The sequence below is a fragment of the Streptomyces sp. NPDC008238 genome, assembly GCF_042956445.1.
In the GTDB taxonomy this organism is placed as follows: domain Bacteria; phylum Actinomycetota; class Actinomycetes; order Streptomycetales; family Streptomycetaceae; genus Actinacidiphila.
The window spans coordinates 685,818-740,909 of the sequence record NZ_JBIBGK010000001.1 but is presented as its reverse complement, the minus strand read 5'-3'; the positions used below and the strand labels follow the sequence as shown (position 1 = coordinate 740,909).

53 protein-coding genes and 1 pseudogene (1 of these 54 cut by a window edge) are annotated in these 55,092 nt (G+C 73.8%); 27 read left to right on the top strand and 27 right to left on the bottom strand.

The window, feature by feature from the left end; all coding sequences use genetic code 11:
* Window positions 1–542: 542 nt before the first annotated feature.
* Complete coding sequence (locus tag ACFZAU_RS03420; protein WP_500550862.1) at window positions 543–704, top strand: hypothetical protein; 162 nt, start codon at window positions 543–545, stop codon at window positions 702–704.
* Window positions 705–871: 167 nt separating this feature from the next.
* Here ACFZAU_RS03420 and ACFZAU_RS03415 read toward each other — a convergent pair whose 3' ends face one another.
* Both ACFZAU_RS03415 and lplAB read right to left on the bottom strand, forming a co-directional pair.
* The gene (locus ACFZAU_RS03415) at window positions 872–1,108 is read right to left on the bottom strand and encodes a DUF2180 family protein (RefSeq protein WP_500462737.1); all 237 of its coding nucleotides are present in this window, start codon (window positions 1,106–1,108) and stop codon (window positions 872–874) included.
* Between the two features lie 217 nt (window positions 1,109–1,325).
* A complete protein-coding gene (gene lplAB, locus ACFZAU_RS03410; RefSeq protein ID WP_500550861.1) occupies window positions 1,326–2,390 on the bottom strand; it encodes a lipoate-protein ligase LplAB in 1,065 nt (354 codons plus the stop codon).
* A gap of 160 nt (window positions 2,391–2,550) precedes the next feature.
* On the opposite strand from lplAB, the gene ACFZAU_RS03405 reads away from it, so the two are divergent.
* Together ACFZAU_RS03405 and ACFZAU_RS03400 are read left to right on the top strand one after the other, a co-directional pair.
* Window positions 2,551–3,459, top strand: coding sequence for a Sco1979 family transcriptional regulator (locus tag ACFZAU_RS03405; protein ID WP_500550860.1), 909 nt, complete (start codon window positions 2,551–2,553; stop codon window positions 3,457–3,459).
* A gap of 82 nt (window positions 3,460–3,541) precedes the next feature.
* Window positions 3,542–4,363: an SAM-dependent methyltransferase gene (locus ACFZAU_RS03400; protein WP_500550859.1), complete on the top strand. Its 822-nt coding sequence runs from the start codon at window positions 3,542–3,544 to the stop codon at window positions 4,361–4,363.
* A 271-nt stretch (window positions 4,364–4,634) separates the two neighbouring features.
* Here the strand turns inward: ACFZAU_RS03400 and ACFZAU_RS03395 are convergent, their stop codons facing one another.
* The gene (locus ACFZAU_RS03395) at window positions 4,635–4,901 is read right to left on the bottom strand and encodes a hypothetical protein (RefSeq protein ID WP_499605079.1); all 267 of its coding nucleotides are present in this window, start codon (window positions 4,899–4,901) and stop codon (window positions 4,635–4,637) included.
* Between the two features lie 427 nt (window positions 4,902–5,328).
* Between ACFZAU_RS03395 and ACFZAU_RS03390 the strand changes: the two genes are divergently transcribed.
* On the top strand, window positions 5,329–6,267 hold the full coding sequence (locus tag ACFZAU_RS03390) for an ion transporter (RefSeq protein WP_500550858.1): 939 nt from the start codon (window positions 5,329–5,331) through the stop codon (window positions 6,265–6,267).
* A 26-nt stretch (window positions 6,268–6,293) separates the two neighbouring features.
* On the opposite strand, the gene ACFZAU_RS03385 is transcribed toward ACFZAU_RS03390, so the two are convergent.
* Entirely contained in the window at window positions 6,294–6,581 is a 288-nt protein-coding gene (locus tag ACFZAU_RS03385; protein ID WP_500550857.1) for a DUF6480 family protein, read from the bottom strand.
* Window positions 6,582–6,904: 323 nt separating this feature from the next.
* On the opposite strand from ACFZAU_RS03385, the gene ACFZAU_RS03380 reads away from it, so the two are divergent.
* Window positions 6,905–7,750: a patatin-like phospholipase family protein gene (locus ACFZAU_RS03380; protein ID WP_500550856.1), complete on the top strand. Its 846-nt coding sequence runs from the start codon at window positions 6,905–6,907 to the stop codon at window positions 7,748–7,750.
* 147 nt (window positions 7,751–7,897) lie between these two features.
* Here the strand turns inward: ACFZAU_RS03380 and ACFZAU_RS03375 are convergent, their stop codons facing one another.
* Complete coding sequence (locus ACFZAU_RS03375) at window positions 7,898–8,626, bottom strand: HAD family hydrolase (protein WP_500550855.1); 729 nt, start codon at window positions 8,624–8,626, stop codon at window positions 7,898–7,900.
* A gap of 105 nt (window positions 8,627–8,731) precedes the next feature.
* Entirely contained in the window at window positions 8,732–9,583 is an 852-nt protein-coding gene (locus ACFZAU_RS03370; protein ID WP_500550854.1) for a DUF3626 domain-containing protein, read from the bottom strand.
* 67 nt (window positions 9,584–9,650) lie between these two features.
* Here ACFZAU_RS03370 and ACFZAU_RS03365 point away from each other — a divergent pair, with 67 nt between their 5' ends.
* On the top strand, window positions 9,651–10,094 hold the full coding sequence (locus tag ACFZAU_RS03365; protein WP_500550853.1) for a hypothetical protein: 444 nt from the start codon (window positions 9,651–9,653) through the stop codon (window positions 10,092–10,094).
* A gap of 65 nt (window positions 10,095–10,159) precedes the next feature.
* Here the strand turns inward: ACFZAU_RS03365 and ACFZAU_RS03360 are convergent, their stop codons facing one another.
* The 3 genes from ACFZAU_RS03360 to ACFZAU_RS03350 form a co-directional block, all read right to left on the bottom strand.
* Window positions 10,160–11,032: an aldo/keto reductase gene (locus ACFZAU_RS03360; protein ID WP_500550852.1), complete on the bottom strand. Its 873-nt coding sequence runs from the start codon at window positions 11,030–11,032 to the stop codon at window positions 10,160–10,162.
* Between the two features lie 94 nt (window positions 11,033–11,126).
* Complete coding sequence (locus tag ACFZAU_RS03355) at window positions 11,127–11,924, bottom strand: VIT1/CCC1 transporter family protein (protein ID WP_500550851.1); 798 nt, start codon at window positions 11,922–11,924, stop codon at window positions 11,127–11,129.
* A gap of 177 nt (window positions 11,925–12,101) precedes the next feature.
* On the bottom strand, window positions 12,102–12,260 hold the full coding sequence (locus ACFZAU_RS03350) for a hypothetical protein (protein WP_500550850.1): 159 nt from the start codon (window positions 12,258–12,260) through the stop codon (window positions 12,102–12,104).
* Between the two features lie 166 nt (window positions 12,261–12,426).
* Between ACFZAU_RS03350 and ACFZAU_RS03345 the strand changes: the two genes are divergently transcribed.
* Window positions 12,427–13,194, top strand: a complete 768-nt coding sequence (locus ACFZAU_RS03345; protein WP_500550849.1) for an NPP1 family protein — start codon at window positions 12,427–12,429, stop codon at window positions 13,192–13,194.
* A 58-nt stretch (window positions 13,195–13,252) separates the two neighbouring features.
* Here the strand turns inward: ACFZAU_RS03345 and ACFZAU_RS03340 are convergent, their stop codons facing one another.
* Window positions 13,253–14,110, bottom strand: coding sequence for an aldo/keto reductase (locus ACFZAU_RS03340; protein WP_499605093.1), 858 nt, complete (start codon window positions 14,108–14,110; stop codon window positions 13,253–13,255).
* Window positions 14,111–14,401: 291 nt separating this feature from the next.
* Here ACFZAU_RS03340 and ACFZAU_RS03335 point away from each other — a divergent pair, with 291 nt between their 5' ends.
* Together ACFZAU_RS03335 and ACFZAU_RS03330 are read left to right on the top strand one after the other, a co-directional pair.
* Window positions 14,402–15,277 carry a LysR family transcriptional regulator gene (locus ACFZAU_RS03335; RefSeq protein ID WP_500550848.1) on the top strand — a complete coding sequence of 292 codons (876 nt, stop codon included), beginning with the start codon at window positions 14,402–14,404 and terminating at the stop codon, window positions 15,275–15,277.
* A 148-nt stretch (window positions 15,278–15,425) separates the two neighbouring features.
* Entirely contained in the window at window positions 15,426–17,942 is a 2,517-nt protein-coding gene (locus ACFZAU_RS03330; protein WP_500550847.1) for an excinuclease ABC subunit UvrA, read from the top strand.
* Between the two features lie 369 nt (window positions 17,943–18,311).
* On the opposite strand, the gene ACFZAU_RS03325 is transcribed toward ACFZAU_RS03330, so the two are convergent.
* The 6 genes from ACFZAU_RS03325 to ACFZAU_RS03300 all read right to left on the bottom strand — a co-directional run bounded on the left by ACFZAU_RS03325 (window position 18,312) and on the right by ACFZAU_RS03300 (window position 24,147).
* Window positions 18,312–18,752 (bottom strand): TIGR03668 family PPOX class F420-dependent oxidoreductase, encoded by a 441-nt coding sequence (locus ACFZAU_RS03325; protein ID WP_500550846.1) that lies wholly within the window; start codon window positions 18,750–18,752, stop codon window positions 18,312–18,314.
* Between the two features lie 30 nt (window positions 18,753–18,782).
* The gene (locus tag ACFZAU_RS03320; protein WP_500550845.1) at window positions 18,783–19,607 is read right to left on the bottom strand and encodes an LLM class F420-dependent oxidoreductase; all 825 of its coding nucleotides are present in this window, start codon (window positions 19,605–19,607) and stop codon (window positions 18,783–18,785) included.
* 112 nt (window positions 19,608–19,719) lie between these two features.
* Window positions 19,720–21,975: a protein translocase subunit SecD gene (gene secD / locus ACFZAU_RS03315; RefSeq protein WP_500550844.1), complete on the bottom strand. Its 2,256-nt coding sequence runs from the start codon at window positions 21,973–21,975 to the stop codon at window positions 19,720–19,722.
* A 76-nt stretch (window positions 21,976–22,051) separates the two neighbouring features.
* Window positions 22,052–22,471 (bottom strand): hypothetical protein, encoded by a 420-nt coding sequence (locus ACFZAU_RS03310; protein ID WP_500550843.1) that lies wholly within the window; start codon window positions 22,469–22,471, stop codon window positions 22,052–22,054.
* Window positions 22,472–22,528: 57 nt separating this feature from the next.
* Window positions 22,529–23,194 carry a response regulator gene (locus tag ACFZAU_RS03305; protein ID WP_500550842.1) on the bottom strand — a complete coding sequence of 222 codons (666 nt, stop codon included), beginning with the start codon at window positions 23,192–23,194 and terminating at the stop codon, window positions 22,529–22,531.
* Complete coding sequence (locus tag ACFZAU_RS03300; RefSeq protein ID WP_500550841.1) at window positions 23,191–24,147, bottom strand: sensor histidine kinase; 957 nt, start codon at window positions 24,145–24,147, stop codon at window positions 23,191–23,193. Before ACFZAU_RS03300 ends, ACFZAU_RS03305 begins: the two co-directional genes overlap by 4 nt.
* Window positions 24,148–24,568: 421 nt before the next feature.
* Here ACFZAU_RS03300 and ACFZAU_RS03295 point away from each other — a divergent pair, with 421 nt between their 5' ends.
* From ACFZAU_RS03295 to ACFZAU_RS03280, 4 genes are all read left to right on the top strand, one after another.
* Window positions 24,569–24,853 (top strand): TraR/DksA C4-type zinc finger protein, encoded by a 285-nt coding sequence (locus ACFZAU_RS03295; protein WP_500551115.1) that lies wholly within the window; start codon window positions 24,569–24,571, stop codon window positions 24,851–24,853.
* Window positions 24,854–24,881: 28 nt separating this feature from the next.
* On the top strand, window positions 24,882–25,286 hold the full coding sequence (locus ACFZAU_RS03290) for a TraR/DksA family transcriptional regulator (RefSeq protein ID WP_500550840.1): 405 nt from the start codon (window positions 24,882–24,884) through the stop codon (window positions 25,284–25,286).
* Window positions 25,283–26,092: a hypothetical protein gene (locus ACFZAU_RS03285; protein WP_500550839.1), complete on the top strand. Its 810-nt coding sequence runs from the start codon at window positions 25,283–25,285 to the stop codon at window positions 26,090–26,092. The genes ACFZAU_RS03290 and ACFZAU_RS03285 overlap by 4 nt, the downstream gene beginning before the upstream one ends.
* Before the next feature lie 78 nt (window positions 26,093–26,170).
* Window positions 26,171–27,013, top strand: a complete 843-nt coding sequence (locus tag ACFZAU_RS03280) for an aldo/keto reductase (RefSeq protein WP_499605115.1) — start codon at window positions 26,171–26,173, stop codon at window positions 27,011–27,013.
* 16 nt (window positions 27,014–27,029) lie between these two features.
* Here the strand turns inward: ACFZAU_RS03280 and ACFZAU_RS03275 are convergent, their stop codons facing one another.
* Entirely contained in the window at window positions 27,030–27,686 is a 657-nt protein-coding gene (locus tag ACFZAU_RS03275; protein ID WP_500550838.1) for a TetR/AcrR family transcriptional regulator, read from the bottom strand.
* Between the two features lie 91 nt (window positions 27,687–27,777).
* On the opposite strand from ACFZAU_RS03275, the gene ACFZAU_RS03270 reads away from it, so the two are divergent.
* Window positions 27,778–28,533: an SDR family NAD(P)-dependent oxidoreductase gene (locus tag ACFZAU_RS03270; RefSeq protein ID WP_500550837.1), complete on the top strand. Its 756-nt coding sequence runs from the start codon at window positions 27,778–27,780 to the stop codon at window positions 28,531–28,533.
* Between the two features lie 50 nt (window positions 28,534–28,583).
* Window positions 28,584–29,387: a class I SAM-dependent methyltransferase gene (locus tag ACFZAU_RS03265; RefSeq protein WP_500550836.1), complete on the top strand. Its 804-nt coding sequence runs from the start codon at window positions 28,584–28,586 to the stop codon at window positions 29,385–29,387.
* Between the two features lie 25 nt (window positions 29,388–29,412).
* Here the strand turns inward: ACFZAU_RS03265 and ACFZAU_RS03260 are convergent, their stop codons facing one another.
* From ACFZAU_RS03260 to ACFZAU_RS03250, 3 genes are all read right to left on the bottom strand, one after another.
* Window positions 29,413–30,621 (bottom strand): acyltransferase family protein, encoded by a 1,209-nt coding sequence (locus ACFZAU_RS03260; protein WP_500550835.1) that lies wholly within the window; start codon window positions 30,619–30,621, stop codon window positions 29,413–29,415.
* Window positions 30,622–31,034: 413 nt separating this feature from the next.
* Window positions 31,035–31,580 carry a hypothetical protein gene (locus ACFZAU_RS03255; RefSeq protein WP_500550834.1) on the bottom strand — a complete coding sequence of 182 codons (546 nt, stop codon included), beginning with the start codon at window positions 31,578–31,580 and terminating at the stop codon, window positions 31,035–31,037.
* Between the two features lie 289 nt (window positions 31,581–31,869).
* Window positions 31,870–32,439, bottom strand: a complete 570-nt coding sequence (locus ACFZAU_RS03250) for a GNAT family N-acetyltransferase (protein ID WP_500550833.1) — start codon at window positions 32,437–32,439, stop codon at window positions 31,870–31,872.
* A 437-nt stretch (window positions 32,440–32,876) separates the two neighbouring features.
* On the opposite strand from ACFZAU_RS03250, the gene ACFZAU_RS03245 reads away from it, so the two are divergent.
* From ACFZAU_RS03245 to ACFZAU_RS03210, 8 genes are all read left to right on the top strand, one after another.
* On the top strand, window positions 32,877–33,920 hold the full coding sequence (locus ACFZAU_RS03245; RefSeq protein ID WP_500550832.1) for a LacI family DNA-binding transcriptional regulator: 1,044 nt from the start codon (window positions 32,877–32,879) through the stop codon (window positions 33,918–33,920).
* A 154-nt stretch (window positions 33,921–34,074) separates the two neighbouring features.
* The gene (locus ACFZAU_RS03240; protein WP_500550831.1) at window positions 34,075–35,346 is read left to right on the top strand and encodes an extracellular solute-binding protein; all 1,272 of its coding nucleotides are present in this window, start codon (window positions 34,075–34,077) and stop codon (window positions 35,344–35,346) included.
* A gap of 9 nt (window positions 35,347–35,355) precedes the next feature.
* Window positions 35,356–36,318 carry a carbohydrate ABC transporter permease gene (locus ACFZAU_RS03235; protein WP_500550830.1) on the top strand — a complete coding sequence of 321 codons (963 nt, stop codon included), beginning with the start codon at window positions 35,356–35,358 and terminating at the stop codon, window positions 36,316–36,318.
* Between the two features lie 28 nt (window positions 36,319–36,346).
* Window positions 36,347–37,213, top strand: a complete 867-nt coding sequence (locus tag ACFZAU_RS03230) for a carbohydrate ABC transporter permease (protein ID WP_500551114.1) — start codon at window positions 36,347–36,349, stop codon at window positions 37,211–37,213.
* A gap of 91 nt (window positions 37,214–37,304) precedes the next feature.
* Window positions 37,305–38,321 (top strand): glycoside hydrolase family 130 protein, encoded by a 1,017-nt coding sequence (locus ACFZAU_RS03225; RefSeq protein ID WP_500551113.1) that lies wholly within the window; start codon window positions 37,305–37,307, stop codon window positions 38,319–38,321.
* Window positions 38,318–39,514 carry a Gfo/Idh/MocA family protein gene (locus ACFZAU_RS03220; protein ID WP_500550829.1) on the top strand — a complete coding sequence of 399 codons (1,197 nt, stop codon included), beginning with the start codon at window positions 38,318–38,320 and terminating at the stop codon, window positions 39,512–39,514. Before ACFZAU_RS03225 ends, ACFZAU_RS03220 begins: the two co-directional genes overlap by 4 nt.
* Window positions 39,511–41,169: a glycoside hydrolase family 13 protein gene (locus ACFZAU_RS03215; RefSeq protein ID WP_500550828.1), complete on the top strand. Its 1,659-nt coding sequence runs from the start codon at window positions 39,511–39,513 to the stop codon at window positions 41,167–41,169. Before ACFZAU_RS03220 ends, ACFZAU_RS03215 begins: the two co-directional genes overlap by 4 nt.
* A 220-nt stretch (window positions 41,170–41,389) precedes the next feature.
* Complete coding sequence (locus tag ACFZAU_RS03210; protein ID WP_499605140.1) at window positions 41,390–42,316, top strand: LysR family transcriptional regulator; 927 nt, start codon at window positions 41,390–41,392, stop codon at window positions 42,314–42,316.
* Between the two features lie 142 nt (window positions 42,317–42,458).
* Here the strand turns inward: ACFZAU_RS03210 and fdhD are convergent, their stop codons facing one another.
* From fdhD to ACFZAU_RS03185, 5 genes and pseudogenes are all read right to left on the bottom strand, one after another.
* A complete protein-coding gene (fdhD, locus tag ACFZAU_RS03205; protein ID WP_500462701.1) occupies window positions 42,459–43,298 on the bottom strand; it encodes a formate dehydrogenase accessory sulfurtransferase FdhD in 840 nt (279 codons plus the stop codon).
* On the bottom strand, window positions 43,286–45,580 hold the full coding sequence (locus tag ACFZAU_RS03200) for an FdhF/YdeP family oxidoreductase (protein WP_500550827.1): 2,295 nt from the start codon (window positions 45,578–45,580) through the stop codon (window positions 43,286–43,288). The genes fdhD and ACFZAU_RS03200 overlap by 13 nt, the downstream gene beginning before the upstream one ends.
* Window positions 45,581–45,960: 380 nt before the next feature.
* Window positions 45,961–48,336, bottom strand: coding sequence for a SpoIIE family protein phosphatase (locus ACFZAU_RS03195; protein ID WP_500550826.1), 2,376 nt, complete (start codon window positions 48,334–48,336; stop codon window positions 45,961–45,963).
* Window positions 48,337–48,410: 74 nt separating this feature from the next.
* Entirely contained in the window at window positions 48,411–49,376 is a 966-nt protein-coding gene (locus tag ACFZAU_RS03190) for a WGR domain-containing protein (RefSeq protein WP_500550825.1), read from the bottom strand.
* A pseudogene (locus ACFZAU_RS03185) lies at window positions 49,373–49,929 on the bottom strand (GNAT family N-acetyltransferase). The gene ACFZAU_RS03190 and the pseudogene ACFZAU_RS03185 overlap by 4 nt, the downstream one beginning before the upstream one ends.
* 122 nt (window positions 49,930–50,051) lie before the next feature.
* Here ACFZAU_RS03185 and ACFZAU_RS03180 point away from each other — a divergent pair.
* The gene (locus tag ACFZAU_RS03180) at window positions 50,052–50,771 is read left to right on the top strand and encodes an SDR family oxidoreductase (RefSeq protein WP_500550824.1); all 720 of its coding nucleotides are present in this window, start codon (window positions 50,052–50,054) and stop codon (window positions 50,769–50,771) included.
* A gap of 83 nt (window positions 50,772–50,854) precedes the next feature.
* Window positions 50,855–51,325 carry a winged helix-turn-helix transcriptional regulator gene (locus tag ACFZAU_RS03175; protein WP_500550823.1) on the top strand — a complete coding sequence of 157 codons (471 nt, stop codon included), beginning with the start codon at window positions 50,855–50,857 and terminating at the stop codon, window positions 51,323–51,325.
* Between the two features lie 34 nt (window positions 51,326–51,359).
* Here the strand turns inward: ACFZAU_RS03175 and ACFZAU_RS03170 are convergent, their stop codons facing one another.
* A complete protein-coding gene (locus ACFZAU_RS03170; RefSeq protein ID WP_500550822.1) occupies window positions 51,360–51,770 on the bottom strand; it encodes a DUF3662 domain-containing protein in 411 nt (136 codons plus the stop codon).
* 230 nt (window positions 51,771–52,000) lie between these two features.
* Here ACFZAU_RS03170 and ACFZAU_RS03165 point away from each other — a divergent pair, with 230 nt between their 5' ends.
* Window positions 52,001–53,152 carry a right-handed parallel beta-helix repeat-containing protein gene (locus ACFZAU_RS03165; protein WP_500550821.1) on the top strand — a complete coding sequence of 384 codons (1,152 nt, stop codon included), beginning with the start codon at window positions 52,001–52,003 and terminating at the stop codon, window positions 53,150–53,152.
* Between the two features lie 3 nt (window positions 53,153–53,155).
* Here ACFZAU_RS03165 and ACFZAU_RS03160 read toward each other — a convergent pair whose 3' ends face one another.
* Window positions 53,156–54,190: a serine/threonine-protein kinase gene (locus ACFZAU_RS03160; RefSeq protein ID WP_500550820.1), complete on the bottom strand. Its 1,035-nt coding sequence runs from the start codon at window positions 54,188–54,190 to the stop codon at window positions 53,156–53,158.
* A gap of 376 nt (window positions 54,191–54,566) precedes the next feature.
* Here ACFZAU_RS03160 and ACFZAU_RS03155 point away from each other — a divergent pair, with 376 nt between their 5' ends.
* Window positions 54,567–55,092 carry the beginning of an ABC-F family ATP-binding cassette domain-containing protein gene (locus ACFZAU_RS03155; protein WP_500550819.1) on the top strand. The gene runs 1,139 nt beyond the window's last position, so only the first 526 of its 1,665 coding nucleotides appear in the window; the start codon lies at window positions 54,567–54,569; the stop codon falls past the right edge of the window.

The following is a 55,092-nucleotide window of genomic DNA, read 5'->3' as shown; positions in this document are numbered from 1 at the left end:
TTGACAGACCATCTTGCCCGCATAAGATCTGGCCGCACGGCTGCTGCCCTCCCGGCACGCGGCCGCGTCCGCCACGTCGGAGGACGCCGTCGCCGCACGTCCCTGACGGGACGCGCCGTCGGGGGCGCGCGGGGCGGCCGGGGCGGCGTGGGTGAGCCGATCGGGAATCGGCGCCTCGGGGCGGCGGCGGCCGAAAACAGTGAGTTCAGTGCCCGGGAAGCCCGCGGCGGGTCTGCCGGGAATTTCGTTCCGGAAATCACCCCGGACGGTGCGGGGAAGCCGTCTGCCCGTGGACACGGGACGACGCGTCCTGTCAAATTCAACCTGGCCTCACCACGCCGGACCAGCGATAACGAACGCGCCGTCACATAGCACTGCCCACACGGGAAAAGCGTCCGGATTCCCGCCGCCGCCCATGCGGGGACACCGCTCCGACGCCCGGCGCATTCCTGTGACCTTCCCCACCGCTGTTCACCGGAATACCGGAAGGATGACTTCCGGTTGTCTCCCTGCGTTCGATCACAACGGAACCGGAGGCAGAAATGAACGGCCCGCTCCCCTCTTCGGGCGGCACTGGTGGTAGCACGGACGGCACCCTGGTCGTCGTCCCGCTGTGGCGTGCCCCGCTCGCGGGACAGGGCGTCCGCACGGAGTCGCGTCCGGGCACCCGGACCGACCGGCAGGACTTCCGGGCCGTGCGCTGAGCCTCACGGCGACGGGGGGACGCGGCCGGGCGCACCAACGGGGTGCCGAAGCCGACGCGCGCGAACCCGAGCCGGCACCCGGACCAAGCCACAAGCGGAGGCAGATGCGCGCCGCGCCCCGGAACGGGCGCGACGCGGGGCGGGCGGACCCGCCGCCCGCCCCGGGGTCAGGTGACCTTGAAGCGCGCCGTCTCCGCCACCGCGCTCTCCCGCGCGGCCGCGCAGGTCGGGCAGGTGATCTCGCGCGCCGCCTTGTGGGAGGTGGCCATCCCCATGGCCGCGAGACGTTCGACGGAGACACCCTTGACGCGGGCGTGCTCCGCGCAGACGCCGGCGCCGCATTGCCGGCACACCGCCACCGCGGTGGCGGGCCGGTCGCCCAGGAGGCAGTCGAAGCAGTACATCGGGCACGCTCCCTTCGCGTGCGACAACCCGGCCCCGCCCCGCGGTTCCACGGGGACTTCCGCACCGGGACCTGCTTCCAGAATATCATTGCCCAGTGCAAAAGTGAGTAATGTCAACGTGGCACCGACGGGCTCGGGACACCCGCCGGGGCCACTGCGTCCCGGCAGATCACGGCACGCGGCCGGGTAGCGGCACGCGCCGCCACCGCACCCGGCGTCACGGCACCCGGGCGGTCCACTCCGGGGAGCCGAACTTCGCCGCGACGAGTTCCTCGGCGCGCCCCAGCTCCTCGCCGGTGACGCTCCCGTCCGTGAGGCCGTAGCGGGCGCGGAAGGACTCGATCATGCGGTCGATGACGGCCTCCCGCGGCAGCCCGGTCTGGCGGCGCAGCGGGTCGACGCGCTTCTGCGCGCTGCGCGTGCCCTTGTCGGACATCTTCTCCCGCCCGATGCGCAGCACCTCCAGCATCTTGCCGGCGTCGATGTCGTAGGACATCGTCACGTGGTGCAGGACCGCCCCCGCCCCGCCGTCCGGGGCGACCACGCGCTTCTGCGCGGCGCCGGCGATCTTGCCGGCCTCGGTCGCGATGTCGTTCAGCGGCTGGTACCAGGCCTTGATGCCCATGTCGCCCAGGGCGTCGAGGACCCAGTCGTCGAGGTAGGCGTAGGAGTCGGCGAACGACAGCCCCGACACCAGGGAGGCCGGGACCGAGAGGGAGTAGGTGATGGTGTTCCCGGGTTCCACGAACATCGCGCCGCCGCCCGAGATCCGCCGGACGACGGTCAGACCGTGGCGCGCGGCGTTGTCCGCGTCGACCTCGTTGGCGAGGGACTGGAAGCTGCCGATCACGACCGCCGGGGCACCCCATTCCCACACGCGAAGGGTCGGCGGGCGGCGGCCGGCCGCGACCTCCGCGGTCAGAACCTCGTCGAGGGCCATGTGCAGGGCCGGGGACTGCGGTCCCTCGTGGATCAGCTGCCAGTCGTAGTCGGTCCAGTCCGTGGCCTGGGCGAGGGCCCGCCGTACGGCGACGGCGATCCCCTCCGCGGTCAGGCCGTACATGACCGTTCCCTCGGGCAGCGCGGCCTCGATCCGGGTCGCGAGGCCGGCGGCGTCGGTGTCGGCGGGAGCGCCCTCGAGGGCGCGGTCGATGGCGGAGATCGCCTCGTCCGGCTCGAGGAAGAAGTCGCCTGCGACGCGGACGTTGCTGAGGATCCCGTCGTGGTCGTCGAGGTCCACGACCACGAGCTTCCCACCGGGCACCTTGTACTCACCGTGCATGCCGACGACAACCGTCCCGGCCGCCTCTTTAGTCCCGGGCGCTGCCCCGGGCACGGACGGGGCGGGCGCGGCACGCACGGCCGTGGTGCCGATGTGCCTGTACTGAGGGCGCCCGCGATGGAACACTGAGTCCGCAACCAGTCGTTCAGGGGGATCCGACATGACTGCCGCCCGGCCGGGCCACGAGCCCGCCACCGGTTCGCCGCTCGCCGTGCAGCGCGGGGGACCGACCGTGCTGCGCATCGTCCTGGGAACGCAGCTGCGCAGGCTGCGCGAGTCCCGGCGGATCAGCCGCGAGGCGGCCGGCGAGGCCATCCGCGCGTCACACGCGAAGATCAGCCGCCTGGAGCTGGGGCGGGTGGGCTTCAAGGAGCGCGACGTCGCCGACCTCCTCACTCTGTACGGAGTGACCGACGCGCAGGAGCGCGCCGACCTGCTGGCGCTGGCCCGCCGGGCCAACAACCCCGGCTGGTGGCACCAGTACGCCGACGTCCTGCCGAGCTGGTTCGAGACGCACATCGGCCTGGAGGAGGCCGCGCACACCATCCGCACCTACGAGGTGCAGTTCGTGCCGGGCCTGCTGCAGACCGAGGCGTACGCCCGGGCCGTCACCCGGCTCGGCCATCCCCGCGCGACCGAGCGGGAGATCGGCCGCCGGGTCGACCTGCGGATGACCCGTCAGGACCTGCTCGCCAGGCCGGACGCGCCGCAGTTGTGGGTCGTCCTCGACGAGGCCTGTCTGCACCGGCCGCTCGGCGGCGTGGATGTGATGCGCGGTCAGCTGGAGCACCTGATGAAGGTCGCCGCGCTCCCCAACGTGACGCTGCAGATCGCCCCGTTCGACATCGGCGGCCTCGCCGCCGCGGGCGGCCCCGTCACCATCCTGCGCTTCTCCGAGCCCGACCTGCCCGACATCGTCTACCTGGAGCAGCTGACGAGCGCGCTCTACCTGGACAAGCAGGACGACGTGGAGCACTACCTGACCGTCATGGACCGGCTCGCGGCCGAGTCGCAGCCGCCGCGCAACACCGGCCGGATCCTCACCCGGCTCATCGACCGGATGGACTGAGCACCGCCGCCGGGGGTGAACCGTGCGCGATCTTCCCTAGGATGACGGTTGCCCGGCGTCATCGCGGAGAAGGATGGTTGTCATGACGGACGACGTCTCCTGGGTCGACCAGACCAGACCAAGCATCGCGCGCGTCTACGACTACCTGCTCGGCGGCAAGGACAACTACGCCGTCGACCGCGAGATCGGCGACGTGTTCAAGAAGGACCTGCCGGGCTCGGTGGCGATCGCCTTCGCCAACCGCGCCGCGCTGATCCGCGCGATCCGGGAGATCGCCACCACGACCGGCGTACGGCAGTTCGTCGACCTCGGCAGCGGTCTGCCGACCGCGGACAACGTCCACCAGGTCGCCCAGCGGCACGCACCCGGCTCCACGGTGGTGTACGTGGACAGCGACCCGATCGTCCTCGCCCACGGCCGGGCGCTGCTGGAGCAGAACGACGACACGCGGGTCATCCAGGCCGACATACGCGAGCCCGACGTCATCCGCCACCACTCGGACACCCTCGAGGTGATCGACTTCGACGAGCCCGTGGCCGTCATCCTCAGCGCGATCCTCCACCACGTCAACGACGACGAGGACCCGGCCGGCATCGTCGGCTACTGGCGGGACCAAGTGCCCTCCGGCAGCTACTTCTTCGTGAGCCACTTCCGGTCCGGCAACAACCCGGAGACCGCCGAGTCGGAGCGCATCCTGCAGCAGACCTTCGGCCGCGGCCGGTGGCGCACCGACAAGGAGATCGAGGACCTGCTGGACGGCCTGGAGCTCCTGGAGCCGGGCATCGTCGCCGCGTCGCTGTGGCGCCCGGACCCGGACGACGGTGTCGCGCGCATCGGCGACGCCGAGCGTGAACTCACCGTCTGGGAGCGCCTCATCGCCGCCGGGATGGCCCGGAAGCCGTAGCCGCGGAGCGCCCCGCGCCGGGCGGGTCCCGAACACGGCCGCGCGCGACGAGAGGAGCGGCCCGGGACCGCCGGGGGCCACTCCGGGGCCCCGGGACCGCTGTGTTCATCAGACACCCCGCGGCGTGATCCGGCGAGCCGGACTGACCCACCCGGGTTCCGCGCGCGTTCCACCCGGGTGCAGCACGGTGTTCCGCCCGTGCCGATGCGCAACCCCGCGCGGTGGGCACCTGTGTGACGGGACGTCCGGGACGCCGGGCACGAGCGCGTGGTCAGCGGCTGTCACCGCACCAGTCCCAGTGGACGGGGTCCCCTTCCCGCGGGGCGTACCGGGCGCGCCCGCCCGCGCCGAAACGCCCGATGTCGGTGCGCAGCTCGGCACCCGCGAGGTGTTGCGGCCCGGTCCAGCCGGTCACGTCGAGCAGCAGCCCGTCCAGCGGGCCGCCGACCAGCTCCCGGTAGACGTGCCCGGGCCGCGGGCCCGGATCCGGGTCGTCGACGTCGGCACCGTAGACCCTGGGTCGTATCAGCTCGTCCATGTGCTCCACGGTGCCACCCGGCACCGACAATCCCCCGGACGCGGAGCCCGCGCCGGTCCGGAGGGCGCCGGACCGGCGCGGGAAGCAGGCGGGTGCCGGTCGCCGCTCGCCGGCGCCCGCGCGGGGACCCCGACCGCTGTCACGGCCCCCACGGCGCCAGGCAGGCGTACTCCCGCCACCGGTCACCCGCTCCCCGCTGCAACCGCCGGGCGGAGGCGGTCATTCCCGTCCCGGCGGCGGATCCGCGACGGTGCGGGTCCCCCGGCTTCCGACCCAGGCCCTCCGGTCGACGCGCCGTGCGCCGAACCGCCCACGTCCGAACGGCAGTTCCGTGCCGGAGCGGCCCCTCCGGCGTCCCCACCCGGCATAAGATCGACTTCAGTCGGATCGGCAGGGCAGGCGGCAGCGGAGGACCGGGTACACGCACATGGCAGAACACATTGCCACTCCCCCGGGCCGAGCGGCGCTCGCCGTGCGCTGCCGTCGCATCGTCGACTCCGAGTGGTTCGGCGTCACCGTCTTCGTCCTCGTCCTGGCGAACGCGGCCGTCCTCGGCGTCGAGACCTACGACGGGATCACCGGGCGCTGGCACGGCGCCCTGAAACTGGTGGAGCACGGCTTCCTGGCGGTCTTCACCGCCGAGGTGCTCTTACGGGCCTGCGCGCACGCCGACCGCCCCCGGGACTTCCTCCGCGACCCGTGGAACGTCTTCGACCTGGCCGTCGTGACCCTGGCGTACCTGCCCTTCGCCCGCGAGAACGCCACGGTGCTGCGGTTGCTCCGGCTGGCCCGGGTCGTGCGCGCGGCCCGTTTCCTGCCCCAGTTGCGCATCATCATCGTCGCCGTCGGCAAGAGCCTGCCGGGCACGTTCAGTTTCCTGCTCGTGGGCACCCTGCTGCTGTACGTCTACGCCATGACCGGCTGGGTCTTCTTCGCCGACGCCGACCCCGAGCACTACGGGTCCATCGGACGAGCCTCCCTGTCGCTCTTCCTGCTGATCACCCTGGACGGCATCGGGGACGCGGTCCGCGGCGGCCTGGAGATCTCGCGCTGGAGCCTGCTCTACTACGCCTCCTATGTACTGCTCGGCTCGTTCGTGCTGGTCAACCTGCTCATCGGCGTGGTGATCAGCTCGCTGGAGGAGGCCAGGCAGCTGGAGCACGAGCGGGAGGCCCAGGAACACACGCACGACGGCGGGACGTCCGACCACCTGCGCGAACGCATCGCCACCGCCCGGCGGGCCCTGGACGAACTCGAGGCGGGGCTGGCACTCGCCGGCGCGCGGAGCGACGGCCCGGAGGCCGCCCCCGCGCCCGCCCCCGCCGCGGTCGGCGGACGTGCGGAGGCGTCGCCGTCCCCCACCTGAGGCCCCCCACGGGGCCGACGGGGGTGTCAGAGCGAGAAGATCCGGGCGAACAACCCCACGGCGATCAGGAGCGTGACGGCGAAGATCGCCACCAGGGCCACGACCTCCCACGCCTTCGGGACCTCCGGGGGCTCGGTGAACGAGATGCCGGCCGTGGTGCTCTCCTCGCAGGCCGGCGTCGGCGTCGGCTCCGTCCGTTCGCGGTGCGGGTGCAGGGCGGGCGCGGGCCGGGCCGCGGTGCCGGCCGTGGCACCGAAGGCCGGGCCGATCATGGGGCCCGTCAAGGGCCGGGGGGTCATCAGTGTGTCGGACATGCTCACCACTCCGGACGTTCCTCTGGCGGGCGGGTCAGGCCCATTCCGCACGGCGTCACGTCGGGCGGCGGCAGCCGGCACCCTCAGGGTCCTCGGCTCGGTCCGCGGTGGTCTCCGCTGCCCACTGCCCGGGCAATTCATCGTATATCCGCCCGAAGGGATCCACGATCAGGGAACCCGGCACCCCGGGCGACGTCGGTGAGCGTCCGGTCACCCACGGTCGCCGACGGCACCCTGCCCCTCGTGCGACCGGTGGATCCGGGCGGCATGGGAGAGGATGGGGCGAGGGCTCGCGCGGACAACACCGAGGAAGAGGACGGAAGATGACCGACGCACTGGTGCTCGGCGGCGGGGGCGTCGCCGGGATCGCCTGGACCACCGGACTGCTGGCGGGGCTCGCGGACGCGGGGCAGGACGTGACGGGCGCCGAGGTGCTGGTCGGGACGTCGGCGGGGGCGACCGTCGCGGCGCAACTGGGCAGCGGGCTCTCCCTGGACGAGCTCTACGCCCGGCAGACCGAGCCGGGACTCCAGTCGGCCGAGATCATGGCGGAGGTCGACCTGACGGACTTCGGCGCGGGCATCGCCGAGGTGCTCCAGGGCGCCGCCTCCGTCCCCGACATGCGGCGCGCGGTCGGTGAGTACGCCCTCGGCGCCGAAACCGTGCCGGAGGCCGAACGGCGACGGGTGATCGCGTCGCGGCTCCCCTCCCACGACTGGCCCGCGTCCCGGACGGTGCGGATCGTGGCGGTGGAAGCCCACACGGGCCGGCCGCAGGTCTTCGACGCCTCGTCCGGGGTGGACCTCGTCGACGCCGTCGCCGCGAGCTGCGCGGTGCCGGGGATCTGGCCGCCCGTGACGATCGACGGGCGCCGCTTCGTCGACGGCGGTGTGCGGTCGGCATCGAACGCCGACTACGCCGCGGGGGCGTCGCGTGTGCTGGCCATCCTGCCGATGGGGACCGCCGAGCTGTTCCCCAGCGAGCGGCCGCTGGAGCAGGCCGTGGCCCAACTGCGGGCCGCCGGGGCGGAGGTCGCCATGGTCGGACCGGACGAGGCGTCGGTGGCGGCGATCGGCACGAACCCGCTCGACCCCGCCACCCGCCGCCCCGCCGCCGAAGCGGGTCGGGCCCAGGGCCGCGAGCTGCGGCTCGAGTGGAGCCGCACATGACCACCGGGGCCTGTGCCCGCGGCATCGCGAACGCCGTCGCCGGTGAACCCGCCCAACACCCCGCGCGGAGACCGCCCCTTGCCGATCGTCCGGCGCGCGAAGAGGGCCCCTCGTGTGACCTACACGATCCGGGTTGCCGACACCGGCTCAGAAACGCACCCCGACCAGCCGGAGGACCGCGTCCAGGCCTCGGCGCGCACCGGGGGCGGCGCCGGCCGGCAGGACGTACGAGCGCAGCCCCGCACCTGCCGCGCCGCCGTCCTTGGCGGGGTGGTCGCCCACCATCAGCGTCTCGGACGGGTCGACGCCCAGCACGCCGCACGCCTGGTGGAACAGGATGGGGTCGGGCTTCTCGGTGTCGTAGGCGTAGGAGTGCACCCACGCGGTGAAGTGGTGGTCGAGCCGGTGGTGGGTGAAGGTCGGCCGCAGGTCCCAGCCCACGTCGCTGACGACTCCCAGGGCGATGCCCGCGCCCCGCAGGGCCTCCAACGTGGTGCCCGCGTCGGCGTACGGCAGCCAGTGCCCGGGTGACCGCAGCTGGTCGTAGAGCACGCCGGCGTGGGGCGCGAGTTCCGGCACAAAGGCGTACCAGGTCGTGAAGGCGTGACGGTGCGCCTCCGAGGAGACGTCCCGGCCCGCTTGCGCACGCACGACCTCGGGATCCGTGAGCCCCGCCGCCAGCCCGTCCAGCAGCCGGTCCATCTCCGCTTCGTCCACGGGCCGTCCGAGCGCCGCGCGAATCCGGTCCGCGTACGAGGCGATCTGGAACAGGGTGCCGGAGAAGTCGAAGAGCACGGCGCGGACGGGCAGGGGCTCAAAGTCGACGGCCGTGGCACGCAGGGGACCTTCGGGACCATGGACGGGAGGGTGTGTCATTCGATCTTCCTATCGCATCGGGGCGGACACGAGGCCACCCGGGCTCACGGGCCGGTACTCCGAGGCGGGACCGGGTTCCGCAGCCGCGGGACGCCCGGCGTGGCGTCAGGTGCCGTCGGGAGCCGTGCCGAAGCGGGCGAGGCAGTGCCAGACCTTCTTGAGCGCCTGCGGGTCGTGGCGACCGGTGGCGGCGGCCGCCCCCACGACGCGCGGGTCGAGCGCCCCGTCGACGGCGATCGCGGCGCCCAGGTCCACGTACTCCTGACCGCGGTACGCGGGCCGGAGCCTGAGTTGCTCGACGGTGAGCCGGAAGCCGCCGTGCCACTCCAGGGGGCACGGCAGCCGCCGGGCGGCGTCCTCGACGGCCGTGCCCCGGTAGCACGGGTCCAGCACCAGCGCCTCGACGTCGCGGTCCAGCCGCACCGGCCCGTGGACCTGCGCCTCGACGTAGTCGTCCAGGGCGTCCTTGGAGTCGGCCAGGGCGAGCGCGATCAGGCCCATGCGCTCCCGGACGCCGAAGTCCGTGGGCTCGAAGAAGCTGTCGGGGTAGCAGAAGGTCGTCCGCGCCAGGGTCCGGGCGGTCAGGCGGAGGTGGGCGGAGCCGAACCGCGGTGCGGCGCCGATCGCCTTGCGGCGGAAGTTCAGCGCCCCGTACACGGGGCGATCGGCGGCGGGCGCGGCGTCGTACGCGCCGGCGAAGATGCGGCTCTCCCACCGCCAACGGTCGCCTCCCGGGCGGGCGGTCAGTCCGCCGTTGCTCGTCCCCGTGGCGAACTGCGAGAGGTAGAGCCCGCCTTGGGCCAGGGCCGCGAGCAACGGCTCGCCGCGCGCCGCCCGGTCGGGGTGGAAGTTCAGCGTCACCCGCAGTGCCGGATCCACCGGAGGCCCCGACGACAACCCCGCCACATGGCGCAGGGCCCGCTCGCGCGGGGTCGGGGCGGCGGCGTCGGGCGTCATCCCCGCAGTGTCCCGCGGAGGGTGGGGCGTCCGCACGCGGTATCCCCGGCTCCGGGATGATGTGACCATGCAAAGATCATCCCTGGGCGTCTGCGCCCTCCTCCTCGCCGTGACGGCTTCCCTCGGCGCCTGCGGATCGGGCGACGCCGACCGGGCGCGCGAACTCGCCGCCGAGGCGTGCATGAGGTACGAGATGTTCCTCCCGTCCGACTTCGACACTCCCGACGGCCGTGAGACGATCCGCAGCAGGGTCGTACCGGCTCTCCAGGACAGCGCGCGCCAGGCGGCCCAGGCCGCCCGCCTCGACTCGGACTGGCAGGAACTCGCCCTGGGGCTCTCCTGGGTGTCGGAGCAGACCTCGGCACGGCTCGAACTCGCCGACCTGCAGGCCGGTGCCGCCTCCGAGGGCACGGACGACGCGGACGAACTCCAGGGCCGCGTCCTGAACCTCGGCGGCGAGGTCGACGCCCACGACCCCCGGGAGCAGTGCCGGAAGACCCAGGGCTCCTGACGGCGCCGGTACGTCCCCGGCCCGGTGGCGGCGTACGCCCTCCGTCCCGGGGAGCCGTGCCCGCGTCAGACCGCTGCCGTCAGCTGCTCGTACTGCTCGTCGGTGAGCCGGATGCCTGCGGCGGCGACGTTGTTCTCCAGGTGCGCGACCTTGGACGTGCCCGGGATGGGGAGCATGACCGGTGAGCGCCTGAGCAACCAGGCGAGGGCGAGCTGGGACGGTTGGGCACCGTGCGCCTCGGCGATGCGGTCCAGGGGGCCGCCCTCGCGGGCCAGTCCGCCCGTGGCGAGCGGGTACCAGGGGATGAAGGCCATGCCGTGCCGCTCGGCGTGGGCGAGGACGTCCTCGGACGCGCGGTCGGCGAGGTTGTAGCGGTTCTGGACGGAGACGACGGTGGCCGTCCTCGAGGCCTCCTCGATCTGGGCGGTGCTCACCTCGCTGAGCCCGATGTGGCGGATCTTGCCCTCCTGCTGCATGGCGGCCAGTTCGCCGACCTGGTCCGCGACGGGCACCTCGGGGTCGACGCGGTGCAGCTGGAGCAGGTCGATGCGTTCGACGCCCAGGTGGCGCAGGCTCAGCTCGACCTGCTGCCTGAGGTACGCGGGCCGGCCCACCGCGACCCACCGGCCGGGGCCGGGACGTACGAAGCCCGCCTTCGTGCCGATCACCAGGTCCGGCGGATACGGGTGGAGGGCCTTGCGCAGGAGCAGCTCGGCGGTGAAGGGGCCGTAGGAGTCCGCGGTGTCGATGAAGGTGACGCCGAGCGTGACCGCGCGGCGCAGGACGCGTACGGCCTCCTCGGGGTCCCGGGGATCGCCCCACACCCCCTCGCCGGTGAGCTGCATCGTCCCGTAGCCCAGCCGGTGGACGGGCAGGTCGCCGCCGAGGTGGAAGGTGCCGGAGTCCTGGGCGCCGGCCTCCGCGCTCATGGATGTCATGGGGGTCTCCTCGCGTCGTGCCCGCGGACCGCTGCTCACCAGCATCGGCGAAGCGCCCGCTCCGCGCGCGGCGGAGTACGCCGACCGGCCGCCGTCAGCTCACCGCGTGCCCGCCCAGGACGCCGAGGAAGTACGTCACGGCCGAGGCGGCGGCGACGATCAGCAGTTGGCGTGCCGCGGTCCAGGCCGCCTTGCGCGGGCCGGCGCCGGAGCCGAGGACGGCGCCGACGAGGAGCGAGGCGAGGGCCGTCACGGCGGCCGACGCGGCCACCGCGCCCGTTCCCGAGGTGAGGAACCACGGCACCAGCGGCACGAAGGCCCCGGTCGCGAAGAGCAGCAGCGAGCTGACGGCCGCGACCATGGGCGATCCGGCCTCCTGGGCGCTGACGCCGAAGAGGATGCGCAGGGTCGTCTGCCGGGTGGTGCGCCGGGCCACGACGATGCCCCGGCTGGCCCGCACCGCGGTCTCCTTGTCGAGGCCGCGGTCGCGCATGCGGCGCGTCATGTGCGCCGGCACGACGGGGGGCGACAGGGTCCACGCCCGGTGGAGCGCGTCCTCCATGCCGCCGGCGATCTCCCGCCGGCTGCGTACGGAGACCCACTCCCCCGCGGCCATGGACAGCGCGCCTGCGAGCAGGCTCGCGATGCCGGTCAGCCGTACGGTCCCGGGAGCGGCGCTCGCGCCGGCGATGCCGAGGATCAGGCAGAGGTTGGTGACCAGGCCGTCGTTGACGCCCAGCAGGGCCGCCCGGATTCCGCCGCCCGTGACGCGGTGGGCGGTGCGGGCCGGCGCCGCGAGTTCGGCCTCCGCGGCGGCGTCGCCCTCCGCGCTGCGCCCGGCGGGGTCCCAGCGCGGTGCGAGCACCGACCAGTCCGGCCCCGTCGATGCCATGCCACAGCCTCCTCGGCACTCGTCGCATCAGGCTACGGTCGCGCCTGGTGCGGGACGCCGAACGCCGCCGGGGCGGTGTGTCGGGAGGGGCGTGCCGGGTCGGTCCCGTCGCGGCCCCGGTCCCCGGGCCCGCAGTCGGTGCCCACGTCCTGCCGTACTCGTCCGTCCGACCGCCCGTCAGCCCACCGCATCCCCGAGGCTGCCGTAACCCGTGGCGTCGAGGATCGCCTCGCGGACCTCGGGGCGGCCCTCCAGCGCGACGGCATCGAAGTCCACGGCGGTGCACGCGGTCAGGAGTAGCAGCAACAGGGCGGCAGGCGCTGCGTACTTCGACACGGTCCCGGTGCGCGGCAGCCGACGGCGCTTGCCCCCGCTATTGGTTGACGCTTCATCAAGGGGACATCCGGCGAGGCTCGACGCGTCAACGCGGTTCGGCCAGGGTGATCCGGGCATGTCAATCAGGCCGTGCATACCCCCACCGCGGTCGACCAGGAGGAAGCAAGTGAAGACAAGCTCGCGTCTCGGCAGGATCCCGGCTGTCGTCGGCAGCGCGGTCGCGCTGGTTATCGCCCTTGCGGGTCCGGCGTTCGCCGCCCCGCCCACCGCCCTGCCCGCCAACGCGGACGGCCTGGAGCAGACGTTCCAGCCGGCGTTCGACTACGACACGGACGGCTGCTACGCCACCCCCGCCATCGGCCCCGACGGGACGATCAACCCGGGCCTGAACCCCACCGGCGCCCTCAACGGCAACTGCCGCGACCAGTCCGACCTGGACAACACCAACGGCTACGCCCGCTACAAGTGCAACAACGGCTGGTGCGCCGTCATCTACGGGCTGTACTTCGAGAAGGACCAGGCCATACCCGGCATCAGCCTCGGGGGCCACCGCCACGACTGGGAGCACGTCGTGGTCTGGGTGAAGGACGACCAGGCGCAGTACGTGTCCACCTCGGCGCACGGCAACTTCAACGTCTACGGCCGCGACCAGATCCGCTGGGACGGGACGCACCCCAAGGTCGTCTACCACAAGGACGGCGCGAGCACGCACTGCTTCCGTCCCGCCAACACCAACGACGAGCCGCCGGAGAACCACTACCACGGCTGGCAGTTCCCCGACCTGATCGGCTGGAACGGCTACCCCGCGGGCCTGCGCGACAAGCTGAGCCAGGCCGACTTCGGCAGCGCGGTGTTCGGCCTGAAGGACGGCAACTTCAACGCCCACCTGGCGAAGGCCAAGCCGGCGGGCATCCCGTTCGACCCGAACGCCTGACGCGTGCGCCGGGACGGGGCGGCGCACCGCCCCGACCCGTCCCGGCCACGGACATCCGTCAGACGGCGTCGAGCTCCGCGATCTCCTCGGCGGTGAGCACGAGTTCCACCGCGGCGACCGAGTCGCGGATGGTCTCCGGGCGGCTGGAGCCCGGGATCGGGATCACGTACGGGGACTTGGCGAGCATCCACGCCAGGCACACGCGCTGCGGGCTGACCCCGTGGGCCTGCGCGACCCGGGCGAACGGCGCGTAGGCCGAGCCGAGTTCGTGGGCCCGGGAGATGCCGCCGAGCGGGCTCCAGGGCAGGAAGGCGATGCCGAGCTCGTCGCACAGCTCGAGCTCCGGCTCGCTGGAGCGGAAGGCCGGGGAGAACTGGTTCTGCACGGAGACCAGGCGGCCGCCGAGGATCTCGCCGGCCTGCCGGATCTGCTCCGGGTTCGCGTTGGAGACGCCGGCCATGCGGATCTTGCCCTCGTCGAGCAGGTCGCGCACCGCGCCGACGGACTCCGCGTACGGGACCTTGGGGTCCGGGCGGTGGAACTGGTACAGGCCGATCGCCTCGACGCCCAGCCGGCGCAGCGAGTCCTCGCAGGCCCGCTTGATGTGCTCGGGCGAGCCGTCCAGGGTCCAGCTGCCGTCGCCGGGGCGCAGGTGGCCGCCCTTGGTGGCGACGAGGACCTCGGATCCGCGCCCGTGGGAGGCGAGCGCCTTGGCGATCAGGGTCTCGTTGTGGCCGACCTCGTCGGCGTGCAGGTGGTAGGCGTCCGCCGTGTCGATCAGCGTCACACCGGCGTCGAGCGCCGCGTGGATGGTGTCGACGGACCGTGCCTCGTCCGGCCGGCCCTCGATGGACATGGGCATGCCGCCCAGACCGATCGCGCTGACCTCGGTGTCGCCGATGCGTCGAGTCTGCATGTGTCCGTGGCCTTTCTCGGCTTGCGTCTCGGCTCTCGCGTACCGACCGCGTACGGATCCCGCGCGGCCCGCGTGAAGAACGCGTAGGGCCCGCGTAGGGCCCGCGTAGGGAACGCGTAGGGAACGCGTACGGAAGGCGTACCGATCGCGTACGGATGGAGCGCTGTTGGCGTGCCGGCACGGACGGGAACGGGCCGCGGCCGTGCGGGCACGGGGTCAAGCCTCGCCGGAGCTGCGGCCACACGTCCAATAGAAGAAAGCGAACACATTCAGGAGCTAGGCTTCTGAATCATGGAGCTACGCCATCTCGAGTACTTCGTCGCGGTCGCGGAGGAGCACCACTTCACCCGTGCCGCAGAGCGTCTGATGATCTCGCAGTCGGGCCTGTCCGCCTCCGTGCGCGCCCTGGAGCAGGAGCTCGGGACCCCGCTGTTCGTGCGCAGCACCCGCAGCGTGGAGCTGACCGCGGCGGGCCGGGCCCTGCTGGACGAGGCCGGCCGGACGCTGGCGAGCGTACGCGCCGCCAAGGAGGCGGTGGCGGCCGTGCAGGGACTGATGCGCGGTGTGCTCACCATCGGCACGGAGCAGTGCCTGGCCGGCGTCGACGTGCCGGCGCTGCTGGCGCGCTTCCGCGTCCGGCACCCGGGCGTCGAGGTCCGGCTGCGGCAGGCCGGGTCGGCCGCCCTGGTCCAGGACATCACCGGCGGCCGGCTGGACGTGGCGTTCACGGCGCTGAGCGGCGAGGCGCCCGAGGGGGTGCGGCTGAAGCCGATCACCCGGGCCCCGATGGTCCTGCTGTGCCATCCCGGGCACCGGCTGGCCGGGGCGGAGACGGCGGGCTGGGCGGACCTCGGCGGCGAGGAGTTCGTGGACTTCCACCCCGACTGGGGCGCGCGCGGGCTCACCGACCGGGCCTTCGCCGCGAACGGCGTGCAGCGCCGGGTCGCCCTGGAGGTCAACGACGTGCACAGCCTGATCGACCTCGTCCACCACGGGCTCGGGATCGCCGTCGTGCCGCGGCCCATCGCGCGCAAGGAACACGCCGCGGGGCTGCGCACCGTGCCGCTGGCGGGCGCCGAGGAACACGTCTGGGAGGTGTCGGCGGCCCTGCCCCAGGAGGACCGGGTCTCCCCCGCCGCCCGAACGCTGCTGTCCTACCTGCCGTGACGTCGCCTGCCGTGACGTCGCCTGCCGCGCCCCGGCCGGCGGCCCCGCCGCTGACCTGCGGGCGCCCCCGCCGGCGCGCACACTGGTGCCGGGGGCGGCGCGGCGCCGCGCGTCCGTCCCGTACCGGTACGCCGTTCCCCGGAGGGGCATGAACAGCTCGGCCCACGACCCGTACGTCCGGGTGCGCGGCGCCCGCGAGCACAACCTGCGCGACGTCGACGTGGACGTCCCGCGGGACGCGCTGGCGGTGTTCACCGGGGTCTCCGGCTCGGGCAAGTCCTCGCTCGCGTTCGGCACGATCTACGCGGAGGCGCAGCGCCGCTACTTCGAGTCCGTCGCCCCGTACGCCCGCCGCCTCATCCACCAGGTGGGTGCCCCCGCGGTCGACGACGTCCTGGGGCTGCCACCGGCGGTCGCCCTGGAACAGCGCCGCGGGGCACCGACCTCCCGCAGTTACGTGGGCACGGTGACGACGCTGTCGAACACGCTGCGCATGCTCTTCTCCCGCGCGGGCCGCTACCCGCGGGGCGCGGACCCCGTGGACTCCGACGCCTTCTCGCCCAACACGGCCGCCGGCGCCTGCCCGGTGTGCCAGGGGCTCGGCCGCGTGCACCGGGCCACCGAGGAACTGATGGTCCCGGACCCCTCGCTGAGCATCCAGGAGGGGGCCATCGCCGCCTGGCCGGGCGCCTGGCACGGCAAGAACCTGCGGGACGTCACGCGCACCCTCGGCCACGACGTCGACCGGCCGTGGCGCGACCTGCCCCCGCGTGACCGGGAGTGGATCCTGTTCACCGACGAGCAGCCGGTGGTGACCGTGCACCCGGTGCGGGAGGCGGGCCGGATCCAGCGTCCGTACCAGGGGACGTTCCAGAGCGCGCGGCGCTACGTGATGCACACCTTCGCCGACTCCAAGAGCCCGGCGCTGCGGGCCCGCGCGGAACGGTTCCTGGAGAGCTCGCTCTGCCCCGCCTGCGGCGGCAGCCGGCTGCGCCCGGAGTCCCTGGCCGTCACCTTCGCCGGACGGAACATCGCCGAGCTCAACGCGATGCCGCTCGCGCGGCTCGCCGACGTCCTGCGCCCGGCCGCGCGGGGCGCGGTGGACGACCTCCCCGAGGGCCCGCAGCGGCAGATCGCCCGGACGCTCTGCGCCGACCTCGTCGCCCGGATCGAGGTCGTCACCGAACTCGGCCTGGGCTACCTGAGCCTGGACCGCACGACCCCCACCCTCTCCCCCGGCGAGCTGCAACGCCTGCGCCTGGCGACCCAGTTGCGCTCCGGCCTGTTCGGTGTCGTCTACGTGCTCGACGAACCCTCGGCCGGGCTGCACCCGGCGGACAGCGAGGCGCTGCTCACGGTGCTGGTGCGGCTGCGGGACGCGGGGAACTCGGTGTTCGTCGTCGAGCACGACATGGACGTGGTGCGCCGGGCGGACTGGATCGTGGACGTCGGGCCGCTCGCGGGCGAGCACGGCGGCCGGGTGCTCTACAGCGGCCCGGTGGACGGGCTGGAGGCGGTCGCGGAGTCCGCCACACGCCGCTTCCTGTTCGCCTCGGGCCCCGATCCGGCCGCCGGGCGAGCGGTACGGGAGCCGTCGTCGTGGCTGGGCCTGCGCGGCATCACGCGGCACAACCTGCGCGGCGTGGACGTCGAGCTGCCCCTCGGGGTGTTCACGGCGATCACAGGGGTGTCGGGTTCGGGCAAGTCCACCCTGGTGGGGGTGCTCGCGGGGGTGCTCACCGAACACCTGGGCCCGGCCGCCACCGCGGACGACGCGCCGGACCCCGCGGACGCCCCCGGGGCCGACGAGGACGGCGACGCGTGGGACGGTGCCGGAGGCGGCCCGGCGTCAGGCGTCGTGGCGGAGGGACTGCGGGCGGTCGACCGCCTGGTGCGGGTCGACCAGAAGCCCATCGGCCGCACGCCGCGCTCCAACCTGGCCACCTACACCGGCCTGTTCGACGCGGTGCGCAAGCTCTTCGCGGCCACCGACGACGCCCGGCGGCACGGCTACAGGGCGGGGCGGTTCTCCTTCAACGTCGCGGGCGGCCGTTGCGAGACCTGCCAGGGCGAGGGCTTCGTCGCCGTCGAGCTGCTGTTCCTGCCCGGCACGTACGCCCCGTGCCGCACCTGCCACGGGGACCGCTACAACGAGGAGACGCTGGCGGTCCGTTACCGGGGGCGGAACGTCGCGCAGGTGCTCGGCATGACCGTGGACGCCGCGGCCGGCTTCTTCACAGACGTCCCCCCGGTCGCCCGGAGCCTGCGCACCCTGCAGGAGGTCGGGCTGGGCTACCTGCGCCTGGGGCAGCCCGCCACCGAACTGTCGGGCGGCGAGGCGCAGCGCATCAAGCTCGCCTCGGAGCTGCAGCGCGGCCGCCGCGGGCACACCGTGTACCTGCTGGACGAGCCCACGACGGGGCTGCACCCGGCCGATGTGGAGCTGCTGATGCGGCAGTTGCACGGGCTGGTCGACGCCGGGCACTCGGTCTTCGTGGTGGAGCACGAGATGGGCGTCGTGGCGGGCGCCGACTGGGTGATCGACCTGGGCCCCGACGGCGGGGACGCGGGCGGGCGGATCGTCGCCACCGGACGTCCCGCCCAGGTGGCCCGGGCGGACGGCAGCCGTACGGCGCCCTACCTGGCACGCCGGCTGACGGGCTGACGGGCTGACGGCCTGTGCGGACGGGGCGAGGCCGACCGGTCCGGGCCGCCGGATGCCGGCCCACCGTCCGTCCCCTCGCCCGCGCAGCCTGCCCGCACGGCCGGGTCCGGCCGGCCGCGCTCCAGGTGACGTCACCGATCCGCGGTGCCCAGTGGCGCCGCTCCCGGCGGCGACTTCGGCGGTTCGGCCCTCGCGGTGGACAACCCCGACGCGCAACGCGCAGAGCCGCTGCGGCCGCACCGCCCAGCGCCCGGCGCCCGGCCGCGGTACGCCCAGCCGACCTGGCCCGCCGCCCGGTGGTCCGGGGGTTCGGCGGCACACCGAACGGCGGCAACGCCCGTCCTCCGGCGGCCCCCGTCGCCCGTGGGCTCAGGCGGCGCGCCAGCCGCTCCAGCGCCGTACGGACATCTCGACCACGGGTCCCGCGGGCGGACGGCCGGCGTACTGGCCGTACTTGGCGGTCAGCAGGTCGACGCAGCGGGCGGCCGCGGGTGATCCTCCGCCCGGGCCGCCGGCCGGCGGGAGGACGCGGGCCGTGCCGTCGGCGCGGGCCCACCACAGCAGGTCCCAGTCCTCGTCGTAGTGGTCCGCGAGCAGGCACACCGAGGGATTGGCCTCGATGTTGGCCAGGCGTTTGAGGCGCGTCGTCCGTTTGGGCTTGTGGTCGACGGCCAGCGCGACCGTGTCGCCGTCCACGGCGAAGACCACCGGCACCAGGTGCGGCGTGCCGGCGGCGTCGGTGGTGGCCAGGCGGGCGACGCGTGCCGCGGCGAAGCGCTCGCGCGCCTCGCCGTCCGTCAGGGCCGGCATCGGGCCCTCCCCTCGTCGCGGCCGGCCCGGTCAGCGGAACCCGTCGGCGAGCGACGCCAGTTGGTCCAGGTGCGTCAGGGTCTCCGGTTCGGGCAGCGTCGGCAGGTACAGCAGGACCCGTTCGACGCCGAGCCGCCGGTAGCCCTCGAGCTGCTCCGCGCCGCCCCGGACCCCGTACACCGTCACGGGCACGTCCCGCCCGGCGACCTCGCGCAGCCGCTCGATGCGCGGGCCGAGGTCGTCCGGCGCGTTGCTGTTGGCGAGCCAGGCGTCGCCGAACTCGGCGACCCGGCGGAACCCGCCCTCGCCGCCTCCGACGTAGATCGGGGGGTGCGGCCGCTGCACCGGCTTGGGCCAGGCGAAGACGGGGTCGAAGTCGACGAACCGGCCGTGGAACTCGGCCTCGTCCGAGGTCCACAACTCGCGGATCGCGCGCAGGCGTTCGTCGGTGAGCAGCCCGCGCGAGGCGGGGTCGGCCCCGTGGTTCCGCATCTCCTCGCGGTTCCAGCCGACACCCACGCCGAAGACGGCGCGGCCGTCGGAGACCAGGTCGAGGGAGGCCACCTCCTTGGCCGTGTGGATCGGGTCGCGCTGCGGGACGAGCGCGATCCCGGTGCCCAGCAGCAGGCGCCGGGTGACGGCCGCGATCGCGGACAGGGCGACGAAGGGGTCGAGGGTGCGGTAGTACATGTCCGGCAGCTCGCCGCCCCCGGGGTAGGGGCTCTCGCGCCGGACGGGGATGTGGCTGTGCTCGGCGATGAAGAGCGAGTCGAACGCCCGTTCCTCCAGCGCGGTGCCGAGCGGGGCGGGGCGGACGCCCTGGTCGGTGATGAAGGTCGAGATCCCGATTTTCACGACGGCTCCGTGGGTTGCGGCGGCGAGGGGGTGGGCCCCGCTGTGCTCCCTACCCCTCCCCGGTGGCCGTGCGGCCACGACCACCCGGGAGGAGCATCGCGCCGGGTGCGGCTCAGCGGCGCGCCGCCCTCGGCGCCCGCCCGCGCCCGTGCAGTTCCACGGCGAGCGGCGCGGCGGTGAACACCGAGGAGCAGGTGCCCACGGCGAGCCCGATGAGCAGGGCCAGCGCGAAGTCCGCGAGCGACCCCTCCCCCAGCACGGCGAGCGCGGCGAGGATGAACGCCGCTCCCATCCCGGTGTTGACGGTGCGGGGCACCGTCTGCAGGACGGCCGTGTTGACGACGCGGGCGAAGGGGCGTCCCCGGTCGCGCCGGGCCAGTTCCCTGACCCGGTCGAAGACGACGACGGAGTCGTTGACGGAGTAGCCGATGACGGTGAGCAGGGCCGCGACGAAGACGCCGTCGACGGGCTTGCCGAGCCAGGCGAACACCCCGACGAGGACGACGACGTCGTGCGCCATGGCGACCACCGCCGCCGCGCCGAACGTCCAGCGGAACCGGGCCGCCAGGTAGACGAGCTGGGCGGCCAGCGCCACGACGAGGGCGATGACGGCGCCCCGGCGCAGCTCCTCGCCGATGCCCGGACCCACGGACTCGTCGCGGAGTTCTTCCACGTGGCCGCCGAGGCCGCCGATCGCGGCGGCGACGCGGTCCTCCTCCGCCTCGGTCAGCTCCGCGGTGCGCACGGTGAGGCGGTCCTCGCCCGAGGTCTGCACCACCGCCCGGGGGAACCCTTCCCGGGCGAGGACCTCGCGTGCCCGGTCGGCGCTCACCGGCCGGTCCGTGGCGTACTCGATGAGCCGGCCGCCGGTGAACTCCACCCCGAGGTCGGCACCCCGTACGAGGAGGCCCGAGCCCGCCAGGACGAGGACCGCCACGGACACGGCGAGCCGGCGCCTCGGGCGCCGCATCAGGTCGGGGTCGCGCCGGGTGATCCACTGCCGTACGGTGCCGATGCCCGCGATGCCGGACAGGTGCGGGCGCCGGCGCAGGGACGGGCGGGCCACGGCCAGGCCGGCGAGGGCCCGGGTGATCACCAGGGCGCTGAGCATGGACGCCAGGACACCGATGCCGAGCGTGACGCCGAAGCCGCGTACGGGCCCGGAGCCCAGGAAGAACAGCAGCGCGGCAGCGATGAGGGTGGTGACGTTGGTGTCGGCGACGGCGCTGAAGGCGTTCCGGAAGCCCGCGGTCAGCGCGGAGCCCAGGCTCGCGCGGCGCCGCGCCGCATACTCCTCCCGGGCCCGTTCGAAGACGAGCACGTTGGCGTCCACGGCCATGCCGATCGCCAGGACGAAGCCCGCGAGCCCCGGCAGGGTGAGGGTGGCGCCGAGGGCGGCCAGCGCGGCGTAGGAGACCAGGCCGTAGCAGGCGAGCGCGACGACGGCCAGGGCGCCGACGAGCCGGTAGACGGCGATGACGAACAGCGAGGTCAGCACGGTGCCGATGGCCGCGGCCCACACGGCGGCCGTGACGGCCGCCGCACCGAGCGTGGGGCCGACGGTGCGCTGCTCGACGGTCTCCACGGGGACGGGGAGGGCGCCTCCGCTGATCAGCAGGGCCAGTTCGCGTGCCCCGGCGTCGTCGAAGGTGCCCGTGATCCGGGTCGAGCCGCCGGTGATGCCGGTCCCGCAGGCGACGGAGGGATCGACCTGCGGGGAGGAGATCACCTTGTCGTCCAGGACGATCGCGACGCGCCGGGCCGGATCGCCGTCGGGGCGGCAGGCCGCCTCTCCGGTCAGGCGCGCCCACCTGTCCCGGCCCTCGCCCTTGAAGTCGACGTCGACGGTCCAGCCCGCGCCGGTGTCCTGGTCGAAGCGGGCGTGCGCGCCCTTGACGTCCCCGCCGGTCAGCAAGGCGGCGCGGAGCCGGAGCGACTGGCCGGACTCGTCGGCGAGTACGCGTTCCGCGGGGCGCCCGGGCGGCGGCGGGGCGGGGGGCTCGCCGCCGTCGCCGACGGTGCCGAGCACGGCGTGGAAGGTGAGCTGCGCGGTGCGTCCGAGGACGGCCGCGGCCTGCTCCGGGTCCTGCACACCGGGCAGTTCGACGATGATCCGGTGGTCCCCCGACTGCACGATGGCGGGTTCGGCGACGCCGAGGGCGTCGACGCGGCCGCGCAGCACCTCGACGGTACGGGCGGTGGCCTCGGCGTCCGCGGGCGCCGTGGGGGTCGAGCGGGTCTCCAGGACGATCTGGGTGCCGCCGCGCAGGTCGAGTCCGAGACGGACCGGGACCGTGGCGGCGACGTAGAGGGACAGGGCGACGGCAACGAGGGCGAGCAACGCCCGTACGCGCGTGGCGCGTGACACGGGGGCCTCCAGCAGGCATGGCGCAGCCGCACAGGGGCGGTCCGCGCAAGGGACGTGACGAGGGTGTGACGAAGCGTCAGATGCCTGTGGAGGAGGGCGGGGCGCGTCCGCGGCAGGGCGCCGCGTGTGCGGTCGGGCGGGCCTGGCGGTCCGGGGCCGGTCGTGTCGCGGCGTACGCCGGACCGGTGAGGCCGGTCCGGCCGGGGGCGACCGCGGCGCCGGGCGGGGGTGCGTGCCGCTCGCCCGGGGCGTCGCGCCACGCCCGGGCGGGCGCGGCACAGGGGGCGTACGGTCCCTCGGCGTGCGCAGCGGTGGCGTGCGGCCCGGGGTCCCGGTCGCCGGTGGCGGCGGTCGGCGGCGGGGCGTCCCCGGGGCCCGCCGCGGCGGCCGGGACGAGGAGCCAGAGGACGGCGAGAAGGGCGGCGAGCACCGCGCCCGCGGTCGCCGGCCGGCGGGGCCCGCGCGGGCGGGTCGCGGGGGCACGGCGCACCGCCATGCGGCACCTCCTCGCCGGTCGTCGGGGGTGGGACGGGACGTGCTCCGGGCGGCGGGCTCACGCCTCGATGAGGCCGGCCCTTATCGCGTAACGGGTGAGCTGCAGCCGGTCGTGCAGGCCGAGCTTGCCCAGCAGGTTCGCGCGGTGCCGGTGGACGGTCTTGACGCTGATCACCAGCGTCTCGGCGATCTCCTTGGAGGAGTACCCCTCGGCGACCAGCTTGAGCACCTCCTCCTCCCGCGCCGTCAGCACGTGGTCCGGGGTCTGCTCGCCCTGGCGGGCGCGGTCGAGGTAGTTGCGGATCAGGGCGGTGACCGCGCCGGGGTAGAGGAACGGCTCGTCGCGCATGGCGGCCCGGCAGGCGGCGACCAGGTCGCGGTCGGCGACCGACTTCAGCACGTAGCCGCAGGCACCCGCCTTGAGCGCCTGGAAGAAGTACTGCTCGTTGTCGTGCATCGTCAGCATCAGGATGCGCAGCCCGGGCTTGAGCGCGACCAGGTCGCCGGTCGCCTGCAGGCCCGTCATGCGGGGCATCGAGACGTCCAGGATCGCCAGGTCGACGTCCTGGGCGCGGGCCAGCGCGATGGCCTCCGCGCCGTCGCCGGCCTCGGCGACGACCTCCAGGTCCGGTTCGCGGTCGAGGATCAGCCGCACGCCGCGGCGCACCAGGGCGTGGTCGTCGGCGAGGAGGATGCGGATCGGGGTCGGTCGGGTCGGGGTCATGAGCGGTCCCTGGGGGCGGGCACGGTCAGCCGGACCTGGGTGCCGGCCCGTGGGGTGGAGGTGATGTCGAGCGCGGCTCCGAGGAGCAGGGCCCGTTCGCGCATGCCGCGGATGCCGGCGCCCTCGTGGACGATGCCGGTGCCGCGTCCGTCGTCGCTGACGCCGAGCACGACGCGGTCGCCGCTGTGGCGCAGGCTGACCTCGACGCGTTCGGCCTCGGCGTGGCGGGCGACGTTCGTCAGGCTCTCCTGGGCGACGCGGTACAGGACGAGTTCCGTCTCGCGGTCGAGCGAGGGCAGGTCGGTGTCGAAGCGGCGGCGCACCCCCAGCCCGGTGTGCGTGGCGAAGTCGCCGGTGAGCGAGGTCAGTGCGCTGACCAGGCCGAAGTCGTCCAGCACCGCGGGACGCAGCCGGCGGGCGAGCCTGCGGACCTCGTCCAGGCTCTCCCGGGTGATCTCCTGCGCCTGGTGCAGATCGCCGCGGAGCGGCTCGGCCGCCTGGCCCGCGGCCCGGTTCAGTTCGAGCAGGACGGCGGTCATGCTCTGCCCCACCTCGTCGTGGAGTTCCTGGGCGACCCGCCGGCGCTCGGCCTCCTGCGCGAACAGGACGCGGGCGCTGCTCGTGGCCCGCTCCTCCTCCAGCCGGTCCAGCATGGCGTTGAAGGTGCGGATCAGCTCGGGTACGCCGCCGTGGCCACGGGCCGCGGGCAGCCGCTGCCCCGGTCGCAGCAGGTCGACGGTGGTCATCAGCCGGGTCAGCCGGTCCAGCGGGGCGAGGCCGACCCGCAGCAGTACGGCGTTGGCGACCAGCATCACCGCGAGGCCGCCGACCAGGATCACCGCCTCGGCCAGCACCACGGGCACGGAGACGGTCACCGGGGCCCACAGCAGCAGTGCCGTGGCCGCGCCGAGCACCACCGCGTTCAGCCCGAAGATCCGCCAGAACAGGGACACCTGACGTCGGCCTCCTTCTCCCGCTCTTCCCTCGTCGCGCCACGCGCGCACAACCTGGCGCCCGCCTCCGCGGGTTCCGGCAGGCGGGCGCGGCCGTCGTCGGGACGGCCTGCGTCCAGCCTGCCCGGCACGGGTGCCCGGGTCGATGGGGTGCGACCCCCATCTCCGGGGTGGACGGGAGCCCGGCGGATGGGGTCCGGGACCCACAGGAGATGGGTGTCACGGCCGATGGGCGGACGCCGCCCGCCCCGCCATGGTGGGAGACGACCCCCCGCGTGGTCCCGGCCGGCGCCGCCCTCGGCGCCGGCCGCCCGCGCATCCGCTCCCCGGAAGGAGCCCCGCCGTGACCCCCGACACCGCCCGGCCCGGTCCCTCGCCCGGTCCGCTGCCCGATGCCCGGCCCGGCCCGCGTCCCGTCGGCATGTCCGTGCCCGACGCCCACCGGCGCCTCGAGCACGAACGCGACACCCGGCTGACCCAGCTGCGGGCCGTCGCCGAGGCCGGCTGGGCGGCGGACGACCACGTCATGGTCGTGCAGAAGGAGGCCATCCAGCGGGTGCTGGGCGAGATCGACGCCGCCTTCGCGCGCCTCCAGGACGGCAGTTACGGGGTCTGTCCCGACTGCGCCAAGCCCATACCGGCCGAGCGCCTGGAGATCCTCCCCTACGCGCGCTGCTGCGTGGCGTGCGGGCGCCGTGCCGCGTGACCCCGTGGACCGGCCGGAGGGAGGTGACGTGGTGAACCACCGGACCGCGGGCGACCGCGCCGCGCATCTGTCCGCCGAGGACCTCGCCGCGCTGCGTGCGAGCCTCCTCGAGCAACGGCTCTTCCGCCGGGAGCAGTTGCGGCAGGTCGCCGCGGCCGTCCCGGCCCCCGCGCACCGGCCGCCGGGCGGACGGACGACGGGCGGACGGACGACGGACGGACGGGCGGCGGCCCGCGAGGAGGTGCGCGCCGCGCTCGCCGCCTCCGCCCGGATGGTGCTCGCCGACGTCGAGGCGGCCCTGGAACGCATGCGCGCGGGCCGGTACGGGATCTGTCCGCTGTGCCGGGAGCCCATCCCGCTGAACCATCTGGTGGTCGTCCCCCAGGCCCGCTACTGCGGCCGCTGCCGGCAGGCGAGGGGGGCCGGGGCATGAGTACGCCGTGGCTGCCCGCGAGCCGGCGGGCGGGGTTCGCCATCGACCTCGGCAGCACCCGTACGCGGGTCTGGGCGGTCGGCGGGGGCATGGTGCTCGACGCCCCCACGGTGACGTTCCCAGGCACCGGCACCGGCGCCGCCGGCGGTCCCGGCACCCTCCACCCCGTCCGCCGGCGTGTCATCGACGTCCCCGGCACCGCACGGATGCTCGACCGGCTGCTCCGCCACCGGCTGCCCCGCCTCGGCCGTCCGCTGGTCGTGCTGACGGCGCCCGTCCTGGACGGCGTCGCCTTCCGCACCGCGGCCAGGGCCGCGGTGGAGGTCCTGCGGCCGCGCGCCGTACTGACCGTGCCGACGGCGCGGGCGGTGGCGCTCGCGGCCCGCGAGGACCCGTCCCGCCCGCTGCTGGTGGTGGACGCCGGCGCCCAGGTCAGCGAGACGGTCCTGCTCGTCGACGGCCTGGTGACCGACGCGCACCGCGCGACGCTCGGCACCGCAGACCTCGACGGCGGCCCCGGGGCCGCCGCACGCGTCGTCGACTCGCTGGTGGCCATGGTGGCGACCGTGCTGGCGGAGGACCGGACGGCGGCCGCGCCGGCCGCCCTGGCGCACGGCGTCCTCCTGGCCGGCGGGGGCGCGCTGCGCCCCGAGGTCGTCCTCCGTCTCTCGCGCCGGCTGGACGTCCCCGTCAAGGTCGTGCCGGCCCCGCACACCGCCGCGGTGCGCGGCGCCGCCGAACTCCTCGCGTCCGCCCGCCTCCACCCGTCGCTCACCGGCAACGTCCGCCCGCCCGTGGTGGGGTAGGCTCCGTCGCCGTCCACCGGGTTGCACGACCGGAGGCGGGATGGTGGCCTGAAGAGGTGTCGTGCCGGGGAGGCAGGGATGGCGACAGCGTCGATGCGTACGGTCCGGCTGTCCTCCAGGGACGTCCCGGCGCTCGGCCAGGGCACCTGGTACCTCGGCGAGGACCCGGGGCGCCGCCGCGAGGAGATCGCGGCCCTGCGGCTCGGGCTGGACCTGGGCATGTCGATCGTCGACACCGCCGAGATGTACGGCGACGGCGCGGCGGAGGAACTGGTCGGGGAGGCCGTCGCGGGACGCCGTGCCGAGGTGTTCCTCGTCAGCAAGGTGCTGCCGCACCACGCCGACCGCCGTGGTGTCGTCGCCGCCTGCGAGGCGAGCCTGCGACGGCTGCGCACCGACATCCTGGACCTGTACCTGCTGCACTGGCGGGGGCCGCATCCGCTGGAGGAGACGCTCGCCGGCTTCACGGAACTGATGGCCGCCGGCAAGATCCGCACCTGGGGCGTCAGCAACCTGGACGCCGCCGACATGGCCGAACTCGTCGCCCTGCCGGGCGGGTCGGCGGTGGCGGTGGACCAGGTGCTCTACAACCTCACCCGGCGCGGCATCGAGGGGGACCTGCTCCCCTGGTGCCGGCGCAACCGGGCGGGCGTGATGGCGTACTCCCCCGTCGAGCAGGGCCGGCTGCTGCGTTCCGCACCGCTGCGGGCCGTGGCGGACGGCCTCGGTGCCACGCCCGCCCAGGTGGCGCTGGCGTGGGTGCTGGAGCAGGGCGTGGCGGCGATCCCCCGTACGGGACGGCCCGAGCACGTGCGGGAGAACCGTGCCGCGGCCGACCTGCGGCTCCCCGCGGACGCGCTGGCGGCGCTCGACGCGGCCTTCCCGCCGCCCCGCGGACCCGTACCGCTGGAGGTGCTCTGAGCGGCGCCCCGCCTGGTCAGCGGGCCGGCTGTCCGGAAGCGGGTGCGGGGCCGGATGCGGGCCCGGGAGCGGCGAGGAACCGCTCGATGCCGAGGTCCAGGGCGACCTCCAGGTGCGTGAGCGAGCCCGTCGTCATCAGGATCGACACACCGCCCTGGATGCCCGCGAGCAGCGCGGCCGCGGCCCGGTCGGCGTCCAGCTCCGCCGCGATCTCCCGCTGCTCCTGCATGGCCCGGATGCCGCTGGTGATCTGCGCCTGCCACGACGCGAGGAGTTCCCTCGTCACGGCCTGCGCGCCGGGCGTGGCGGGGTTCAGCTGCGCGACGAGCGTGCCGAGCGGGCACTGCCGCCCCTGCCGCCGGTAGCGGTCGACGACCGCGTCCCGCCAGTCGTACCAGGCCTGCCACGAGGTGAGCGCGCCCAGGTACGGCTGCTGGTCGGACAGCACCCGGCCGGCCTCGTGCCGGGCGACGGCGAGCAGCAGTTCCTCCTTGCCGCCGGGGAAGTAGTGGAAGAGCTGGCTCTTGCTGGTGGCCGTGCGGGCGCGGATGTCGTCCAGGGTCGTGTCGACCGCGCCGCGCTCGCGGATCTCCTCCGCGGCCCCCTCGACGATGCGCTGCCGGGTGGCGGCGCCCTTGGCCGTGAGTCCCTTGGCCGTGAGTCGTGATGCCATGCCCCCATCGTGCCACTTTTGGACTTGCGGGTCCATTTTCCGGGTGGCACCTTGGCCGTTCCCAGCCGGTTCACGGAGAAAGGCGCGGAACATGACACAGCGACTCACCGGGCGGACGGCCCTGGTCACGGGATCCACCACGGGCCTCGGCGCCGCCATCGCGGCCGCCCTCGCGGCGGAGGGCGCGTTCGTCGTCGTCAGCGGACGCGACGAGGCCCGCGGTGCCGACGTGGTGGCCCGCATCGAGAAGGACGGCGGCTCGGCCGCGTTCGTCGGCGCCGACCTGTCGGGGGGCGCCGAAGCCGTAGGACGCCTCGCCACCGGCGCGCTCGCGGCGGCGGGCGGGCAGATCGACGTCCTCGTCAACAACGCGGCGCTCCTGCTGACGCCCACACCGACCGCCGACGTCCCGCAGGAGACCGTGGACCAGGCGCTGGCGGTGAGCGTGCGGTCGGTGTTCCTGCTCACCGGCCTGCTGGCGCCGCCCATGGCCGAGCGCGGCCACGGCGCCGTGGTCAACCTGGGCTCCATCAGCGGCATGCGGGGCTCGGCCAACTCGGCGCTCTACAGCATGACCAAGGCGGCCGTGCACTCGCTGACCACGTCGTGGGCCGACGAGTACGGTCCGCACGGGGTCCGGGTCAACACCGTGGCCCCCGGCCCGACCCTGACGGACAAGGTGGCCGCGATGGGCGAGCACCTGACCCCGATCATCTCCCGCATGCCCGCGCGCCGCGCCGGCCTCCCGGCGGAGGTGGCCTCGGCCGTCGTCTTCCTGGCGAGCGACGAGGCCTCCCAGATCCACGGCGCCACGCTCACCGTCGACGGCGGGTACACCGCGGTCTGACGACCGGCCGCCGACGTGTGGCCCGGCCCGCCCGTTGCCACAATGAGGGCATGACCGGCGCCGGCCGCTACGGGGAGCGCTTCTTCCGCCCGGAGGACGCCGGCGAGGGCGACCGCGTCGACCTCGCCGCCGCCACGTACGACGACACCACCCTCGCCCGCCTGCGGCGGCTCGGGGCGGGCCCCGGCCGGCGCTGCCTGGACGTGGGCGCCGGCACGGGCACGGTGGCGCGCAGGCTGCTCCGCGAGGCCGGGGTCAGCGAGGTGGTCGCCGTCGACCGGGACGTGCGGTTCCTGGCCGCGCACCCCGTGCCGGGGCTGACGGTGCGTCAGGCAGATGTGACCGAGGCCGACTTCCCGCCGGGAGGGTTCGACCTCGTCCACGCGCGGTTCGTGCTGATGCACCTGCCGTCCGCCGAGCGGATGATCGCCACGCTGGGCCGGCTGCTCGCCCCCGGCGGTGTGCTGGTGGTCGGCGACGCCGTGGACCTGACCACGGCGTCCGCCCCCGACACCCCGTACACGCGGGTCATGCGGGCGATGTGGCGCGGGCTGCGCGACACGATCGGCACCGACGTCACCCGGGTCCCCCGCTACCCGGGGATGCTCAGGGACGCCGGGCTCCGGTCGGTGGCGGCGGAGGTCCACGTGCCCCCGCTCCTGCCGGGCAGCGCGATCAGCCGGTTCTGGGCCGAGACGTGGGAACGGGCGCGGCCGACGATCACCGCCACCGGCCTGGTCGACGACGCCCTGGTCGACGAGGCCGTGCGCTACCTGGACTCCCCTGACTGCGCAGACCTGTCCCCCGGCCTGCTCATGGCCTGGGGCCGGTCGCCGCAGCAGGGCGTGCGCTGACCGACGACGCGTGTGACGGCACGGCCTACGGTCGCATCCCGAACAGGAATCGGGTCGCCCGCGTGCGGCGGACCAGGAGCTCGTACGCGGTGAGGGTGAGGACGAGGGCGATCACCACGAGCACGGCGTACTCGACCAGGATCGGCGCGGACCAGCCGACGACGAAGTACGCGACGGCGACCACGATCGGCTGGTGCAGGACGTACAGCGGCAGCACGGCTGCGGCGAGATAGCCGTAGACGCGCCGCCGCGTCGTCGGGGCCGGGATCGGCTCCGCCGGCTGTCGCGCCGGCCGCCGACGGTCGAGGAGGCCCGGGATGGCGACCACCAGGCACCATCCGGCCGCGCCGAACAGCGCCCGTGAGACGGTGGCCAGGGCGGTCGTCTCCGTGAAGGGCTCGTCGGCCAGGGCGAATCCGGGGCCCGCCGCCGCGAACAGCAGGGCGCCGAGCCAGGCCGCGGTCCCCGCGTCGCGCCGCATCACGGTGCGGAAGCGGTCGTCGCCGGCGAGTGCGAACCCGGCGACGAAGAACAGCAGGTACGACCAGCGGTGCCAGCCCGCGTACTCCTCCTCCAGCCGTGCGAAGGCACAGATCGCCGCGAAGGCGAGGGCCGGCAGCAGCACGACGCCCCGCCGGCGCAAGGTCGCCTCCGCCACCCGGTCGCCGATGCGGCGGACGCGCTCGCGCGGCAACCACCGGTGGAACGGCACCAGCATGAGGGAGAACGCCAGCAGGAGCACGACGAACCAGAGATGGCCGGTCTCGAAGTGCTCGCCCTGGACGAGGAAGGGGAACTCCTCGGGCTCCAGGTGCACGTCGTAGAAGCGGGGCAGGAAGCCGAGGTAGGACTCGTGGTAGCCGGGGTCGGCCGAGCGCAGCCGCAGCCACTGCGGCAGCGGGTTCAGCGCGAGGGTCGCGAAGAGCAGCGGAACGCCGAGCCGCAGCAGACGCTCCCTGGCGAAGCCGCCCGCACCGCGGCGCTGGAGCGAGTGCCAGGCACCGAGGCCGGAGATGAGGAACAGCAGCGGCATGGCCCACACGACCCCGAACCCGGCGATGATCATGATGGCTTCGGTGGTCTCGGAGTTCTTGACGTAGAAGTCGTCGTCGGCGGCGAACACGAGCGCCGAGTGGAAGAAGACCAGCCCGATCACGACCAGCATCCGGATCGCGTCCAGCTCCGGCCGCCGCTCCGGCCGCGGTGCCTGCGCCGGTTCCTCGCGCGTCGCCATGCCCGTCCCCCCGTCGCCTGTAGGTCACCAGTGTTGGAAAGGCGGCCGCCGGACGCCACCCCCGCGACGAACTCCGCTCACGCCGGAGAGCAACTCTCGGTACCAGCCCGGGGGACCCCGTCACCCATCCGGCCCACCGCGAGGTGCGGGCCCGCACCGCACCGACCATGCTGGACGGTGCAGTCGGAGGGCTCCGCTTCTCCCCCGCTGGGCCCTCATCGCCATGAGTCGGGCCCCTGCCGCAAAGGCGCGGCGGGGGCCTGCGGCGTCTGACGCGCCCAGAGCGCGGCCCCAGGTCGGGGGCGGAACGGATTGCCCGGGTCGGCGTGCACGGCCGCGGGGCCGAAGGTCATGCGGTCGTTGTGGTCCTGATCACGACGGGTGCGCACTTCCTGGGCTCGGGACGACCCGGTTCAGCCGCAGCGGCCCTCCCGGGGCTCCCCCGGACCCAGCTGTTCCATGCGCCGGACCTCCCGCTCCGCCGCTTCCAGGTGCCCGAGGTCGAGCGCCATCGCGGCACGCCCGGCGACGTAGAAGATGTCCTGGCGGATCCGGCAGTCCGGCCCCGGTTGCCCGCACAGGGCCAGGAACCCTACCTCGAGGCGGAGTTCGATACGGCCCATCTCGTCCCGGACCCGGGCCGGGACCGCCACGTGGCGGAGGTCCTTGGCGTAGTCACGCGTCTGCCGGTCGGCCTCGTCGGGGCGGGCCTCCACGGGGCGGTGGGGGTGATCGGCCCAGTCCGTGTCAGCCCACCGGACGAGTTCGTCCAGGTACGCGGAGGCGGTCCCGGGATCAGGGGGCGACGCGGAGAGGGCCGCGTCCGCGCCGACGACCAGTCCGGCGAGACGGCGTCGCGCATCGTCGTCCCCGGCCACGCACATCGCGATGAAACCCGACATCACGTCGAGCCTGCGCGACACCTCCGCCCGCTGCCAGATCTCGTACAGCCCCGCCATCCACCCTTCCCTCGCCGACCGACCGCTTCCCGCGCCCCGAACCCTATGCCGCGCCCCAGCCGGCGGGTCCAGCGGTTTTCCCGGGCCCGGCGAACGCCCTCCGGTGATCCTCATCGCGAACGTCACCTCGATCAGCACGCACGCGCACCGGCAGGGGATGCACGACCGGCTCGCGCGCAGCGCGGTGGTGTGCACCCGTTGGTCCGCGGCCGGGCGTCGTGCCGGCGGACCGCACCACGAACCCGGGTGAGACGACGTCAAGGCAAGGCCACAAGCGGGCAACTGACAATCACTCAGCGGCGGTGAACGTCCCGCTTGCCAGGTCGCCCCGCACCAGGGAGAAGACCACGAGGTCGACGCGGCCCTCGTGGACGAAGCCCGCGTTGCGCAGGACGGCTTCGCGGCGCAGGCCGGCCTTCACGGCCACGCGCTGGGAGGCGGTGTTGCCCGTGGCGGCGCGGAGTTCCAGGCGGTGGAAACCCCGGTCGGCGAGCAGCCATGTCGCGAGGGTGCGGGTGGCCTCCGTGGCGATGCCGCGTCCGCGCGCCCAGGGCGCGACCCAGTAACCGACCTCGCTGGTCCGCGCCCGCCAGTCGGTCCGCTTGAGGCCGACCGTGCCCAGCAGGCGTCCGCCGTCAGGGGCGGCGACGGCGAAGTGGATGCCGTCGCCCGAGGCGCGAAGGGCGTGGGAGGCCGTCGTGCACCAGGCCGTCGCGGCCTCCCGTGTGTACGGACGGGGCAGGGGCAGCCACCGCTGGGTGTCGGGGTCCGTGCAGCTCGCCCAGGTGTCGTGGGCGTCGTCCGGGGTGAACGGGCGCAGGAGGAGCCGCTCGGTGCGCAGGACCGTGTCGGGGAACACATCCGGTTCCGTCGCTCGCTCCGTCCGCCGCGGGCCGGGGGGTTGGGCAGACGGTAGCAGCAGGCCGCGGCGCACCGCACCCCCGCGCGTACTGTGACGCAACGTCACGGGCCGTGCGTCGAGTCGTGAGGGCCGGGCGGCACGACATTACGGACTTATCCACCCACTTGGCATATACAACTCCACAACCGAAAGCGGCCCCTTGACACTCCGCCCCCTGGGGTTCATGGTTCCTCACATCGCTCGTTTAAACCGGTTCAAACGCGAGGTGAAGCCATCCCTTCGCGTGGGTTGCCCCGGTATGCGAGTGCCAGAACGTGCTGCCTCCGGCGCCGAAGGTGCCGCCGGACGGCGTGCCCCCACGGGCACGCCGGTCGACGGGACCCGCGGCTGCGGACGCTGCCCCTTCCTTCCGCCGCCGTACACGGAGAGTCCGCATGGCCCGACGCCCCACGATCGCCGATGTCGCCCAGCTGGCGGGTGTGTCCCGGGCGACCGTGTCCTTCGTCCTCAACGACCGCCCCGGCGTGGCCGCCGCGACCCAGGAACGGGTGCGCGCGGCGGCCGGGGAGCTGGGCTGGACACCGAGCCGTAGCGCCCGCGCCCTGTCGACCGGGCGGGCCCGGGCCGTCGGGCTCGTCCTGACCCGTGAGCCCGACCTGATCGGCACCGACCCCTTCTTCCCGGCCTTCATGGCGGGCATCGAGTCGGTGATATCCGAGTCCGGCGACGGGCTCATGCTGCACGTGACGAGCCCCCGCAACGAGATGGACACCTACCGCCGCCTGGTGGACGACCAGCGCGTGGACGGGGTGTTCCTCACCGACCTGCGAGTCGGCGACCCGCGCCCGGAGCTGCTGCGGGACATGGGACTGCCGGCCGTGGCCGTCGGCGCCGACGACGGTGTCGAGGGGATCGCCACGGTCAACCTGGACGACCGTCCGGTGGTCGCGGGCGCCGTACGTCACCTCGTGGAGCTCGGCCACCGCCACATCGCCTACGTCGCCGGCCCCGAGGAGTACCTGCACGCCCAGCGGCGGCTCGGCGCCTGGCGGGACGCGCTCACGGAGGCGGGCCTGCCCCAGGGCCCGGTGCTGCCGGGCGGCTTCACCGCCGAGGGCGGCGCGCTCGCGACGCAGGCGCTGATCACGCGGGGCGAGCGGCCCACCGCCATCGTGTACGCCAACGACCTGTCGGCCACCGCGGGCATGGCCGTCGCCCAGGAGGCCGGCCTGCGGCTGCCCGACGACCTGTCGGTGGTCGGCTTCGACGACGTACCGCTGGCCTCCTGGACCCGGCCCTCGCTCACCACCTGCCGTGCCGACGCGGCCAGCTGGGGCCGGGCCGCCGCACGCGCCCTGATCGAGACCATCGAGCACGGGACCACCCCGCACGTGGAACTGGACCCGGCCGCGCTCATGGTGCGCGGCTCCACGGGCCCGGCCCCCACGGAGGCCGCGCGCCCGAACGCCCACCCCTGAACGCGCCCCGAACGCGACACCCCCGAACACCACCCCCGCAACGGCGCGCCCGTCGCGCCCACGACGTTCTCCGCTCCCCGGAGGGCCGTCACCGAGGCAGGACGACGCCCCGGAACGGCCGCTCCCCACCCTTTGAGAACACGGAGCCACCGCAATGAAGAAAACCCTCCTGACCGTCCTCTCCGCCGTCGCCCTGACCGTGCCGCTCGCGGCCTGCGGCAGCGGCGGTTCGGACTCCGCCTCCGGCGGCGACGCCCACGGGCCGATCACGGTCTGGTACTCCAACAACGCCCAGGAGGTCGCCTGGGGCAAGAGCATGGTCGCGTCCTGGAACGCCGCCCACCCCGACGAGAAGGTGAAGGCGCAGGAGATACCGGCGGGCAAGAGCTCCGAGGAGGTCATCGGCGCGGCCATCACGGCCGGCAACGCGCCGTGCCTGATCCTCAACACCGCCCCCGCGGCCGTGCCCGGCTTCCAGAAGCAGGGCGGCCTGGTGGCCCTGGACGACTTCCCCGGCGGGAAGAAGTACCTCGAGGAGCGGACCGGTGACCGGCTCTCCCAGTACGCGTCGCCCGACGGCAAGTACTACCAGATGCCCTGGAAGAGCAACCCCGTCATGATCTTCTACAACAAGGACCTGTTCAAGAAGGCCGGGCTCGACCCCGAGAAGCCGAGGCTCGCGAGCTACCAGGACTTCCTCACCACCTCGCGCGCCCTGGTCAAGGGCGGGGCGCACGCCGCCATCTGGCCGGCGCCCACCTCCGAGTTCTACCAGTCCTGGTTCGACTTCTACCCGCTCTTCGCGGCCCAGACCGGCAAGCAGCTCGTCGAGGACGGCAAGGCCCAGTTCGCCTCGGCGGACGGGGTGAAGGCCGCCGAGTTCTGGAAGACGATGTACGCGGACCGCCTGGCCCCCAACGAGCAGTACAACGGCGACTCGTTCGCCGACGGCAAGGCGGCCATGGCGATCGTCGGCCCCTGGGCCGTCTCCGTCTACGGCGACAAGGTCAAGTGGGGCGCCGTGCCGGTGCCCACCGCGACCGGCGCCGAGGCCAAGGGCACCTTCAGCGACGAGAAGTCGATCGGCATGTTCACCGCGTGCAAGAACAAGGGCACGGCCTGGGACGTGCTGAAGTTCGCCACCGGCAAGGAGCAGGACGGCAAGCTGCTGGAGGCCACCGGCCAGATGCCGATGCGGCAGGACCTCGCGGCCGCCTACCCCGAGTACTTCGCCTCGCACCCGGACTACAGGACCTTCGCCGAGCAGGCCGACCGCACGGTCGAGGCCCCGAACGTGCCGAACTCCGTCGAGATCTGGCAGACGTTCCGCGACGCCTACACCAAGTCCGTGATCTTCGGGAAGGGCGACGTCGAGAGCGCCTTCCGCGAGGCCGCGGGCAAGGTCGACGGCCTGGCGAAGCAGTGAGTCACGGCCATGTCCACCACGCACCATGACGTCCTCCGCCCCGGGCCGGCCCGGGGCGGGGCCCGCCCCCGGGCCGGCCACGGGCCACGCCCGCGCCGGCTGCGCTTCGCGGGCCGGCAGCCGATCGGCCTCGCCTTCGTCTCCCCGTACCTGGTCTACCTGGCCGCGATCTTCCTGTACCCGCTCGGCTTCGCGGTGTGGATCTCCTTCCACGACTACTTCTTCGCCGCGCCGGGCGCCCAGGTGGACCGCCCCTTCGTGGGGCTGGCCAACTACACGTCGGTCCTGACCGATCCGGACGTGTGGCGGTCCTTCGGCAACATCGCGGTCTTCCTGGTCATCAACGTGCCGCTGACGGTGGCGGCGTCCCTCGTGCTCGCCACCGCGCTCAACTCGAAGATCCGGGCGCGCTCCTTCTTCCGTACCGCCTACTACGTCCCGTACATCACCGCCAGCGTCGCCGTCGTCGGTGTGTGGCTCTTCCTGTTCAACTCCAACGGCCTGGTCAACAAGGCGCTCGGGCCGCTCGCGCCGGACCCGTCGTGGCTGGTCAACTCGCACCTGGCGATGCCGACCATCGCGCTGTTCGTCGCGTGGAAGCAGCTCGGCTTCTTCATCGTGCTCTACCTGTCGGCGCTGCAGAACGTGCCCGGCGAGCTGTACGAGTCGGCCGCGCTCGACGGCGCGGGCAAGGTGCGGATGTTCTGGTCGATCACGGTGCCGGCGGTGCGCACCGCGACGCTGCTGGTGCTGGTCATGGCGACGGTGACGGGCGCGAACCTGTTCACCGAGCCCTACCTGCTGACCAGCGGCGGCGGGCCCGACGGCGCGACGACCTCGCCGGTGCTGCTGATGTACCAGCGCGGTCTGCAGCAGGGCCATCCGGACGAGGCCGCGGCGATCGGCGTGATCCTCGTCGTGCTGATCACCGGGATCTCCCTCCTTTACCGCCGTCTGCTGGAGAGGGACTGACATGGCCGACGCACACGCCCCCTCGCTGATGCGCCGCGCCGCGCACCACCGGCCGCACACGCACTCGCGCGCCCGCCGGACCCTGTCGCGGCTGGCACTGCTCGCCGGGGCCTTCGCCTTCCTCTTCCCCTTCTACTACATGCTCATCGGCTCGCTGCAGCGCGAGCCCGACAGCAGCCCCGCGGGTGCCTTCCCGCGACCGGGGAACCTCTCCCTGCACAACTACGCGGAGATCAACTCGGCCATCTCGCTCGGCCGTTCCCTGATCAACTCCGGGATCTTCACCGGCGGCGTCATCGTCTGCACCACGGTCTTCGGACTGCTGGCGGGGTACGCCCTGGCGCGGCTCCACTTCCGGGGCAAGGGCTCCACCTTCGCCCTGGTGCTGCTGGTGCAGGTCATCCCGTTCCAGCTGCTGATGATCCCGCTGTACGTGCTGATCGTCCGCGACTACGGCCTGGCCGACTCCTACATCGGCATCATCCTGCCGTTCGCGATCAACACCAGCGCGGTCTTCATCTTCCGGCAGTTCTTCCTGCAGCTGCCGCAGGCGATGTTCGAGGCCGCGCGCATCGACGGCGCGGGCGAGCTGCAGATCCTGTTCCGGATCGCGATCCCGCTGTGCAAGCCGGCGCTCGCCTCCGTGGTGCTGCTCAGCTTCACCGGGCCCTGGAACGAGTTCCTGTGGCCGTTCCTGGTCACCAAGGAGCAGGACATGCAGCCCCTGGCGGTGTCCCTGGCGAACTACATCAGCACCGTCTCCTCCGCCGCCGCCAACCCGTTCGGCGCCATCCTCGCCGGTGCCTGCGTACTGGCCGCGCCCGCGGTGGCCCTCTACCTCGTCTTCCAGAGCCGCTTCACCTCCACCGACCTCGATTCCGCCACGAAGGGCTGAACCCGCTGTGAACGACCGCACCACCAGCACCGCCCGTACCACCGGCTCCGACAGCTCCGTGCCCTACCGCCTGACCCGCGTCGGCGTCGTGATGTCCCCGCTGCCCGGCGAGGCGAACGAGGCCGAGGGCGTGCTCAACCCCGCGTCCGGCCGCACCCCGGACGGCACCCTGCACCTGCTGCCCCGCCTCGTCGCGGAGGGCAACGTCTCCCGCGTGGGCCTCGCCGAGGTCGTGGTCGAGGCCGGCGTGCCCACCGGCGTCGAGCGCCGCGGCGTCGTCCTCGCCCCCGACGCCGGCTGGGAGCGCGGCAAGAACAACGCCGGCGTGGAGGACCCGCGCACGACGTGGATCGAGGCGCTCGGGCTGCACGTCATGTCGTACGTCGCCTACGGCCCGCTCGGCCCCAAGCCGGCGCTGGCCGTCTCGAAGGACCTGGTGACCTGGGAGCGCCTGGGCCCGATCCAGTTCGCCTACCAGGCCGACCTGGACACCGACCTCAACCTGTTCCCGAACAAGGACGTGGTGCACTTCCCCGAGCCCGTCCCGGGCCCGGACGGCGAGCCCGCCTTCGCCATGCTGCACCGCCCGATGTGGGACCTGGGCTGGTTCCGCCCCGGCGAGGGCGTGCACCTGCCGGCCGGCGTGACCGACGAGCGCCCCGGCATCTGGATCTCCTACGTGCCCGTCGCCGAGGTCGAGAAGGACCTCGGCGCCCTGGTCCGCCCGCGGAACCACCGCCTGGTGGCGCTGTCCGAGCACCCCTGGGAGGAGCTCAAGATCGGCGCGGGCCCGGCCCCGATCCGCGTCGAGGAGGGCTGGCTGCTCATCCACCACGGCGTGTCCGGCACGATCGACGACCCCTTCGCCCAGCAGCAGAAGGTCAGTTACGCGGCGGGGGCGATGATCCTGGACCCGCAGGACCCGTCCCGGATCCTGGCCCGCACCGACCAGCCGCTGATGGAGCCGGAGACGGAGGAGGAGCGTTCCGGCACCGTGCCCAACGTCGTCTTCCCGACCGCGATCGAGGAGATCGACGGCGTGCGCTACGTCTTCTACGGCATGGCCGACGCGCACATCGGCGTCGCCCGCCTGGACCGTGCCGAGTGACTCCGCTCGGTCTGGGCCTGGCCGGCTGCGGTGCGTTCGGCGCCTACCTGCTGGACGCCGTGGCCGACCTGCCCGGCGTACGCCTCGTGGCGTGCGCCGACCCCGACGGTGACCGTGCCGCCGCCCTCGCGCGGCGGCACGGCGCCGCCGTCCTCACCGACGCCGCCGAGCTGGCCGGCCACCCCGGGGTGGACGTCGTGGCGATCGCCACTCCCCCCGCCACGCACGCGGAACTCGCCGTCGGCGCGCTGCGCGCGGGCCGGCACGTCTTCTGCGAGAAGCCGCTGGCCGTGACGCTGGAGGACGCCCTGCGGGTCGAGGCCGAGGCCGAACGCTCCGCCGGGATCCTGGTCGTCGACCACGTCCTGCGCTACAACCCCGTCCTGCGGATGCTCCTGCGGCTCCGCAAAGAGGGACTGCTGGACCCGCTGGTGCGCTTCGCCTTCGAGAACGACGCCGCCGACGAGGACCTGGGTCCCGGCCACTGGTTCTGGGACCCCGCGCACAGCGGCGGCATCCACGTCGAGCACGGCGTGCACTTCTTCGACGCCGCCCGCGCCCTCATGGGCAGCGAACCCGTCGAGGTGCAGGGCACCGACGTCCGCCGCGACGGCGGCCCGGTCGACATCGTCGTCGCCACCGCCACCCACCCCGGCGGCGCCGTCGCCACCCACACCCACTCCTTCACCCACGCCCACCGCGCCGAACGGCAGTTGATGCGCCTGGACTACGGCTTCGCCGAGGCCCGGGTCACCGGCTGGATCCCGGTCCACGCGACGGTCACGGCCTGGACGGACGAGCACGGCGCACGCCGCTGGGAGGAACTGCCCGCACGCGCCGCCGACCTGCTGGCCGTGCCCGGGCTCCGGCCGCACGGCCAGGAGCGCGTCACCGTCACGGTGGAGCACGACGCGGGCCCGGCGGCGCCCGCCCGCGGCCGCGGTGTGGAGCGCGCCGTCCCGCACAGGGTGACCTGCGTGGTCGACCTCGGCGGTGAGGCGCGCAAGCAACACGTGTACGCGGAGAGCGTGCGCGCCGCCTTCACCGACCTGCTGCGCTGCGCGGCCGGGGGCGGCACCCCGGTGGCCGACGCGCGGTCCGGGCGGACCGCCGTCGCGGTGGCCGAGGCCGCCACCCGCTCGGCGCGGACCGGCCGCACCCTGCCCGTCCCGTCCGGCCCGACAGGAGCATGAGGAGCACCGTGAGCACCACCCATCCCGCACCGGACACGCCCTGGTGGCGGGACGCCGTCTGCTACGAGATCCACCCGCGCGCGTTCGCCGACGGCGACGGGGACGGCGTCGGCGACCTCGCCGGGGCCGCCGCCCGCCTGGACCACGTGGCCCGGCTCGGGGCGGACGCGGTATGGCTCACCCCGTTCTACCCGTCCCCGCTGGCCGACGGCGGCTACGACATCACCGACCACACCGGCGTCGCCCCCGACCTCGGTACCGAAGCGGACTTCGACGCCTTCGTCGCACGCGCCCACGGCCTGGGGCTGAAGGTCCTGATCGACCTCGTTCCCAACCACACCTCCGACACACACCCCTGGTTCCGGGAGGCCCTGGCGGCGGGCCAGGGGAGCGCGGCCAGGGGCCGCTACCTGTTCCGCCCGGGACGCGGCGTGGACGGCGAACTCCCCCCGAACGACTGGCAGTCGGCCTTCGGCGGGCCGGCGTGGACGCGTGTCCCCGCGCCGGACGGCGGCCCGGGCGAGTGGTACCTGCACCTGCACGCGCCCGAGCAGCCGGACCTCGACTGGCGCCACCCCGAGGTCGTGGCCGACTTCGAGCGGATCCTGCGGCACTGGCTGGACCGCGGCGTCGACGGTTTCCGCATCGACGTGGCCCACACCCTCTTCAAGGCCCCGGGCCTGCCCGACGCCGGGCCCGGACAGCACCAGGACATCCTGCGCAACCACCTGATGCCGTACCACGACCAGGAGCAACTGCACCCGCTGTTCCGTTCCTGGCGCCGGCTGCTGGACACCCATCCGGCTCCGCCCGGCGCGGTCCCTCCGGAGCAGCGCGTGATGGTGGCGGAGGCCGCCGTCTTCGAACCCGCCCGCCTGGCCCGGTACGTCAGCCCCGGCGAGATGCAGCAGGCCTTCAACTTCGCCTTCCTGGAGTCGCCTTGGGAGGGGGCGCAGTTGCGCGCGGTCGTCGAGCGGTCCGTCGCGTCGATGCGCGCGGTGGGGGCGCCCGTCACCTGGGTGCTGTCCAGCCACGACGCGGTCCGCCCCGTCACCCGCTACGGCGGCGGGCCGCGCGGCCGCCGGCGTGCCCGGGCCGCCGCGCTGCTCATGCTCGCGCTGCCCGGCGCCGCCTACGTCTACCAGGGCGAGGAGCTGGGCCTGCCGCAGGCCCACGTGCCGGACGACCGGCTGCGCGACCCGCTGTGGGAACGTTCCGGCCACCGCGAGCGCGGCCGCGACGGCTGCCGGGTGCCGCTGCCCTGGGAGGGCGCGTCGGCACCGTACGGGTTCAGCACCGCCGCCCGGGAGGCCTGCTGGTTCCCGCAGCCCGGCGACTGGGCGGACCTCACCGTCCGCGCGCAGGAGGACGATCCCTCCTCGATGCTCGCCCTCTACCGCTCCGCGCTGCGCCTGCGGCGCGCCGTACCCGTCCCGGCGGCGGCGGTGCCCGTCCCGGAGGGACCCGCCGACGGTTCCTGGTTCGCCTTCGACCGCGCGCCGGGGCTGCGCTGCCTGACCAACTTCGGCCCGGATCCGCTGCCGCTCACGGGCGGGGACGAGGTGCTGCTCTCCAGCGCCGCGCTCGACGGCCGCTCGGTGCCCGCGGACACCACCGTCTGGCTCCGTACGGGCGCGGGCATGCCCGCGTCCTGAGGCAGCGGTTCCGCGGCGACGGCGCGGGCCGTCCGGTGAACGTCCCGTCCGGCGGCGGCCCGCGGAACGCGGCGCTGCGCTGTTCGCGGGGAACACGAGCGCGCCGAGCGCGTCACGGAGCGGGTGCCGCGGGCCCGCCGGGAGCGGCTTGGTATACAGCTCGGAACCGGGAAGCGGTCCGACGCGTCTCCCGGCCGGTGATCCTGAGAGGTGCTCAGTCGTGCTCTTCCGGCAGCTCGAATACCTGGTGGCCCTGGCGCGGGAGGGGCACTTCGCCCGTGCCGCGGAGAGCTGCGGGGTGTCCCAGCCCTCGTTGTCCGAGGGGATCCGCAGGCTGGAGGAGGACATGCGCGTCCCGCTGATCCAGCGGGGCCGGCGGTTCGACGGCCTGACCGCCGAGGGCGAGCGCGTCGTGGTGTGGGCTCGGCAGATCCTGGCCGACCGGGACGCCATGGAGGGCGAGGTCGCCGCCATGCGCACCGGGCTCAGCGGCCGCATCCGCATCGGCGTGGTGCCGAGCGCCGCCACCGCCGTGCCACGTCTGGTGGACCCGCTGTGCACGCGGCACCCGCTGCTCACGGCGGACATCGTGAACGACCTCACGTCGAGCGACATCCTCGCGAGGCTCAGGGACTTCACCCTCGACGCCGCCGTGACGTACCTGGACGACGAGGTGCGCGCCGCCTTCCGTACCGTGCCGCTGTACCGCGAGAAGTACGCGCTGCTCACCGATGCCTCGTGGGCTCCGGTCGGCGGCGCCACGGTGTCCTGGGCCGAGGCGGCGGCACTGCCGTTGTGCCTGCTCACGCCGACCATGCGCGGACGGCGCACCATGGACGCGCTGTTCGCGGCGGCCGGGGCGGAACCGGTCGCGAGGGTGGAGACCGACTCGTTCGCCTCACTGATCGCGCACGTCGTGCCCGGCCGGTGGGCCGGGATCGTCCCGCTGGCCTGGATCCACGCCCTGGGGGTGCCGCCGGGGGTGCGGGCCGTCCCGATGGTGGAGGCCGCCCGGGCCGCGGAGATAGGGCTGGCCGCCTTCCGCCGGGACCCCGAGTCCGTGATGGTGCAGGCGCTGGTCGCCACCGCGCAGCACGCCGACCTCAGGCCGCTGGAGTCGCTTCCCCGGATGCAGCGCGACCGCTGACGCCGGGATCCGCTCCGGGACACCGGCCGCCGCGGGGGTGCGCTCCCGGGCAGACGCTCCGCGTCCGGCGGAACCGGGGTTCCGCCGGACGCGGCTCGTCCGGGGCGGGCGCGGAGCAGGGGAGACCGCGCCCGCCCAGGTGTCAGACGGCGGGCTGGGCCACGCGCAACCGCTCGGCGCCGGTGTACACGTTCGCCGAGCGGCCGCGCAGGAAACCCACCAGGGTCGTCCCCGTCTCGTCGGCCAGGTCCACGGCGAGGGAGGACGGCGCGGACACCGCGGCCAGCACCGGGATGCCCGCCATGGCCGCCTTCTGCACGAGCTCGAAGGACGCCCGCCCGCTGACCATGAGGACGGTGCCCCGCAGCGGCAGCAGCCCCTCCTGCAGCGCGTGGCCGATCACCTTGTCGACGGCGTTGTGCCGGCCCACGTCCTCACGCAGGCACAGCATCTCGCCGTCCGTCGTGAACAGCCCGGCCGCGTGCAGCCCGCCCGTGCTGTCGAACACCCGCTGCGCCGCCCGCAGCCGGTCGGGGAGGGTGAAGAGCACCTCGCTGTCGATCACCGTGTCGTCGTCCGCGACGCTCCAATGCTGCGTGGTCCGCACGGCGTCCAGGCTCGCCTTGCCGCACAGACCGCAGGAGGAGGTGGTGTAGAAGTTGCGCTCCAGCGAGAGGTCGGGGAGGCGCACACCGGGCGCCAGGGCGACGTCGACGACGTTGTAGGTGTTGCCGCCGTCGGCCGTGGCACCGGCGCAGTAGCGGATGCCCAGTACGTCGTCCGGGCCGTGGACGACGCCCTCGCTGACGAGGAAGCCGACCGCGAGGTCGAAGTCGCTGCCCGGGGTGCGCATGGTGATCGTCAGCGCGCGGCCGCCGACCCGGATCTCCATCGGCTCCTCGGCGGCCAGCGTGTCGGAACGGTGCCCAGGCACCCCGTCCCTGATCCGCAGCACCCGCCGCCGCGCGGTCACCCGGCCCATGCCGCCGCCTCCAGTCGTACGACGACGGCCTTGGACGTGGGGCAGTTGCTGACGTCGGCGACGCTGTCGAGCGGCACCAGGACGTTGGTCTCCGGGTAGTAGGCGGCGGCCGACCCGCGGGAGGTGGGGTAGGGCACCAGGCGGAAGGACTCGGCGCGGCGCTCGCTGCCGTCGGTCCAGATGCTCACCAGGTCCACCATCTGCGTCTCGGCGAGCCCCAGGGCCTCGATGTCCTCGGGGTTGACCATGACGATCCGGCGGCCGCCCCGGATGCCGCGGTAGCGGTCGTCCATGGCGTACGGGATGGTGTTCCACTGGTCGTGCGACCGCAGGGACTGCAGGATGAGGTGGCCCTTCGGCGCATGCGGCATCTCGAAGTCGTTGCGGGTGAAGACGGCCTTGCCGCTCGGCGTCCGGAAGGTCATCGCGTTCACCGGGTTCGGCAGGTGGAAGCCGCCCGGTTCAGCGACGCGCCGGTTGAAGTCCTCGAACCCCGGGACGACCCGGGAGATGCGGTCCCGGACGGTGCCGTAGTCGGCCTCGAACTCCTCCCAGCCGATCGCCGGGGTGTCGCCGAGGGTGGCCCGCGCCAGCCGGGAGACGATCGCCACCTCGCTCAGCAGGTGGGCGGAGGCGGGCGCCAGCTTGCCGCGGGAGGCGTGCACCATGCTCATGGAGTCCTCGACGGTGACGAACTGCTCGCCGCCCGCCTGGACGTCCCGGTCGCTGCGGCCCAGGGTGGGCAGGATCAGCGCGGTGTCACCGCACACGGTGTGCGAGCGGTTGAGCTTGGTGGAGATGTGCGCCGTCAGCCGGCAGCGGCGCATCGCCCGCTCCGTGACGTCGCTGTCGGGCGTCGCCCGGACGAAGTTCCCCGCCACCCCGAGGAAGAACTTCGCCTCGCCGTCCCGCATGGCACGGATGGCGTCGACGGAGTCGTGGCCGTGCTTGGTGGGGGGTGCGAAGCCGAACTCCCTCTCCAGGGAGTCGAGGAAGCTCTGCGGCATCTTCTCCCAGATGCCCATGGTCCGGTCGCCCTGGACGTTGCTGTGGCCGCGCACCGGGCACGCCCCGGCGCCGGGCCTGCCCAGGTTGCCGCGCAGCATCAGGAAGTTGACGATCTCGCGGATGGTCGGCACACCGTGCTTCTGCTGCGTGACGCCCATGGCCCAGCAGACGATGACGCTCTTCGCGGCCAGCACACGCTCGTGGAGCTGCTCGATCTCCTCGCGGGTCAGGCCGGTGGCCGTCAGCACGTCGTCCCAGGACGTCTTGCGCGCGTGCTCGGCGAACTCCTCGAAGCCCGTGCTGTGTTCGCGGATGAAGTCGTGGTCCAGGACCGTTCCGGGGGCGGCGTCCTCGGCTTCGAGAAGCAGCAGGTTCAGCGCCTGGAAGAGGGCGAGGTCGCCGCCTGCGCGGATGTGCAGGAACTGTTCGGCGATGACCGTGCCGCGCCCGATCACTCCGCGCGGCTTCTGCGGGTGCTTGAACCGCATCAGCCCCGCCTCGGGCAGGGTGTTGACGGCGACGACGCTCCCGCCGGCCCGCTTGGTCTCCTCCAGCGCGGAGAGCATGCGCGGGTGGTTGGTGCCGGGGTTCTGGCCGACGACGAGGATCAGGTCGGCCTCGTGGATGTCGTCCAGGCTGACGGTGCCCTTGCCGACGCCGAGCGTCTCCGTCATCGCCGCGCCGCTGGACTCGTGGCACATGTTGCTGCAGTCGGGCAGGTTGTTGGTGCCGTAGGCGCGGGCGAAGAGCTGGAGGAGGAAGGCGGCCTCGTTGCCGACCCGTCCGGAGGTGTAGAACAGGGCCTCGTCCGGGGAGTCCAGGGCCCGCAGTTCGCCGGCCATCAGGGCGATGGCCTCGTCCCAGGAGATGGGCTCGTAGTGCTCCGCGCCCGGGCGCTTGACCATCGGTTCGGTGAGCCTGCCCTGCTGGTTGAGCCAGTAGTCGGACTTGCGGCCCAGTTCCTCGACGGTGTGGCGCTCGAAGAACTCGCGCCCCACGCGGTGTGACGTCGCCTCGTCGGCTATGTGCTTGGCGCCGTTCTCGCAGTACTCGTTCATGTGCCGCTTGCCGGGTGCCGCCTCCGGCCAGGCACAGCCGGGGCAGTCGATGCCCTTGGCCTGGTTGATGTTCAGCAGGGTCAGCATGGTCCGGCGGGGCGAGGTCTGTCCCAGCGCGTACTGCAGCGCGTGCGCGACCGCGGGCAGACCGGCCGCCGAGGTCTTGGGCGGGCCGATCTCCAGGTGCTCGTCCGTGGGGTCCTCGAGAACACTCATGCCTGGCCCGCCTTCCCGGCTTCCGACACCGCGGAAACCGCCGCGAAATACCGATCCGCCGAAAAGCTAAACCCGCTTCACCGGCCCGTCAAAGAGGCCGTACCTTGCGCTTGATAGGCGGCGCCGATGAACGAACAGCTGCCGGCGGAAGGGCTATTCGGCCCGCCGGGCCGACGGGAAACCGGGCGCGAACCTGCTGCTCGGCGCGGCACGGTCCGCGGTCGCGGGAAAGCCCCGGGAAAAACGTGAGAGAAATCGCCCCTTCATCCGGAGAAATCCCCCGGGACACCGGTTTCAGCACCCACGGAGATCCCGGACCGGCCTCCCGTTCCGGATGCTCGTGCGCGCACGGCATCCGCGCCCCACCGAGCGGCCGGGCCTCAGACGGCGATCGTCTGCTCGGTCCAGATGGTCTTGCCGCGCTCCCGGTAGCGGGTGCCCCAGCGCTCCGCGAACTGCGAGACGAGCAGGAGGCCGCGGCCGCCCTCGTCGGTGGTGCGGGCGTGCCGCAGGAAGGGGGCGGCGCTGCTGGTGTCGGAGACCTCACAGGTCAGTGCACGGTCACGGATGAGCCGGAGCTGGATGGGCGGTGCCGCGTAGCGGATGGCGTTGGTGACCAGCTCGCTGACGATCAGTTCGGTGGCGAAGCACTCCTCCTGCAGTGCCCAGGCCGCCAGTTGACGGGTCGTCAGCGTCCGTGCGGTGGCCACCGCGGCCGGGTCGCACGGCAGGTCCCACGTCGCGACGGAGTCGGGACCGAGCGGCCGGGGCCGGGCCACCAGCACCGAGGCGTCCCGGTCCGGGTCCGCGGGGACCAGGGTGTCGGTGAGCAGCAGGCTCATGTCCTGCGGCGAGTCGCAGGGGGTGGCCAGCAGCCGTTCGAACTCCGCCCGGCCGGTCCCCTCCGGCCGGCTCTGCAGGAGCCCGGGGGTGTGCAGCACGAGCATGGACCCCTCGGGCAGTTGCAGCGTGGCCATCCCGAACGACGGCCCGGGGCGGCCCAGGGGCTCACCCGCGGGGGCGTCGGGGATGCGCACGGTGTGATCGGGGTGGACGACCGCCGGTGGCGGATGGCCCGCCGACGCCATGGTGCCCTGCCGGGTCACGGGGTCGTAGACGAGGTAGAGGCAGGTGGCGCCGACCGGGGAGCCGGAGCCCGTGCCCGCGTGCTCGTCGGCGAGGCTGCGCACCAGTTCGTCCAGGCGCGCGAGGACCTCGTCGGGGGCCTGGTCCAGGTTGGCCAGGGTGTGCACGGCCGCCCGCAGCCGGCCCATGGTGGCGGCGGTGCGCATGCCGCGGCCCGGTGTGCTGCCGCTGACCAGGGCGACCCGCGCGCCGGGCAGCGGGATGACCTCCGTCCAGTCACCGCCGGCACCGGAACGCACCAGGTGGTGGGCCCACTCCACGGCGCTGGGCGCGGGCGGCCGCTGGGGCAGCATGCCGCGCTGCAGGGCGAGGACGGCGTTGCGCTCGCGCACGTAGCGGTGGGCGTTGTCCAGCGCCATCGCACCGCGGCCGGCCAGGTCGACGGCGAGCGCGAGGTCGTCGTCGTCGAAGGGCCCGAGGTCGCGGTCCCACCGATGGAAGGTGACGAGGCCCAGCACGCAGTCGCGGACCAGCAGCGGCACCACCATCAGGGAGTGCACCCGCTCCTCCAGCACCCTGCCGCCCCGGACGGGGTCGTCCCGGATCCACTCCTCGTCCTGGCCGAGCCGCCGGACCAGGAGTGGTTCGTGGTCGGCGAGCACCCGCAGGGCGAGCGGGCCCACCAGATGGGTGCCGACCGCGCCCGTGGTGTAGCCGCCGGTCCGGCCGCAGCGGGCCGAGGTCGCGGCGCGCCGCAGGCCGGTGTCGTCCTCGACGGGGCCCGCGCCCATCTCCTCGCCGCCGAGCAGGGAGGCCAGCAGGTCCACGCTCACGCAGTCGGCGAGCCCGGGCACGGCCACCTCGGCAAGTTCCTGTGCCGTGCGGATCGGGTCCAGGGTGGTGCCGATCGTCCGGCCCGCCTCGGCCATCAGCGCCAGGCGCTGCTCGGCGAGGTGGCGCTCGGTGACGTCGACCACGGCGTCGGCCACGCCGAGGATCCGGCCGTCCTCCGCCTCGAGCCGGAAGGCGGACGCCGAGTAGACGTGCTCCCGGGTGGGGTCGCCGGGCGGACGGCCGTGCTTCTCGAACGAGATCGCGGCCTCCCCGGTCCTGAGCACCCGGCCCATCACGCGCTCGGCGAGTTCCGCGCTGAAGTCGGGCCAGACCTCGGTGGGGCGCCGGCCCAGGGCGAGCGCCGCCCGGTGGTCCTGCATGCCCTTCGCCGCCGCGTTGAAGCGCATCAGCCTGAGCTGCGGGTCCAGGACGAACAGGCCGATGGGCGAGAGGGTGAACAGGGCTTCCAGGAGGGCGCGGTCGATGTCCGGGGTGAGTTGCGGCGCACCCGTGAGCAGGTCGACGGTCAGGCGCAGGCCCGTCCCGTCGTCGCGCACCGCCCGCAGGGCCGGCCGGCAGGCGACCGTCCGGCCGTCGCCGTGCCGCAGGGGCACGCACCCGGACCCGGCTCCGCCGTCGTCGCTGCCGGGGTCGGGTGCGAGCAGGTCCAGCACGGGCCGGCCGAGCACGTCGTCCGCCGGGCGGCCGAGGAGGCGCTCCGCCTCCGGGCTCCACCCGACGACCACGCCGTGGGCGTCGACCACCAGTCGCGCCGCGGTGCGCTCCGCCGGCTCCTCGCGCTCTTCGCCGCGCTCTCGCGATGCCCCAGTGCCCATGACCGTCCCATCACGTTCCGGTCCTCCGGTTCCCAGTGTTGCGCAGGCGGGCGCGGTCACCACTCGGGGCGGTCTCAGCCGTACAGGAAGGCCCTCACCTCGGCCGGGGGCGGGACCTCGGCGGGTGTGAGGCTCCGGATCTCACCGCGGAAGGAGCGCACGTCCAGCCGGCTGCCGGGGTCGGCGCCCGGCAGCGCCGCCAGGAGGGCGTCGAGGTCGGCCGTGCCGAACACCTTGAACGTCCGCACCGGCCGGTAGGGGGAGGGCCGTACGTCGAAGCGGAGGTCGACGACCGGGTGCGGGCGGCGGGCCCAGTCCGCGTACGGCAGCGAGCCGTGCCCGTGGATCCGCGCGTCGACCAGGACCTCGGGGTCCTCGTCGCCGATCTCGCAGTCGAAGACGGGGAAGGCGGCCGCGACGCGGTCGGCGACGGCGGGGTACGCGGCGCAGCCCCGGCCGAGTGCCGGTGCGCAGAACAGCGCGTGGGTGAACCCCCCGACCGGCTCCGGCAGCGGCACCTTGTGATGGGAGCGCCCGCCGAAGGCCAGGTCACGGCGGGCGGCGACGACGTGCAGGAACGCGGTCACCGCCGCGGCGTCGCTCCGGTCGGGGCGCACCGTGAAGCGGACCGCGCCGCGCCCGTCGTCGCGCAGGACGACGTACTCGTGGAAGCCCACCGGCCGGCCGGCCCCGATCACATGGCGGTACACCTCCTCGAAGCCCTCGACCGGCAGGTACTCGGAGGCCGGGGCGTGCGGCCGGCGGCCGGCCCGCAGGACGTCGAGCACCTTGGCCTCCGGGTCGGGTCCGGCCTCGTCGTGCGGCGGGTCGACCTCCGCGAAGCCCTTCCGCAGCCACTCGGCGGCCTTGCGCGCGGCGTGGCGCCGGGCGTGCTCCTCGTCGACGAGCGTCGAGGTGCTCGACTTCCCCGTCCCGCCGACGGGGCCCCAGCGCAGGAAGCAGCGGATCCCCTCCTGGCGGATCTCCCGGTACTCGGGACTTCCCTCCCCGGCGGACTCGAACCGCCGCCACCCCGTCACCGGTCCTCCGGCGGCGTGACCGGGGCGCCCGCGCCGATCCGGAAGAGCACGTTGGGGCGCAGCGGCCCTTCCGGGGCGGTGGGGTCGTCGAAGTCGCCGGCCGGGTCGCGGGTCATGCCGATGCGGCGCATGACGGCCTGGGAACGGAGGTTGCCCGCGGTGGTCACGGCGAGGATCTCGGGGAGCCCGAGGGTGCCGAAGCCGAAGGCCAGGACGGCCCGTGCGGCCTCGGTGGCGTAGCCGTTGCCCCAGGCCGCGCGGGCCAGGCGCCAGCCGATCTCCACGCCCGTGAAGGGCAGCCCGTCGTCCACCGGGTCCAGGCCCGCGAAGCCGCGAACTCGCCCGTCGCCCGGACCTCGACGGCCCACCAGCCGTAGCCGCGTGCGTCGAAATCGGCCCGGAACCGGGCCACGGAGGCGTCGCTCTCCTCCCGGGTCAGCGGCGCCCCCAGGTGCTCGCGCACCTCGGGGTCGGCGTTCATCGCGGCCCAGGGCGCGAGGTCGCGGTCCTGCCAGCGGCGCAGCAGCAGGCGCTCGGTGCTCAGTTCGGTCACGCCGCCCAGCCAACGGGAGCCCCGGCCCCATGGCAAGGTGTTTTCCCCAGCTGAGTTGCATTTCTGAATCCAGCTGACCTAGATTGGAGATACCTACTCAGCCCAACGGAACGAGCACCCCCATGGACATCAAGAACTCCGTCGCCGTCGTGACCGGTGCGAACCGCGGCCTGGGCCGTCACCTGGCGACCCAGCTGCTCGAGCGGGGCGCCGCCAAGGTGTACGCGGGCGTCCGCAACCCCGAGGCCCTCGACCTGCCCGGCGTCGAACCGCTCCGGCTGGACATCACCGACGCCGAGTCGATCGCCCGGGCCGCCCGGGCGGCCTCCGACGCCACCCTCGTGATCAACAACGCGGGCGTCAGCACGCACGTGGGGCTGGCCGACGGGGACATGGCCGACATCCGCCTGGAGATGGAGACCCACTTCTTCGGCTCCCTGGGCGTCACGCGGGGCTTCGCCCCCGTGATCGCGGCGAACGGCGGCGGCGCCGTCCTCAACGTCCTGTCCATCCTGTCCTGGATCCACCTGCCGGGATACGGCGGCTACAGCGCGGCCAAGGCCGCGGAACTGGCGATGACCAACGTCGTACGCCGGGAGCTCGCCCCCTCCGGGATCGACGTCACCGCGCTCCACGTGGGCTACATGGACACGGAGATGGCCGACTACGTCGACCCCTCCGACAAGGTGGACCCCGCATGGGTGGCCGGCCTCGCCCTGGACGGCATCGAGCAGCGGGCCCTGGAGGTCGTCGTCGACGACCGGAGCCGCGGCGTCCGGTCCGCCCTGTCCGGCGGTCTCGAACTGCTCTACCCCGACCTGCCGGCGCCGAAGGCCCTCTGAGCCGGACGGCAGCCCGTCACCCGCCGGCCACCGGGGCGACCAGGGCTGAATTGGGAATGTCAATCCAGAGGTAGCATGGGGAGATGTCCAGCGTCAGCGCCACCGGCGGGGAAGAGGCCGTCTGCTCGATCGCCCGGACCCTCGAGATCGTCGGCGACAAGTGGACGCTCCTCGTCCTGCGCGAGGCGACGCTGCGCGGAGTGACGCGCTTCGCCGACTTCCGCCAGGAGCTCGGCATCGCCCCGGATCTGCTGACCGGCCGCCTGAGCACGCTCGTGGACCAGGGGATCATGGAGAGGCGGCCCTACCGGGAGCCAGGCAGCCGCACCCGGTACGGCTACCACCTGACGGCGGCGGGCGAAGAGCTGCGGCTCGTCCTCGCGGCGTTCCAGCAGTGGGGCGACACGCACCGGACACCGGCACGGGGCCCGGCGGTCCTGCGGCGGTCGGTGGACGGGGGCCGCCCGGTCAGCGTGGCCTTCGTCGACGACGCGGGCGCCGTGCTCCCGGCGGCGGACGTGGAGTTCACCCCGTCGGACGGCGCGGCACCCTGAGCGCGGCGCCCGCCCGCTCCGCACGGCGGCCGGCTCAGGACAGCCCGGGCGCGATCCTGGCCAGGGCGTCCGCGCGGATCCGGCTCATCGGGTTGCTGCTCACCCGGTAGCGCCCGTTGGGTACGTGGGCGGAGCGGACGATGCGCACGGTGACCGGGCCCGCCCACTCGTAGCCGCGCCGGTCCGCGTGCCGCAGCAGGGAATCCGTCATGACCTCCCCCACGCGGCCTTGGTGCGGGACCAGCTCCCGGTGCGGTGCGTCGGCCAGTTCTACCGTGAAGACGTTCGGCACCACCACCCGGGTCGGGCTGCACACCACCGCCCGGGCGTCGCACTCGCGGCGCAGGGCGTCCAGCAGTTCCACCGGCTCCCGGTGCCGCACCCTCGCCACCAGCGCCCGTTCCCAGCGCTCGATCACCCGTTCCCATCGTTTCAGCGTTCCCATGACGAAGCGCCTGCCCGGGACGCGGTCCCTGATGCCGCGGCGGCCACCCCATCAGCCGTACCGGGGCGATTCCCGGCCACCGGACCCGGTACCCCCGCGACTCCCGGGCCCTTCGGCCGTTCCGGGCATCGTCACCCGCGCGCCGTGGCCTCTGGAGTGGCGAGGTGTCAGATCCGTCCATAGCGTCTGTTTTCGGCTGATCACATATCACGGGAAGCAGGTGCACACACATGAAGCTCTGTCGGTCCCGCAGGGCCGTCGCCGCGGCGGCCGCCACGGCGACCATCGTGGGAGGCGCGGTCGCGTGCGGCGGCGAGTCCAAGCCCACGGCCTCGCAGTCCGCGGACGCGCAGAAGACGATCTCCGTACGCGCGGGGGAATCCATCCAGTCGGCGGTGGACCGCGCCGAGCCCGGCCAGGTCATCGACATCGCGGCCGGCACCTACCACGAGAGCGTCCAGATCAGCACGCCGCGGCTGACGCTGCGCGGAGCGGGCACGGGCACGGTCATCTCCCCGAGCGCGAAGCGCGACGAGAACGCCTGCGCCAAGGCGGGCGAGGGCATCTGCGTCAGCGGTACGGCGCAGAAGAAGCCCTCCGACGTGACGCTGGAGTCGCTGACGGTCGCCGGGTTCAAGAAGGCCGGCATCCACGCGACGGGGGCCGACGGACTGCAGGTCCTCCGCGTCACCGCACGGGACAACAAGGTGCAGGGCATCCTCGTGGAGAAGTCGGTCCGCACCGTCTTCCGTGACAACACCGCCCGCAACAACGCCGATTCCGGCATCTTCCTCGCCAACTCCATGGACACCGAGGGCGGTGCGCTCGACACCAAGGGCGCCGTCATCGAGGGCAACAAGGTGTCGGAGAACCGGATCGGCATCGGCCTGCGCCGCGTCCGGGGCGTGACGGTCGAGAGCAACCAGGTCACCGGCAACTGCGGTGGTGTCTTCGTCGTCGGCGACGAGGGCGTCCCGCGCGGCGGCGCGCTGACCGTTTCCCACAACACCGTGACCGCGAACAACAAGTACTGCGCGCCCAGCGCCCGTCTGCCGTTCATCCAGGGCACGGGCATCCTGCTCACGGGCGTCGAGAAGACCGTCGTGACCGACAACGACGTGCGCGACAACAGCGGCAAGTCCCCGATGTCCGGCGGCATCGTGCTGTTCAGCAGCGTCGTGGGGACGTCCAACTCCGAGAACACCATCCGCGACAACGTCGCCCGCGGCAACAAGCCGGCCGACCTCGCCAACCGCGACCTGAAGGGCAAGGGGAACACCTTCGTCGACAACAGCCTGGAGACCACCGAGCCCAAGCAGCTGGCCAACAGCACCACCAGCAGCGCACCGAGCACGGCTCCCAGCGCCGCCCCCAGCAGCTGACGTTCACCGCCCCGGCAGACGACGGACGACCGCCCGGGCCCACGCCGGCGGGTCCGGCGGGGGGCCCGGCGGGACGAGGACCGCGGCCGGCCGGGGCGTCACCCGGGTGACCTGGTGGTCGGGGGAACTCCCCCGCGGGGCCGGCTCGTCCGGCCCGGCCGCGGCCGCCCGCAGGGCGCCCACGAACTCCAGGCAGGAGTCGTGGCGGTCCTCGGGGACCTTCGCCAGCGCCTTGGTCATGACGTCGTCCATGGCCGGCGGGATGTCCGGCCGCCGCTCCGTCAGGGGCGGCGGCTGGTCGTACTGGTGCGCCCACAGCAGGGCCACGTCCTCCTCGCGCTCGAAGGGCAGGCCCCCGGTCAGGCTCTCGTAGACGACGCACGCCAGGCTGTACAGGTCGCAACGGCCGTCCACCGGGCGCCCCGAGATCTGCTCCGGCGCCACGTAGTCCAGCGTGCCGACGAATTCGCCGACGGTGGTGAATCCGGTCAGCGACAGCGATTTCTTCGTCAGCCCGAAATCCGTGAGGTAGACGTGCTCGGGGTGCTCGCTGTCGGTGCCCTTGGCGACGAGCACGTTCCCCGGTTTCACGTCGCGGTGCACCAGGTCGTGGTCGTGGGCGGCGTCCAGCGCGGAGGCCACCTGGGTCGCGATCCGCAGGGCCGTGGTCACGGGCAGCGGGCCGTCGCGGTCGAACAGTGCCCGCAGGTCGAGGCCCGCGACGTAACGCATCGCGATGTAGAGGACACCGTCGGTCTCGCCGGCCTCGAATATCGGCACGATGTGGGGGTGGTCGATGGCGGCCGCCACCCGTGACTCGTGGGTGAAACGGCGGCGGAAGGTGTCGTTGCGCGCCAGCTCCGGGGCGAGCAGCTTGAGCGCCACCGTGCGGTCGAGCCGCAGGTCCCGGGCGCAGTAGACCACGGCCATTCCGCCGCGGCCGATCTCCCGTTCCACGCGGTAACCGGCGATCCGGGCCCCGATGAGTCCGGAGGGCCGCCCGGCGTACACGCTCACGTCATGCGGGACCGAATTCATCGCACACCACCGCCACGCGGCCGGACACCGGGGATTTCCCCCGCTCCTTTCCTGAATTGTATCGAGCGGGCCCCGGCAATTCGCGGCCGTGCGTTTCCGCAGCGGGTTGAGGTACAGTTCCCGGGTCCTGTCGTCTCCGATAGAGGTGGACGTTGCTCATCTGAGGTCCGCGATCATCGCGCGCACGGCCCCGCCGCCGTACGCCGGTCACGCCGCAGCCGGCCCTGCCGCCGTCCGTGACCCCGCGCGCATGCGACCTCGGTGCACGATCCGTCCCCGTCCCCCGGAGGACCGCACCCCCCGTTCCGGCACGGTCGCCGCGTGGTGCTCGCACACGAAGCCCGCCATCCCTGCGCTTGCGACTGCGAGGACCTCCATGTCCCTCCCCCTCACCGCGACCGGCCCGTCCCTGGGCTGCTCCGCCCTGTCCTTCCGGTGGCCGGACGGCACGCCCGTGGTCGACGGGCTCTCCCTGACCGTCGGCCGCGGCCGCACCGGGCTCGTCGGCGCCAACGGCACCGGGAAGTCCACCCTGTTGAAGCTGCTGGCCGGCCGGCTGCGCCCCGCCGCGGGGTCGGTGACCGTCGGCGGCAGCCTCGCCTACCTGCCCCAGGACGTCACCCTCGACACCGCGCTCCGGGTCGACCAGGCCCTCGGCATCGCGGAGCGGCGCGCCGCCCTGCGGGCCATCGAGGCGGGCGACGTCGCCGAGGAGCACTTCGAGACCGTCGGCGACGACTGGGACGTCGAGGAACGCGCCCTGGCGACCCTGGGCTCCCTCGGGCTCGGCGGCCTCGGCCTGGACCGCACCGTGGGCCGGATGTCCGGCGGCGAGACCGTACTGCTGCGCCTGGCCGCGCTGCTGCTGCGCCGCCCCGACATCCTCCTGCTCGACGAACCCA

Coding starts and splice junctions, on each gene's coding strand:
- ACFZAU_RS03370 (WP_500550854.1), bottom strand. CDS start 9,583: ATGACGCCCGACGCCGCCGCCCCGACCCCGCGCGAGCGGGCCCTGCGC.
- ACFZAU_RS03305 (WP_500550842.1), bottom strand. CDS start 23,194: ATGACCCCGACCCGACCGACCCCGATCCGCATCCTCCTCGCCGACGAC.
- ACFZAU_RS03240 (WP_500550831.1), top strand. CDS start 34,075: ATGAAGAAAACCCTCCTGACCGTCCTCTCCGCCGTCGCCCTGACCGTG.
- ACFZAU_RS03390 (WP_500550858.1), top strand. CDS start 5,329: ATGGCAGAACACATTGCCACTCCCCCGGGCCGAGCGGCGCTCGCCGTG.
- ACFZAU_RS03165 (WP_500550821.1), top strand. CDS start 52,001: ATGAAGCTCTGTCGGTCCCGCAGGGCCGTCGCCGCGGCGGCCGCCACG.
- ACFZAU_RS03160 (WP_500550820.1), bottom strand. CDS start 54,190: ATGAATTCGGTCCCGCATGACGTGAGCGTGTACGCCGGGCGGCCCTCC.
- ACFZAU_RS03280 (WP_499605115.1), top strand. CDS start 26,171: ATGGCGACAGCGTCGATGCGTACGGTCCGGCTGTCCTCCAGGGACGTC.
- ACFZAU_RS03395 (WP_499605079.1), bottom strand. CDS start 4,901: ATGGACGAGCTGATACGACCCAGGGTCTACGGTGCCGACGTCGACGAC.
- ACFZAU_RS03420 (WP_500550862.1), top strand. CDS start 543: ATGAACGGCCCGCTCCCCTCTTCGGGCGGCACTGGTGGTAGCACGGAC.
- ACFZAU_RS03400 (WP_500550859.1), top strand. CDS start 3,542: ATGACGGACGACGTCTCCTGGGTCGACCAGACCAGACCAAGCATCGCG.
- ACFZAU_RS03235 (WP_500550830.1), top strand. CDS start 35,356: ATGTCCACCACGCACCATGACGTCCTCCGCCCCGGGCCGGCCCGGGGC.
- ACFZAU_RS03330 (WP_500550847.1), top strand. CDS start 15,426: ATGAACAGCTCGGCCCACGACCCGTACGTCCGGGTGCGCGGCGCCCGC.
- ACFZAU_RS03335 (WP_500550848.1), top strand. CDS start 14,402: ATGGAGCTACGCCATCTCGAGTACTTCGTCGCGGTCGCGGAGGAGCAC.
- ACFZAU_RS03265 (WP_500550836.1), top strand. CDS start 28,584: ATGACCGGCGCCGGCCGCTACGGGGAGCGCTTCTTCCGCCCGGAGGAC.
- ACFZAU_RS03355 (WP_500550851.1), bottom strand. CDS start 11,924: ATGGCATCGACGGGGCCGGACTGGTCGGTGCTCGCACCGCGCTGGGAC.
- ACFZAU_RS03230 (WP_500551114.1), top strand. CDS start 36,347: ATGCGCCGCGCCGCGCACCACCGGCCGCACACGCACTCGCGCGCCCGC.
- ACFZAU_RS03170 (WP_500550822.1), bottom strand. CDS start 51,770: ATGGGAACGCTGAAACGATGGGAACGGGTGATCGAGCGCTGGGAACGG.
- ACFZAU_RS03275 (WP_500550838.1), bottom strand. CDS start 27,686: ATGGCATCACGACTCACGGCCAAGGGACTCACGGCCAAGGGCGCCGCC.
- ACFZAU_RS03260 (WP_500550835.1), bottom strand. CDS start 30,621: ATGGCGACGCGCGAGGAACCGGCGCAGGCACCGCGGCCGGAGCGGCGG.
- ACFZAU_RS03380 (WP_500550856.1), top strand. CDS start 6,905: ATGACCGACGCACTGGTGCTCGGCGGCGGGGGCGTCGCCGGGATCGCC.
- ACFZAU_RS03215 (WP_500550828.1), top strand. CDS start 39,511: ATGAGGAGCACCGTGAGCACCACCCATCCCGCACCGGACACGCCCTGG.
- ACFZAU_RS03195 (WP_500550826.1), bottom strand. CDS start 48,336: ATGGGCACTGGGGCATCGCGAGAGCGCGGCGAAGAGCGCGAGGAGCCG.
- ACFZAU_RS03180 (WP_500550824.1), top strand. CDS start 50,052: ATGGACATCAAGAACTCCGTCGCCGTCGTGACCGGTGCGAACCGCGGC.
- ACFZAU_RS03385 (WP_500550857.1), bottom strand. CDS start 6,581: ATGTCCGACACACTGATGACCCCCCGGCCCTTGACGGGCCCCATGATC.
- ACFZAU_RS03295 (WP_500551115.1), top strand. CDS start 24,569: ATGTCCGTGCCCGACGCCCACCGGCGCCTCGAGCACGAACGCGACACC.
- ACFZAU_RS03325 (WP_500550846.1), bottom strand. CDS start 18,752: ATGCCGGCCCTGACGGACGGCGAGGCGCGCGAGCGCTTCGCCGCGGCA.
- ACFZAU_RS03245 (WP_500550832.1), top strand. CDS start 32,877: ATGGCCCGACGCCCCACGATCGCCGATGTCGCCCAGCTGGCGGGTGTG.
- ACFZAU_RS03200 (WP_500550827.1), bottom strand. CDS start 45,580: ATGAGTGTTCTCGAGGACCCCACGGACGAGCACCTGGAGATCGGCCCG.
- ACFZAU_RS03175 (WP_500550823.1), top strand. CDS start 50,855: ATGTCCAGCGTCAGCGCCACCGGCGGGGAAGAGGCCGTCTGCTCGATC.
- fdhD (WP_500462701.1), bottom strand. CDS start 43,298: ATGGGCCGGGTGACCGCGCGGCGGCGGGTGCTGCGGATCAGGGACGGG.
- ACFZAU_RS03405 (WP_500550860.1), top strand. CDS start 2,551: ATGACTGCCGCCCGGCCGGGCCACGAGCCCGCCACCGGTTCGCCGCTC.
- lplAB (WP_500550861.1), bottom strand. CDS start 2,390: ATGCACGGTGAGTACAAGGTGCCCGGTGGGAAGCTCGTGGTCGTGGAC.
- ACFZAU_RS03365 (WP_500550853.1), top strand. CDS start 9,651: ATGCAAAGATCATCCCTGGGCGTCTGCGCCCTCCTCCTCGCCGTGACG.
- ACFZAU_RS03340 (WP_499605093.1), bottom strand. CDS start 14,110: ATGCAGACTCGACGCATCGGCGACACCGAGGTCAGCGCGATCGGTCTG.
- ACFZAU_RS03285 (WP_500550839.1), top strand. CDS start 25,283: ATGAGTACGCCGTGGCTGCCCGCGAGCCGGCGGGCGGGGTTCGCCATC.
- ACFZAU_RS03360 (WP_500550852.1), bottom strand. CDS start 11,032: ATGACATCCATGAGCGCGGAGGCCGGCGCCCAGGACTCCGGCACCTTC.
- ACFZAU_RS03415 (WP_500462737.1), bottom strand. CDS start 1,108: ATGTACTGCTTCGACTGCCTCCTGGGCGACCGGCCCGCCACCGCGGTG.
- ACFZAU_RS03270 (WP_500550837.1), top strand. CDS start 27,778: ATGACACAGCGACTCACCGGGCGGACGGCCCTGGTCACGGGATCCACC.
- ACFZAU_RS03375 (WP_500550855.1), bottom strand. CDS start 8,626: ATGACACACCCTCCCGTCCATGGTCCCGAAGGTCCCCTGCGTGCCACG.
- ACFZAU_RS03225 (WP_500551113.1), top strand. CDS start 37,305: ATGTCCCCGCTGCCCGGCGAGGCGAACGAGGCCGAGGGCGTGCTCAAC.
- ACFZAU_RS03310 (WP_500550843.1), bottom strand. CDS start 22,471: ATGGCGGTGCGCCGTGCCCCCGCGACCCGCCCGCGCGGGCCCCGCCGG.
- ACFZAU_RS03255 (WP_500550834.1), bottom strand. CDS start 31,580: ATGGCGGGGCTGTACGAGATCTGGCAGCGGGCGGAGGTGTCGCGCAGG.